Below are 42089 nucleotides of genomic sequence, written 5' to 3' on the forward strand. Positions count from 1 at the left end.
ATGATTAAAATTGGCTCTTGTGTAATGTTTGGCCCAAGTGTGACGCTTTTATGTGGTGACCATGAGATTCGTGAAGTGGGCGCTCCAATGTATTTTGCAAAGAAGACAGGGTTGTCGGGATCTTCCGGCATTACTATCCAAAATGATGTATGGGTGGGTGCGAATGTCACCATATTAAAAGGCGTTACGGTCGGTGAGGGCGTCATAATTGCTGCGGGTAGTGTGGTTACTAAGTCGATACCCAGTTACTCTGTTGCTGCTGGGGTGCCTGCAAAGGTAATAAAGCAAAGGTTCAGTGAAGAAGATTTGAAACGACACAAAACTGCTTTAAAAACACGAGGCTTTTGCCCTTGATTCGCGGATTAATTTACGTTGGAGGGGTTGGCGGTTCAAGACTCTTGCTGATTTTGCTTGGGGCTATTATTGCTAACATTTTCGGGGAGTCAGAATATGCCAGTTATGTTCTGTTTCTGACGTTGTCAAATATTGTGACTAGTTTTTCGTTAATGGGCGTTGTTCCTCGGATTTTATCGCTTGCTGTTGGAGATGAGCGAGCATTGGCAGCGGGCTTGTTAAGAGGGTCTATTGCAAATTTTATGGTTGCACTTGCAATAGTGATTTTTGCTTATTTATTTGATATTGGTTTTTCTAAAGCTTTTTTGGATGATAGTGGTTTAGCGTTAATTTCTATTGTTCTTTATAGTTTTGGATTTGTTTTTATTTCTTTATTGTCGGCACTTTGGAATCAGGGGCGAAGGCATCATTTGGCTGGTGGTCTATGGCTTTTTACTAGTGTTTTTGCATTTTGTGTAGCTGGCGGGATTGCTCTATTTGGTGTTGATAATTATAGTTCAATCATTTTTTCTACAGTTTGGGCGGTATGTGGTGTTTGTGCGGGATTGAATCTTTATCTGCTTGGTTTTTTTGGTGCTAATGCGGAGAGTTTTTCTATAAGCGCTAAGCGTCTTGCAAGCGCTATGCTTGGCACTATGTATAGTGGATTGTTTGGGCTTCCATTCTTGATTGTGTTTTTTTGGCTGGGTGTGAGCCTCAACGCAGAAATACAAATTATTGATAAGTCAGCATTCTTCTTAGGATTTCAACTGTTTGCGATTGCGACATTTTTGCCTGGTGTTCTCGGTGGTGTTTTCGTGCCTAAGTTCGCGCAAGAAACAGGTGCAGCCAAAATTAAAATGATCAAGAGCTTAAGTTTGGTATATGCAGCTATTGGTGGAGGCTGGGTCCTGCTTGTGTGGTTCGCGTTACCTGTTTTGTTTAAATTTTATGGGGTTTCCCACACTAACTACACAGTTTATATAGTGATTTTGTGGCAGGTAGCAGGGGCTATTGCTGCATTAGGGGCTATTCAGAATCAATTGTTGGTTTCTCGTGGTAAATACTCATTCTTGCTGTTCGGCGGAGGGGTATGGGCAGTGCTTGCGACTGCTGTCCCCATGCTTGTTCAGGATAAAATGTTAGGGGCGGTTTTTGGGGTTTTGGTGGCATATATTGCTCTGCAGTTGATATATTGGTCTGAAAATAGGAAGCGAAATGCCGAACTCTAAGAGATCCTTCGATAAGGCAAATATATTTTTTTTAGCCAACCCTTATAGTCCACATGTGCGGCATTGGGAATGCCTGCTCGGTTATGGTAGTCGGAAAATGGCCGTAATTACAGCCCATAGAGCTAAGAGCGACCCTCTTGTATCTGTACCTGTTTATAATTTATTGCCTGGGGTTTTAGATAAGATACCTTTTGTTCTGCGTTATATTCTTTTGGGGTTGTATATTCGATTTTTTTGCAATAAAAAAACAATCCCTTTTGTTCATGCTCACAATACATCTGGGTACGGACTGTCTGCTCTGCTTTCTGGTCGCCCTTACATAGTTACAACATATGGTAGTGAGATATTTGATTCCCAGGCCAGAGGGTGGCTTTATTGCGTGGTTATTCGTGCAATTTTAAGGAAGGCTACTGCGATTACTTCTACTTCGCCAAAAATGACGGATTCATTGGTTCGGAGCTTTGGAGTTGATCGGACTAAGATTCATGAGTTTAGTCTTGGTGTCTCGAGTGCTTTCTTTTTCGATAAAATGAATAGGCGTCGGATTAGAGAGAATCTTGGTTTTCATTTTGCCCCGGTCTGGATTGTGAACCGTCGAATTCATCCACTTTACCATACGATAGAGTTAGTTAAAGCATTCGCCAGCTTTCGTAAAACGACAGGTGTTGGATTTCTCATGGTGCTTGAGGGGGATTCAGATTCTGGCTATTTGGCTGAGGTTGAGCGTATCTGTGGTGAAGTCGATGGAGTTAAGTTGATTCGGGGTTTTATGGCGCAAGATGATTTACGTGGTTATCTATCCGCGGCAGATTTTTCGATTTCTGTACCTGAAAGCGATCAGTTATCTAGTTCAATTTTAGAGGGCGCCGTATGTGGGGCGATTCCGCTACTTGCAGACTTGGAGTCTTATGCGCCAGTTCGTGGGTTCAGTGTTTTGTTTAAGATACCGAATCCGGGTAGTGCTGGTAGCTATGATCTTGTATTTAAGCGATCTTACGAGATGATGTTGTCTGGTGATTATGAGTACTGTCGTCGTGATATGTTCGAAAAGTTGGGGAGGTTTACGATGGATGCTGCGCTGCCAGAGGTGAATGATTTGTATGGGCTGATCCGGTGAAAATTCAAGTTTCTGATTCTTTTCTTTCTTGGATTGTTGCGATTGTGTTTCTCTTACCGCTATCGATAAGTGGTGGCGGTGTATCAGGTAAGCCGATTGATTTTGTTTTGTCTGATCTAGTGTTAGTGGGTTTTTATCTGTTTTCGATTTTCGGGTTATTAGTTCGAGGTTCGGCTGCTTTTCCTGATGGGCTGGTTACGTATATTGCTTCTTTCATTGTAATGTATTGTGCTGTTCTGGCAATTTTTGGCGTCATGTTTTCTGGCGATGTTTTACCGATTTTCTCAATGTTTAAATTTATCAAGCCCTTTTTCTTTATTGGTATGGGGTGGTGGTGGGCTAAAGCTTTCGGCTATAACGGTGTTTGTCGAATGGCATATGTCGCTGGCTTTGTATTGGTTGGTATATTTTTTTCTGATTTGGTTTATGGTGATTTTCCACATGGGTGTGGCGTTGAGGGGCGGTGGGGAGGTTGTGTTGGGGGATATGAAGTTTATGGGTTCCCGAACTCTGCAGCCTCTTTTATTGTTATCTTGCTGGTTTTTGTCCTTTCTGCTTATTTTGCTCGGCTGCGTGGTCAGTTGTTTTTTATTTCTACCGCTTTTCTTGCGGTTATACTGGGGGTGTTAAGTCTCTCAAGAGCTGCGTGGATATTCATAGCTTGGGTTTTTTTAATTTGGATTCTTCTAGATGGGTATAGAATGTTGGTGGCTCCATCAAGGTCGATCGGCATCGTATTCCTTGTTTTTTTCTTGGTTGGTATTTCTCTTTTGTTTTTAATGGGAGGGGATTTGATTGCTGGTGTTTTGAATAAATTCTCTTTTTCGATGGAGCGCAGTGATGTGACTTCGGGGCGAGCAGATATTTGGATGCGAGCCCTTGATTTAATTTCGCAAAAACCATTGTTCGGGTACTATTTTGAATCATTTTCTAGGTATATGCCAGGGTTTGATACGCCGCATAATCAGTATCTAGAGTGGTTGTACAAAATAGGCTTTGTGGGGCTGGTGCTTTTATTTGTGCTTTTTTTGCTCGCGGTTGCCTCAGTGGTGCAGGTTTATCAAAGTACTCCTGTATACAGCCGGCAAGCAATTGCGATGTTGAGTTTTGGTGGTTTTTTTGGTGTTCTAATTAATGGGCTTTTTCAACCGATTATTAGTTTTTCTTTGGTCGGAAATTTACTGATGCTTTGTATTGGGGCTGTTGCCTATTTTGCAAAGTCAAGATGGATTGAGCGTGAGGGTGTCATCAGATGAGGCAGGTACTTCAGTTATTAGATAGCGGTGAAACTTTATTGTGCTCCGCGCCGACACCATTCCAGTCTTCCGGGAGTCTTTTAATATCGACGAGACAAACACTAATTTCCGCCGGTACCGAGCGAATGCTTGTAGATTTTGGGAAAGCTTCTCTCCTTAAAAAAGCTCGCCAGCAGCCAGACAAAGTCAAAATGGTTCTGGAAAAGGTGCAGACAGATGGTCTGATGACCACCATCGAAGCAGTACAATCCAAGTTAGCTCAACCATTGCCGCTAGGTTACTGCAATGTTGGTGTTGTGGCGGAAGTTGGCAAGGGTGTCGAGGGTTTTCAAATCGGTGACCGAGTTGTGTCCAATGGCCCGCATGCCGATGTAGTGAAAGTATCGAAAAATCTCTGCGCCCGTATTCCGGATAATGTGGATGATGAGTCGGCCTCCTTCGTCGTGGTCGCCAGTATCGGCCTGCAGGGCATCCGCCTGGCCCAGCCAACCCTGGGTGAAGCCTTTGTCGTCACTGGCGCGGGGCTGATCGGTCTGCTCACTGTTCAGTTACTACGCGCCCATGGCTGTCGTGTGTTGGCCATCGACTTCGATGAATCCAAGTTGGAGCTAGCTCGCCAGTTTGGTGCAGTTACCTGCAACCCTGGCAAAGGTGAAGATCCGGTTGCTGCCGGCATGACCTTTAGCCGAGGCCAGGGCGTCGATGGGGTGATCATTACGGCTTCGACTAAGGCCAGCGACCCGGTTACGCAAGCAGCACGCATGAGCCGTAAGCGTGGGCGCATCATCCTGGTTGGCGTCACGGGGTTGGAACTGAACCGTTCCGACTTCTATGAGAAAGAGCTGACCTTCCAGGTGTCCTGTTCCTACGGCCCGGGCCGTTACGATCCTGCTTACGAGGAAAAAGGACAGGACTATCCGTTGGGTTTTGTGCGTTGGACTGAGCAGCGCAACTTCGAGGCGGTGCTGGACATGCTTGCCTGCGGCCAATTAGACGTCAAGCCGCTGATCACCCACCGTTTTGCCTTTGAAGACGCGCCCCAGGCCTACCAGACCCTGACCGAAGACAAGTCGGGCCTCGGCATTCTCCTGGAGTACCGCTCGGATGTGGCTGAACGGACCATCCGGCAAGTAACCTTGAATTCGTCTGCTAGTTTCAATGCCCAGCGTCCGGTGATGGGCTTTATCGGTGCAGGCAACTATGCCTCGCGCATGCTAATTCCGGCATTCAAGGCGTCTGGTGCGCAATTTCATACCATTGTAACTGCGGGTGGTATCAATGGTGTGATTCATGGTGAGAAAGCCGGCTTTGCCGAAGCCTCCACCGATATGGGCGCAATGCTGGCCAATCCAACGATCAATACTGTGGCTATCGTTACCCAGCATGACACCCATGCGCGTTTTGTCGGCCTTGCACTGCAAGCCGGTAAGCATGTGTTCGTTGAAAAGCCGTTGGCCATTGCTCATGCGGAACTTGATGAGGTGCAAACCGCCTACAACGAGGCGCATGCCAGCGGCTCGGGTCCGCAGCTGATGGTGGGCTTCAACCGCCGCTTCTCGCCGCAGGTGCAGAAGATGAAGGCGCTGTTGCAAGCGGTCAAAGAGCCCAAGTCGTTCATCATGACCATGAACGCTGGCGCCATCCCGGCTAGCCACTGGACGCAGGACAATGCAGTCGGTGGCGGTCGTATCATTGGTGAAGCCTGCCACTTCATAGACTTGATGCGTTTCCTCACCGGAAGCAAGATCGTCTCTATTCAAGCGCGGCGCATGGGTGATACCCCTGGCGTAGAAATCACCGAAGACAAGGCCTCTATCACCCTTGGTTTCGAGGATGGCTCCTTTGGCACCATCCTCTATCTGGCCAATGGTGCTGCAAGCTTTCCGAAAGAGCGCGTCGAAGTGTTTGCGGCCGGTCGCGTTCTGCAACTGGATAACTTCCGCAAGCTCAAGGGCTTCGGTTGGCCGGGGTTCAGCAAGCTCAATCTATGGAAGCAGGACAAGGGTCAGAATGCTTGCGCCGCCACTTTCCTGGAAGCCATCGAGCAGGGTACTGCAGCCATTCCCGTGGATGAAATCTTCGAGGTGGCGCGTGTTACCATAGAAGTAGCCGAGCTTCTGCGTAACCAATGACTATGCTGAAGGTAAGAGCTTCTACTGCATTGGCATTGGGTCTGCCTAATCTGGCTAGGGCGATTTCTTATCGTCTGGGTGTCAGGATTGGCCTTAATGTGGTGCGGCGTTTGCGTGCTGATGTTCCACCTGCGCCATTCTTCCAGCCTGTAACAGTTACTGCGCTGGCTCTGCCACCGTTGCTGAACTGGCAGCAGACTGCTCGATTGTTCAGCTATTGGCCGTATGCGGTCGGCACGGCTGCGCCGGACTGGCACAGCAGTCCGCTGACGGGGGGGCGGGTTGAGCTTCCCGAGGCCGACTGGTGGCATATTCCCGACTTTGATCCGGCAGTCGGTGATATCAAGCTGATCTGGGAGGCTTCACGCTTCGATTGGGTACTGGCTTTTGCCCAGCATACCCGCGCTGGTGAAACCGCCTCCCTGGAGTGTCTGAACGTTTGGCTGAGTGACTGGTGCGCGCAGAACCCACCCTACAAAGGGGCGAACTGGAAGTGCGGGCAGGAAGCCTCCATCCGTGTGATGCATCTTGCCATGGCGGCATTGATTCTGGGGCAGGCCGAAGCATCGGCATCTGGCCTGTTGGAACTGGTGCGTCTGCATTTGCAGCGTATTGCACCGACCATTAGCTATGCCATGGCGCAGGACAATAACCATGGCACTTCGGAAGCGGCTGCCTTGTTCATCGGGGGCAGTTGGTTGCTGTCCCAGGGCATGGCTGAGGGTGAGCGGTGGCAGCGGCTTGGCCGCAAGTGGTTGGAGAATCGTGCAGCACGCCTGATCGGTGCGGATGGCAGTTTCAGTCAATACTCGCTGAACTATCACCGCGTCATGCTCGACACCTTCTGCATGGTTGAGGTGTGGCGTCGGTATCTGGACTTACCGCGTTTTTCCGCTCGCTGGTATGCGCGTTCTTTGGCAGCAGTGCAGTGGCAGCATGCCATGGTGAATGCTGAAACCGGAGATGGCCCGAATCTTGGCGCCAATGATGGGGCGCGGCTGCTGCAACTGACCGATACTGACTATCGTGATTTCCGGCCTTCCGTGCAGTTGGCCATGGCACTGTTTGCCAATGCCCGCGCTTATGCCGAAGAGGGTACGTGGAATCTACCTTTAAGCTGGCTGGGTTTGGATCTGCCGAAAGCGGTAGCTGATCAGCCGGCTAGCCGGTTGTTCGACGACGGTGGTTTCGCTGTGCTGCGTCGAGGAACCGCTATGGTCATGCTGCGCTATCCGCGTTTCCGTTTCCGCCCCAGTCAGGCCGACGCCCTGCATGTCGATCTGTGGCTTGGCGGTCGCAACCTTCTGCGTGATGCTGGAACCTTCAGCTATAACACCGATCCGTTGTGGCTGGAGTACTTCCCCGGCACGGCTAGCCATAACACGGTGCAATTCGATGATCGCGACCAGATGCCTCGGCTAAGTCGCTTCCTGTTCGGCGACTGGCTCAAAACCTCGTACATCGAATCTTTGCATGAGCAGGATGGCGCAGCTACTTTTGCCGCCGGTTATCGGGATGGGCAGAAGGCCTGTCATAATCGCCATGTTCGTCTGAGCGCCAATGCTCTGCAGGTGGTGGATCAGATCGAGGGCTTCAAACATAAGGCAGTGCTGCGCTGGCGGCTCGAGCCTGGTCAGTGGCGAATCGAAGGCAATAGCCTGAGCAACGGTGAGCATGTTCTGGAGGTGCGGACTTCCATGCCAATCGTGCGTTATGAGCTGCTTCAGGGCTGGGAATCGCGCTATTACCTGGAGAAAAAACAAGTGCCGGTGCTGGAAATTGAAGTCCGCCAGCCGGGATCGCTGACAACGGAGTATCGCTGGGTCTCATGAAAGTTCTGTATTTTCATCAACATTTCTCGACGCCCAACGGTGCCGTTGGTATTCGCTCCTATGAAATGGCTCGTCGCTTGCTGGCTCGTGGGCACCAGGTAACTATGGTCTGCGGTAGTTATGGGGGAGGGGAGACGGGACTGGCCTTGCCCTTCATTAACGGCCGTAGGCGCGGCACGGTCGATGGCATAGAGATCGTCGAGTTCGATCTTGCCTACTCCAACAGTGATGGCTTGGTTAAGCGGGCCATGACCTTTGTAAAGTTCGCTTTGCGCAGTATTGGGCTGGCGTTGACCGAACACTATGACCTGGTGTTCGCCACCACTACGCCTCTGACTGCCGGCATCCCCGGTATTTTTGCGCGCTGGCTACGGGGTAAGCCGTTCGTGTTCGAGGTGCGTGACCTGTGGCCAGAACTTCCCAAGGCCATGGGTGTGATCCGCAACCCATTGGTGTTGGGCGCCTTGTCAATGCTGGAATGGGCAAGCTATCGCTCGGCTCACCGACTGATCGGCTTGTCGCCGGGTATCGTGGAGGGTATTGCCCACCGCGGTGTGCCGCAAGAGCGCATTGCCCTTGTTCCCAACGGCTGCGACCTGGGGATTTTCGCTGGTGAAGTGCAGCCTTGGCGCCCAGAACAGGTGAAGGCAGGCGACCTGCTCGCCGTCTTTGCTGGCACCCACGGTGTAGCCAATGGCCTAGATGCAGCGCTCGATGCTGCCGCCGAACTGAAGCGCCGTGGCCGCGATGACATCAAGTTGTTGCTGATCGGGCAGGGCAAACTCAAACCGGCTTTACAGGCGCGGGCACAACGTGAGGCGTTGGAGGGAGTGGTATTTCATGACCCGGTTAATAAAGCGCATCTTGCAGGTTTGATGGCTGGTACGGATGTCGGTTTGCAGGTGCTGGCAAATGTGCCCGCATTCTACTTTGGTACCTCGCCTAATAAGTTCTTCGACTACATCGCAGCCGGCTTGCCGGTACTCAACAATTATCCCGGCTGGTTGGCAGGGATGATCCGCGACAATCAATGCGGCTTTTCAGTTGAGCCAGAAAGCCCTCATGCTTTTGCCGATGCCTTGGAGCGGGCCGCGAATGACCGTGCGGCAGTTAAGGAGATGGGTAAGCGTAGCCGTGAGTTGGCCGAGCGAGAGTTTGATCGCGAACTGCTGGCGAATCGCTTTGTCGATTGGTTGGAGGGGGTTAAGCGGTGAGCAAACGCCTTTTCGATATCGTCGCCTCCCTTTGCGGTCTGTTACTGCTAGCACCGGTTATTGCCATCGTCGCCTGGCAGATCCGGGGCAAGCTCGGCTCTCCCGTGCTGTTCCGCCAGGTGCGCCCCGGCTTGAATGGCGAGCCATTCGAGATGATCAAGTTCCGTACGATGCGCGATGCGCTGGATGCCAGTGGTAACCCTTTGCCGGACGCCGAGCGCATGACACCGTTCGGCAGCTTCTTGCGTTCCAGTAGCCTGGATGAATTACCCGAGCTGTGGAGCGTGCTGAAAGGCGACATGAGCCTTGTTGGCCCGCGTCCACTGCTGATGGAGTACCTGCCGCTTTACAGCCCTGAACAGTATCGTCGCCATGAAGCCCGACCTGGTGTGACTGGCTGGGCGCAGGTAAATGGTCGTAATGCGCTGAGTTGGGATGAGAAGTTCAAGCTGGATGTTTGGTATGTGGACAGTCGCTCGTTGTGGCTGGATCTGAAAATTATCTTTTTAACCATCAAGAAGGTAGTGGTGCGTGACGGTATCAGTGCGGATGGGGAGGCGACTATGGCCAAATTCACGGGTCGTAAGTTGTGAAAAGACTGGCCATCCTGGGCGCTAGCGGTCATGGCAAGGTGGTTGCGGATACAGCCGAATGCTGTGGTTGGCAGTCTGTCGAGTTCTTCGATGATGCTTGGCCAGGGCTTCAGATAAATGGTGCTTGGTCGGTTGTGGGCGATACGGCAGCTCTAATGGGGCGGTTAGCCGACTTTGATGGTGTGGTGGTTGCTATCGGCAATAACCGTATCCGTCACGCCAAGCTGCTTGAGTTGCTGGCGGCGGGCGCTCGCTTAGTGACACTGGCTCATCCCGCCGCCACCGTCAGTCGCTATGCCGCTATTGGTGAGGGGACGGTGATATTCGCTGGCGCGGTGGTCAATGCCGAAGCACGTATAGGTCTGGGCGCCATTCTCAATACCGGCTGCAGCATCGATCACGACTGCGTGTTGGGCGATGCCGTGCATATCAGTCCCGGTGCGCGGCTAGCGGGCGGTGTGCAGGTGGGCGACTTGAGTTGGATCGGTATCGGCGCCAACGTGCGCCAACTGATTCGCATCGGCCCGCGTGTGATGGTGGGCGCTGGTTCGGCAGTCGTCAGTGATATTCCGAATGATGTGACTGTGGCTGGCGTGCCGGCTAAAAGGATGAGGTAACCAGAGGTTTTATGCTCAACACCCCGTTTTCCCCCTGGCCGAGCTTCAGCGAAGAAGAGGCCAATGCCGTTCGCGATGTAATTCTCTCCAACAAGGTCAACTACTGGACGGGGCAGGAGTGTCGTGAGTTCGAGAAGGAGTTTGCGGCATGGGCCGGTAGCAAGCATGCGGTCGCCTTGGCCAATGGCACTGTTGCGCTGGATCTAGCTCTACAGGCTTTGGGTATAGGCGCAGGTGATGAGGTGGTTGTCACGCCGCGCACCTTCCTTGCTTCGGTTTCGAGCATCGTCAATGCCGGTGCGATACCGGTTTTTGCAGACGTCGATAGCGAGTCGCAGAACATCACCGCCGAAACCATCTGCGCCGTGCTCACTCCGCGTACTCGGGCGGTAATTTGCGTGCATCTGGCCGGCTGGCCCTGCGATATGGATGCGATTATGGCGCTGGCCGCCGAGCATGATCTGAAAGTGATCGAGGATTGTGCCCAAGCGCATGGCGCGCACTATAAGGGCCGCCCTGTCGGGTCGATTGGTCATGTCGGCGCTTGGTCGTTCTGCCAGGACAAGATCATGACCACCGGTGGCGAGGGCGGCATGGTGACTACCAATGATCGCGAGTTGTGGTCGCGCATGTGGTCGATCAAGGATCACGGCAAGTCATGGGAAGCCGTTTACGAGCGGCAGCATGCTCCGGGCTTTCGTTGGTTGCATGACAGCTTCGGTACTAACTGGCGGATGATGGAAGTCCAGGCGGTTATTGGCCGCATTCAGTTGCAGCGTATGCAGGCTTGGCACACGAAGCGTTTGGCCAATGCCGAGAAAATTTGGACATCTGCCAGTGTTTTGCCTGGCTTGCGTGTGCCTGACATGCCAGCAAATATCAAGCATGCAGCCTATAAGTGCTATGTGTTTGTCGAGCCTTCTCAGCTGAAGTCCGGTTGGGATCGTGATCGTATTCTTACGGAGATCGCTGCCCGTGGTGTTCCGTGCTTTTCTGGCTCTTGCTCTGAGGTGTATTTGGAGAAGGCCTTCGATGACACCGGCTGGCGCCCGGCAGAACGTTTACCGGTTGCTAAAGTGCTGGGGGAGACCAGCTTGATGTTTCTGGTTCACCCAACGCTTGCCGAAGCAGAAATTAATAAGACGTGCGACGTCCTGACTCAGGTAATGCGTGAAGCCTGCTGAGTTTGGTTTTGCCGGTTTATCAGTGTTGTGCCGGTTGCCGCTCTGGGGTTTGGCAGGTTTCCTGCGGCTTTGATGTGTGTGAACTGGTTGGGGATTGATGCTTCAGGCGGCGTCTGGGATCGCCAGCAAGCTGGCTCCTACGGGAGGTAGGGAGGGCGTTTTTTGTTTGCTGGGTGTCAGTGCGTGGTTGAAGGTCGGTGCATAGGCTTTTTGTTTTTATGCTGTTGCGCAGTATTCGTTGCAGCAGTTGGTTCAAAGAAGGCTTGAGAAAATTGAGGGATGATTGTGTTAAGACTTGCCGAGAAATTGCGTAGCCGTCTGGTCAATTTGCCACGACGCTACAAGCGGCTGATACAAGTCGCCACGGATGTGGTGCTGGTCTGGGCAGCATTGTGGCTTTCGTTTGTCGTGCGCCTAGGTGATTCAAAAAGCATTGAACCTTTTTTGGGACATGCGTGGTTATTTATAGCCGCGCCGCTGATAGCGATCCCTTTGTTTATTCGCTTCGGCATGTACCGGGCGGTGATGCGTTATTTCGGCAATGATGCCTTGATGGCTATTGGCAAGGCGGTTTCACTATCAGCCTTGATTTTGGCGTTGGTGGTGTATTGGTATCAGGGCGCCCCCAAGGTAATACCCCGCTCCATGGTGTTTAACTACTGGTGGTTAAGTCTGGTAATGATCGGTGGTTTGCGTCTGCTTATGCGCCAGTATTTTATGGGCGACTGGTATTCATCTGCGCAGCCCTACCGTCTGCAGGGACGCGATGCTGGCTTGCCGAAGGTCGCGATTTATGGTGCAGGTGCTGCAGGTAATCAACTGGTTGCGGCCCTGCGACTGGGGCGAGGGATGCGGCCCGTAGCCTTTATCGATGATGACTCGGGTATCGCCAACCGCGTGATTGCAGGGTTGCGGGTTTATACCCCCAAGCATATTCAGCAGATGATCAATGAGACAGGGGCTGACGAGATACTGCTGGCGATTCCTTCGGCTTCACGTGGGCGGCGGCGCGAGGTGCTCGAGCGGTTAGAGCAGTATCCGCTGCATGTACGCAGTGTGCCTGGCTTTATGGATTTGGCCAGTGGCCGGGTCAAGGTCGATGATGTGCAGGAGGTGGACATCGCCGACTTGCTTGGCCGCGATGCGGTGCCGCCGCAGCAGGCTTTGTTTGAGCGTTGTATCCGCGGTCAGGTGGTGATGGTGACAGGGGCTGGGGGCTCCATTGGTTCTGAGTTGTGTCGACAGATAGTCACGACCGGGCCTACTACCTTGCTGCTGTTCGAGCACAGTGAATTTAATCTCTACAGTATTCACAGCGAACTGGAACAACGTATTCGCCGTGAGTCGCTGCCTGTTCGTTTGGTGCCGATCCTGGGGTCAATCCGCAATGCCGGGCGCTTGTTGGATGTGATGCGTACCTGGAGCGTTAGTACGGTCTATCACGCGGCGGCCTACAAGCATGTGCCTATGGTTGAGCACAATATTGCCGAGGGTGTGTTGAATAATGTGTTGGGTTCTACCTTTACTGCGCAAGCGGCGGTGAAGGCTGGAGTTGAGCATTTTGTGCTGATTTCCACCGACAAGGCCGTACGCCCGACCAATGTGATGGGCAGTACCAAGCGTTTGGCGGAGATGGTCTTGCAGGCACTGAGCCGTGAGTTGGCCCCTGTACTGTTCCGCGACGATGAGTCTGTGCATCAGGTCAACAAGACCCGTTTCACCATGGTGCGCTTCGGGAATGTGCTGGGCTCGTCCGGTTCGGTGATTCCGCTTTTCCATGAGCAGATCCGCAAGGGCGGGCCTGTCACCGTAACCCATCCGAATATCACTCGTTACTTTATGACCATCCCCGAGGCGGCCCAGCTAGTGATCCAGGCCGGAGCCATGGGGCAGGGCGGGGATGTATTTGTACTGGATATGGGCCAGCCAGTGAAGATTGCCACCTTGGCGGAGAAGATGATTCACCTCAGTGGGTTGAGCGTGCGCTCGGATAGGAACCTGCACGGTGATATTGCCATCGAGTTCACCGGCCTGCGTCCTGGCGAGAAGCTGTATGAGGAACTGCTGATCGGTGACAACGTTAGCCCGACCGAGCATCCGATGATCATGCGGGCCAATGAAGAGCATCTGCCTTGGGAGGCGTTCAAGAAGGCCTTGAGTGAACTTCTGATGGCAGTGGAACGTGATGACTACGACCGGGTACGTCAGCTGTTGCGTGAGACTGTAAGTGGTTACAAGCCGGAAGGCGAGATTGTCGACTGGATTCATCAGCAGCGGCGGATTGAGCCTTAGCGAGTGTGTTGGCGTTTGCTGCTTTTGTGGGAGGCCGCCCCGGCGCGATGCTGTTGATTGTTGGGCGGACGTTGTCCGCCATCGCCGCGAGGGCGCGCCTCCTACAGGGGAATGGGGTGTCTGCTGCTTTTGTAGGAGGGCCGCCCCGGCGCGAGGCCTTGGTTTTTTGCGCGGACTGCGTCCGCTATCGCCGCGGGTCGCGTGACCCACATGGATGTGGGAAATACTGCAAGCCCGACGGTAGCGGGCGCGGGCCTGCATGGTGGGGTGGTCTTGGCTCCGTAGGCGCCTGTTGGCCACCCGCCGTCTTCGACGCGTGGCTTCTTTCTGTTCTACTTGATCTGCTTAATACCCTGCTTCTTTCTGGTGTCGGAAGGCTAGTACATACACGGCCCGGTCAGCAGGCTCGTGACGATAAAGCGCGACATAGCCGGACTCCCCGAACGCTATGATCAGCTCTCGCAATTCCGGCAGTTCAGGGAACGGACGACCTATGTCTGGGTTTTTTTCAAGACGGGCGAACTGTTGCTCAATGGCTTGACCGGCTCGTCGGGCTACCTGCGGATCTTTCTCGGTCAGGAACTGCCGGCAGCGTTCCAGCCCCCGCCCTGCACCCTCGGTGATGATCAGTCGTGACACTTGGGAAGTTCCGTCTCCGCCTCAGCCCCCCAGGTGTTGAGCCAGGCACGGGTCTCTTGGCCCGTCAGATGAAGCCCGGTTTCCTGGTGCGCAGCCCAGGATGCCAGGGCTTCCTGCTTGAAGCTCTCGCGCGTTTCCTCGCGCTCTACGTACTGGGCTATTGCCTCGCGCATGATCCAGTGAGCCGAGCGCTGCCGCAGGCTGGCCAGGTGCTGGATGCGGCCTTTCAATTCGTCGTCGATCTTGATCGAAGTCGCCATGCTGGCCCCTCATTATCATCAGGTATTACCTTTGGATAAGGTAGCAGCCAGCCGATGGCGTTGTCGATGTAGTTTTTCGCTCAGATCCGCAGGTAGGCGCTGGTGATTGTGACAGCGAATTCCAGAGGATTGTGAGCACCACCCAATCTAACGAATGTGCCCCACCTCGCTGGTGATTATGAGCCAGCGCATTGTGCTCTTCCTTTCAGTGCCTGGCCGACTGGGCATCTGCTCGATGGCGAGCAAGTACGTCGCGGGCAGCCTTCGGGGCGTGGTCCATGAATTGCGTCTGCATGGCCTGAATCCCTTCGTTATTTATGAGGTGTTTAGCGGATATGCCGCATTCCTGCTGTTTTTGCGGCCTTACTGTCAAAAGTGATGGTGTAGTCGCACTCCGCTGCATTGGCGCAGCGTTCAATCAAGCAGTCTGCAAAGTCGGCTTTCGCGTCAGAGAAACGGCGTAGTGCCTGCCAAACAATCTCCGCACGCTCAACCACCAATTCTTTAGTTCTCAGCAGTGTTTCGAGTACGTCCACAACCTCGCTCTTGGTTGACTGGTAGCAACTTTGAAGTACCCACACCAACTCAACGACCGACACCATAGCGATGAAACCGGGATCACCAGCGGTAAGCGACTCGATTAAGTCAGTCGCCTTGGGCGACTGCACAGGGTCATCTTGTGTCACATAGCGGACTAGCACGTTGGTATCCAGCCCGATCATTGTGCAGCAGCCCCGTGAGCCGCGATGGCAGCATTCATGCTCTCAATGCTCACAGGAATGGCTGGCTTGCGGATCATTCCCTTCAGGTCTTTTACTGAGTGTGTCGCGGCCATGATGGCGAATTTGCCCTTCTCCAGCTCTACAAATTCAATCCGATCACCTGCGCCAAGACCCAATGATGCCCTGACTTGCACAGGAATCGTGACCTGCCCTTTTGATGTAAGTGTTGCGGTAGCCATTTCACTCTCCAATGTATAAATTTGCCTTAATTCCTTACTGTATTGTAAGGAATTAAGGCAGTCAAGAGCATAATTGATCGGATTAAATGATCTTCCAAAGGCGGCTCACCATCGCCAGCGCGTGGCGCACAACCTCTGGAGCATGTGGTGAGGTCTGAGCTCGTGGTAAAGCAAGCTGAGTAAAATTTTCCTTGGGATATTTGACAGGCTGATCCCAGCGGCTAATTTTGGAAAGCGTGGAGCTTGGAAGTCCCACGTACTTGGATAAACTTACGAAAGGATGCACAACATGCTTAAAACTCAATTCTCTTCTCTGCTGTTCGCCCTGCTTGCTTCGATGTCGCTGGCGGTTTCAGCGGCCGAAGTATCCGCGGATCAAGTCAGCCCAACCGAAACTGTTCAGGTTGCCGAAGCCGTCAAGGTCAATCTCAATACTGCCGATGCCGCGACGCTTGAGCGTGAGTTGCTGGGTATTGGCCAGGTTAAGGCTGAGGCAATAGTGGCCTACCGCGACGAACATGGGGCCTTTGCTTCGGTGGATGAGTTGCTGGAGGTCAAGGGTATTGGTGAGGCGACACTGGAGAAGAATCGCGAGAAGTTGAGCATCAACTGACGCTCTTGGATGTTGACCAGAAGGCCGGTTTTTAACCGGCCTTTTTGCTTTCTGTGGGTTGGTAAATATCAATATCAATCCGCAAGCGTGCAGTTACTGCAGGTGAAGTTCTTCATTACTAAATCGCTGCTTGCGGTGCTGTTGGTTATTTAAGGTGTAAATCGAACGGGGATCGCGATGATCTTTTATTTAGCGGCAGATGCTGTGTTGCTCGTTCATCTGCTGTTTATTGCCTTCGTGTTGCTTGGCGGTTTGTTGGTGTTGCGTTGGCGTCGGCTGGTCTGGCTGCATCTGCCTGCCGTTGTCTGGGGTGTGGTGGTGGAGTCGATGCGCTGGCAATGTCCGCTCACGCCGCTGGAGAACAGTTTACGTCAGGCTGCCGGGCAGGCCGGTTATGCGGGTGGTTTTGTCGAGCATTACCTGATGCCGATCATCTATCCAGCTGGCCTGACGCCACAGATTCAACTCTGGCTGGGGGCTGTTGTGCTGCTGCTCAATGGACTGATTTATGCGGTGGTTCTGCTGCGCGTGAGGCGCTAGGGCGTCGCACCGGGTGCGCCCTGGAGGGGGCTTTCGGCGAGAGCCACCTGAGGCCTTTGGGCGTGTTTACGCTTCAGCTTGCAGCCAGTGCTAGCCAGTCATTCATAAACTTGATGGTACATGGGGTGGCTTAATTCCTTGGCTACACTGGGCCCATCTACCACAGCACAACAAGGCAGCCTTTGTATGCAAAATCGCATGATGATTACCGGCGCGGGATCGGGTTTGGGTCGTGAAATCGCCCTGCGTTGGGCGCGTGAGGGATGGCAGCTGGCGCTCTCGGATGTGAATGAGCCAGGCCTGGCTGAGACCCTGCAGCTGGTGCGCGCTGCTGGCGGCGATGGCTTTACCCAGCGTTGCGATGTGCGTGATTACAGTCAGTTGACTGCCCTGGCGCAGGCCTGCGAAGAGAAGTTCGGCGGCATCGATGTGCTAGTCAACAACGCCGGTGTGGCCTCGGGCGGCTTCTTCAGCGAGCTGTCGTTGGAAGACTGGGACTGGCAGATCGCAATCAACCTGATGGGCGTGGTCAAGGGCTGCAAGGCGTTCTTGCCGCTGCTGGAGCGCAGTCAGGGCAAGATCGTCAACGTCGCATCCATGGCGGCATTGATGCAGGGCCCGGCCATGAGTAACTACAACGTGGCCAAGGCCGGTGTGGTGGCGCTGTCGGAAAGCCTGTTGATCGAGCTGAAAATGCAGGAAGTGAGTGTGCATGTGGTCTGCCCGTCGTTCTTCCAGACCAATCTGCTCGACTCCTTCCGCGGTCCGACGCCGGCGATGAAGGCCCAGGTTGGCAAGTTGTTGGAAGGCTCGCCGATCAGTGCCGCCGATATCGCCGATTACATGTATGACGAGATTGCCAAGGGCGAATTTATGATTCTGCCCCACGAGCAAGGGCGTCTGGCTTGGGCGTTGAAGCAGGCAAATCCGCAACAGCTGTACAGCGAGATGGCCGCCATGGCCGACAAGATGCGGGTTAAGACTAAGCAGGGCTGAGTGTCGCGCACCGATTAGTTGATTACTTGGTCAGCTTAACCCGCCTTCGGGCTTGCCTGTGGCAGGTCCGAACGTTAGGGTTCTTGGCTCTGCCGGCCTAGCCGCGACACGATGGACGTTCTGTGAAACCTTTCCCGCGGGTCATGCTCTTGCTGGCCCTGATACTGGCGGCGATTAACTTGCGCCCCGGCATCACCTCATTGGCTCCGCTGATCGAGCGGATCGCCGCCGAGCTGGCCTTGAGCCGCAGCCTGATCAGCCTGACCACGGCGTTGCCCGTCCTGTGCATGGGGCTGTTGGCTCCTTTGGCTCCGCGTCTGGCATTAAAAATGGGACTGGAGCGCACCATCGCCCTGTGCATGGGCGTGATTGCCCTGGCTTTGTTGTTGCGTCTGGCGGGGCATAACGCTGTGATCCTGATTGGCAGCGCAGTGCTGCTGGGCGCCGCTATTGCGCTGGCGGGGCCGCTGCTCTCGGGGTTTATCAAGCGCTATTTTATGGACCGCATGGGCAGCGTGGTGGGCTGGTATTCGTTGAGCATGGCGATTGGTGGGGCCGGTGGGGCTGTATTGACCGCACCTGCCACTCAAGTGTTGGGCGATGACTGGGCGCGGGGGTTGGCGCTGTGGGCGCTGCCGGCCTTGCTGGGCTTGCTGCTGTGGTCGTGTCTGCCCAATCGCCTCGACGCCGATGAGCTGAGCGACAGCAATGCCGGGTTGCCGTGGCGCAAGCCCCGCGCCTGGTTGATCAGTGCTTTCTTCGCGATTCAGGCCGGTTTGTTCTACGCCCTGGCGACCTGGGCCGTGGCACGTTACCACGAGGCCGGTCTGAGCCTGCTGCACAGCAATAGCCTGTTCAGTGTCTCGATGTTGATGGGCTTGCCCAGTTCCTTCCTGTTGCCCTGGTTGGCGCAGCGCTTGGGCAACCGTTACTTGCTGTTGTTGGGCTGTGGCCTGTTGTCTTCGCTGAGTTTGGCGATGATCAGCTTTGCGCCGACCTTCTTGCCCGAGTTGTGGGCCGTCAGCATCGGCCTGGGGCTGGGCGGCTCCTTTGCCTTGTCGCTGGTGTTGCCGCTGTATGAGGCGGGTTCGCCCCTGGCGGTCAGCCGTTGGACGGCGATGATGCTGTTTGTCGGTTACAGCATGGCCTGTGTGACGCCGGTGTTGACGGGATTGGCCCGTGATGTGGCGGGTAACTACCAACTGCCCTTTATGGTGCTGACCAGCCTGGGGCTACTGATGACCCTGCTGGCCTGGATCATGGGCGCTAGGCGGCCAAACTAACGGGTGTTAAGCGCCGTATTGCGCTTATTTACGGGCAGTTCCTTCCTTGGTTCCTGAGGCTGTGATAGAAGGCAGCCTGGTTTTTCAGGAGTGCCCGCGTGGAGTCAGAATCCATCGTTTATGGTTGTATCCGTGACTGGCCGTCGGACAGTCCAGCGGAGAGCCGTTTGCGCCGCGCAATCAACCAACAGGTGCTCGATGAGTTACCTATGGGCGACGCCTGGAGCTTTCTCGGTCGGGAAATGTTCGCCTGTTGTCAGCAACCCGGCGATGGCCTGTACCAGACCCAGGTGATTCACTTCGGCGCCAGTTACCGTACGGTGGAGTACGAGTGGAGCCTGTGGATCAAGCAGTTCGAGGCCTTGCTCAAGCGCCTGTACTGGGCCAGTGCGGTGGTGCATCTGGAAACCGAGTTGAACGGGACCCATACCTTCCGCTGGGAGTCGGACAACGGCTTGCACAGCCCCGACGAGGGTGAATTACGGGTGCGTTGCGCCTGGGAGCGCGAGGGTGGGGTGCGCAGCTAGCCTGTCGTCCTGCGCTGCTCGCGACTTACTCCTCGAGCGCCTGTAGCCACTCCTTGGGCACCTCACGTTTTAGCGCCAACTGGCATTGTTGGCTTTCCGGGTCGAAGACAATCACCGCCTCGCCTTTATCGAGGGCGCGGCGCACCCGTTGAATGCGGGTGGGCAGTGGGGTTTCATCGCCGTTATCGGTACCGTCGCGGGTCACGAAGTCCTCGATCAGGCGGGTCAGGGTGTCGGTTTCCAGCATGTTTGAGGGGATCAGCACGGCTATTTCTCCAAGACGCAGCGGCGATGCTAACGCGCGTTGGGTGAGCTGGCCATGCTTGTCCCGAATCTTCTGCCCACTGCTTATAGCGCGGTGTCCGCTGCGGGTTGCTGCAGGTAGTGCTCCAGGGTGCTGTAGAGCTTGGCGCTGTCCAGCGGCTTGCCGAGAAAATCATTCATGCCGACTTCGCTGCCATGTTGGCGGTGTTCATCGAGGATATGCGCGGTCAGCGCGACTATGGGAACTGCCGGAAGCTTCTGTTGGCGCTCCAGGCGGCGGATCTGCCGGGTGGCTTCGAAGCCGTCCATTTCCGGCATTTCACAGTCCATCAGAATCAGCTGAGTCGCCGCCGGGTTGCGCTGGTACTCGTTGACCGCCGCCAGGCCGTTGGTGACCAGGCGCACGTTATAGCCACGTTTTTTCAGGAAGCCTTGCACCACCAGTTGGTTCACCGGGTTGTCTTCGGCGACCAGGATGCAGGGGGCGCCGCTGCTGTCGTGGCGCACCTGCGGCAGAGGTTTTATTTCCGGGCTACGCCCTTCTTCATACAGCTCCTGCAGTGCACTGCGCAGGGCCGTGATGGCCACTGGCTGTGTCAGGCTGAGCAGGCGCAAACCGCTGCTGCTGGGCAGTTGCTGGGATTGCTCGGGGGTGCAGAGCAGCAAGACCCGTTGTCCGGGCTGCAGCAGCGGGCGCAGCGAGTCCAGCCAATGCTGAATGCTGCCGGGCCAGGGCGCCATCAGCACCAACAGCGGGGGTGCGGCGAAATCCTCCAGATAACCGAGCAGGCTTTCCGGGTTCTGGCAGCGTTCGGTGCGCATGCCCCAGCGCCCGAGCAGGCGGCTCAAGGCGTCCAGACCGAGGCCGTCGAGGGAGGTGAGCAGGGCGGTGCGGCCTTTGAGCAGCTCGCTCAAGGGGTCGGCCGGGATCGGTTCGGCGGCTTGCGGGATATCGAAGGCGAAACGAGTGCCTTGCCCCGGCGTGCTTTGCACCTCGATACGGCCGCCCATCATTTCCACCAACTCCTTGCTGATCGCCAGGCCCAGGCCGCTGCCGCCATAGCGCCGGGTGGTGCTGGAGTCACCCTGGGCGAAGGATTCGAACAACTGGGCCAGGGCCTGATCGCTGATGCCTATGCCACTGTCACTGATGGAAAAAACCAGGTGCGGCGTGCCCTGGGAGTCATTGCGCCGGCAGACATTCAGCGACACATGGCCTTCGGCGGTGAACTTGAGGGCATTGCTCAGCAGGTTCATCAGTACCTGTTTAAGCCGCGTCGGGTCGCCCTGAATGCGTCGCGGCACCCCAGCTTCCAGGCTCAGATAGAGGCGCAGGCGCTTGTCCATGGCCTGGCCGGTGAACAGGCTGAAGGTGCTGGAAATCAGCTCTTCCAGGTCGAAGTCGATATGTTCCAGGCTGAGCTTGCCGGATTCGATGCGCGCGTAATCGAGGATGTCGTTGATCACAGCCATCAGTGAGCTGCCCGAGCTGGAAATGGTGTCGACATAGAAGCGTTGGCTGCGATCCAGGGCGGTTTCCTTGAGCAGTTGCAACATGCCCAGCACGCCATTGAGCGGGGTGCGGATCTCGTGGCTCATCTTGGCCAGAAAGCGGCTCTTGGCCAGGCTTTCGATTTCCGCCTGTTCGGCGGCACGGCGCGACTGGAAACCTTCCTCCTTGAGCAGGTTGATGCGGTCGGCCAGGCCCATGGCCAGGGTGATCACCTCGAAGGTGACGCCGATCTTGATCACGGTCGCGCCGTAGATGCCGAGGAAGTCGATGCCCAGGGAGCCGGAGGTGGCGACGATAAAGGAGGCCAGCAGAATGCCCCAGGCGGATATGTAGTAGGAGCCATAGCGCACGCCCTTGCGCCAGATGTAGATACCGTTGAGCAGCAGCACCAGGGACACCGTCAGCACGGTCAGGCTGGCCAGCGTGTTCCAGATCTGCAAGCCGATCAGCGGCAGCGCCAGCAGGCAGCCGACCACCAGCAGCATCATCAGGCGCAGACCCATGTCCAGGCGCGGGAAATGTTGGCGGGTGTGCAGGAAGTGGCGGCTGAATTGGGTGGCGCTGAGGCAATGCAGGTACATCAGGATGTAGATGCTCACCGACTGGAAGGCGATATGCTCGGGCAGCAGTTTGAACAGCAAACCGTCGAAGCAGGCGCCGAACAGGCCGATGTTCAGGGTGTATACCAGGTACCAGAAATACGCCGGCTCGCGCAGCGAGATGAACAGGAACAGGTTGTAGCAGAACATGGCGAACAGCACGCCGTAGAAGGCACCGTTGATGCCCATCAGGTTTTCCTGGGCGGCGGCGCTGGCATGGTAGGTGCTGAAGAACACAGGCAGGAAGATGGTGCTGGTGGTGTCGACGCGAATCAGCAGAGTGTTGGCGCCAGGCGGCAGATTGACTGGAAACCAGAAGTTGCGCACCTGTACCGGGCGCTGGGAAAAGGCGTAGTGGTCACCACTTTCCTGCAACTGCCACTGGCCATCGGCGGTGGAGAGAAACACCTGCACGTGGTCGAGTAGCGGGTAATTGACTTCCAGGTAGCCGGCCAAGTCCTGTTGCAGGCGGTTGTCCAGCTGGGCCTTGAACCACCACACCGAGTCATTCTTACCCAGGTTGGCGTGCTCGCCCGGCACCGGGGTAAAGCCTTCGTCGCCCAGCGCGTTGACCTGGTCCACCTTCAACTCGCCGCGGGGGTCTTCCACATAGCCCATGGCGGGTCCCAGCGACAGACGCAAATCGGCAGTGTCCAGGATTGCCGGCGATAACGCCCAGGCTGGGCCGCACAGCCAGTACAACAACAGCGCCAGCCATATACGAGGCATGCACAAACCTCTTTATTCTTATACGGGGGCAAACCGCCCCCTTTCCTCTATAGCACTTTGCCCGCATGCGCGCTGGCCTTCAAGCATCCTGATGGTGCTGGCGCAACAGCTTCCCGCCTCTAGGAACAGGGGCGGTGTGTGCTATCGGGGCGTGGTGCTCCACTGCTTGGTTGACCTGCGGCGAGGCGTTGGCGGGCGAGAAGGTGTAGCGCGTCGGCGGAGGCGCTACGGCAAGTCCTTAGCGCTGGGCGCTCAGCTTGGGCTGGCGGTACAGATCGATCAGCACCTGATCGAGAATCGACGATGCGCCCCAGGGTCTGGGGTCGTTGAGGATGGCCACCACGGCCCAGCTGTTGCCATTGCTGTCGCGGCTGTAACCGGCGATGGCGCGCACGTTGTTCAGGGTGCCGGTCTTGATGTGCGCCTCGCCCACCAAGGGCGTGCGCTTCAAGCGTTTGCGCATGGTGCCGTCCATGGCCACCAGCGGCAGCGAACTCATAAATTCGGCCGCATAGGGACTCTGCCAGGCTGCCTGCAACAGCGTGGCCATTTCCCGTGCGCTGACCCGCTCGGCGCGCGACAGCCCGGAGCCGTTCTCCATCACCAGGTGCGGTGCGGTAATGCCCTTGCGCGCCAGCCAGGCGCGAATCACCCGTTGTGCGGCCTTGCTGTCGTCCAGGTCGGCTTCGTTGCGAAACTGCGCGCCGAGGCTGAGGAACAACTGCTGCGCCATGGTGTTGTTACTGTACTTGTTGATATCGCGGATGATCTCCACCAGGTCCGGAGAGAAGGCCCGAGCCAGCAGGCGCGCCTTGGCCGGCACGGTGGCCAGGCGATCCTTGCCGGCTATGCTGCCGCCCAGTTCCTGCCAGATGGCGCGGATGGCGCCGGCGGCGTAGCTGGGGTGGTCGAGCAGCGACAGGTAGGTCTGCGAGCTGCAGCCTTCGGCCAGTTGGCCGGTGACTATGACCTTGGTGCCGTCGAACTCGCTCACCGGGTTGTAACGCACATCCGGCCAGCCCGGGCATTTGGCCGCGCGCAAGGCTTTGACGCGGTTCTCGATGCGGATATTGGTCAGCGGCGGTTCGGCGGCGATATGCACCTTGCCGCCCTCGGTGCGGGCGATAAAGCGCAGCGCCTTGAGGTTGATCAGCAGCGAGTCGGGCGCCACCAGGAAGGGCTTATTGGCGTCGCCGCCATCATCGTTGAAGCTGGGCAGCGCGGGCTGGACGAAGTGGCTGCGGTCGAGCACCAGGTCGCCGGTGACCTGTTGCACGCCATTGGCGCGCAGGTCGCGCAGCAGCAGCCAGAGCTTCTCCATATTCAACTTGGGATCGCCGCCGCCCTTGAGGTACAGGTTGCCGTTGAGCACGCCGTCGTTCAGCTGGCCGTCGGTGAAGAATTCGGTTTTCCACTGATGGGTCGGGCCGAGCAGTTCGAGCGCGGCATAGGTGGTCACCAGCTTCATGGTGGAAGCGGGGTTGACCGACACATCGGCATTGAAATAGGTGCTGTGGCCGGGACCATTGAGCGGCAGGGTGACCAGCGACAGCGATTGGGTGCTGATCTTGTTGGCTTTCAGCGCTTGCTGAACCTTGTTCGGCAAGCTGTTGCCGGCCGCAGGCACAGGTAAAGCCAAGGACAGCAGCAGACCGGTCAGGGCCAGATGACGCAGGGAGTTGATCATGGGCAGATACCCTCCAGATGAGGGTTAAAGGTGACGCGAGACATGGAGAGGGAACCCAGCGCGAGAAGGACTGATGCGGGCAATTATGCCCCAAATTAGGGCCTATTGAGCGCTTGTGCATGGGCTACTCGGGGCTTTTTCTTTATCTGCCCCGCCGAGTGGTTGGCCGAGAAACAGGCGCTCAGGCGGCGAAACTGCTAGAGTGCCGCGCGTTATCACTCTTGAGGATTGTTCCATGGCTACTAACCGTTCCCGCCGTCTGCGCAAAAAACTCTGCGTGGATGAATTCCAGGAGCTGGGTTTTGAGCTGAACCTGAACTTCAAAGACGATCTGACCGATGAAGTCATCGATGCGTTTCTTGAGCAGTTCCTGCGTGACGCCATGACCGCCAATAGCCTGGGCTATGTGGGCGGCGATGACTACGGTCTGGTGTGCCTGGGCAAGCGTGGCTCGGTCAATGAAGCACAGCGCGCCAGCGTTGAAGCCTGGCTGAAAGGCCGCAATGAACTGACCGACTTCAGCGCCAGCCCGTTGATGGATGTGTGGTACCCGGACAGCCCGATCAATCAGGCCTGATCCGTCGGCGGAACGGACCGCGCGCCTGTTCCGCCGTTTCCCCCTCGCTGTCTAGCAGGCCGTTGAAAAACTACCTACGTTGCCGATACGGCGTTAAAAACGGCCTCAAAATGCTCATTTACAACACGTAAACTGCGCTTTTTCGGCCGTTTTTGCCTTGTCTCGGCTGCCTCGCCTACATTTTTCAACGGCCTGCTCAGCTCGTCAGGCCTGCCTTGGCCAATACGGCTGCCTCGTCAACCTCATCTATCTGTTCTCTGCCCAGAAACCGCTCGGCATACTCGCGGTAGATCTGCCTGCGCACGAATAAACCGAACAGCGGCGCATCTATGTGCACGCCCCGGCACATGCCGGCCATGATATTCAGCGACTCGGAGAGCAGTTTGCCTTTCTTGTAGGGGCGATCCACCGCCGTCAGCGCCTCGAAAATATCGGCAATCGCCATCATCCGCGCCGGCAGGCTCATCTGCTCGCGGCGCAGGCGCTTCGGGTAACCGCTGCCGTCCAATTTCTCGTGATGACCGCCGGCTATCTCGGCGACATTCTGCAGATGCGGCGGGAAGGGCAGGCGGTCGAGCATCAGGATGGTTTGTACTATGTGGTGGTTGATGATATGGCGCTCTTCGCTCGTCAGGGTGCCGCGGGTGACGCTGAGGTTGTACAACTCGCCGCGATTGAACTTGTGCTGCGGCACCTGGAGTTTGAAGCCCAGGGGGTTATCGTCCGGGATGATCTCGGCGGCCGGCCGCTCGATCAGGTGCTCGGGCTTGTCGGCCAATAAGCGTTCTACGACGGGTAGCGCGGCGGGCGGGTTGCGTTCCTGGCGTTGGCCTTCTTCCCAGGACACCCCCTGGCGGTCATCCAGGGTGCGCAGCCAGGTGCGCGCGCCGATCTGTTGCAGGCGTTGCAGGTCGGCTTCGGCCATGGCTTCGCCGCCCAGATTGCTGCGCGCGACAAAGGCGAATTCCTCATCCAGTGCGGTCAGCAGCTCATCGCGCAGGTCGGCCAGTTGCGCGGCAGCGCCGCCTTGGGCACAGCCTTGCCAGTAGTCGATCCAGGCGTCGCGCTTGAGCACCTCGAAGCGCATGCGCACTTCATGGATGCGGTCATACAGGGTCTCCAGCTTGGTCGACTTGTCCACCACGTACTCCGGGGTGGTGACCTTGCCGCAGTCATGCAGCCAGGCGGCGATATGCAGGGCTTCCCAGTCTTCGTCGCTGGGCCGGTAGTCGCTGAACGGCGGTTCGTCGCTGGCGGCGGCCGCGCGGGCGAGCATCAGGGTGATTTCCGGCACGCGTTGGCAATGCCCGCCGGTGTAAGGGCTCTTGGCGTCGATGGCGCCGGCGATCAGCTGGATAAAGGCATCCAGCAGTTGCTTCTGGCGTTCCAGCAGGCGCTGGCTCTCGATGCACAGGGCCGCGACCCCGGACACCGCTTCGACGAAGGCGATGCGCTCGGGGCGCAGCATGGCCCGGTCCGACTCCTCGCCCTGGTCGCGATGCAGCAACAGCAGCACGCCCAGGGTGTCGCCCTGGCGGTTATGCAGCCCGGTGGCGACCAGGTGCACGCGCGGGCTGTCGAGGGCCAGCAGCAGACTCTGCAAGTCGCCGGCCTGGTCGAAGCCGATGGAGGTGGCTGTGCTGCCGCCGCCACTGGCCGGCTGGCGCAGCCAGTCGGGTATCTGCTTGTCACCGAGGTCGTAGTCGGCCAGACCATGCTTGCCCAGGCTGTGCGGTTGCCCATGGATAATCAGGCCGTGGGGTTCCAGCTGGCCATTGTCGCTCAGGTAGATCAGGCCGCCATGGGCTTCGCTGATTTCCATGGTTTCTTCCAGCACGCGCTTGAGCAGCGCGTCGAAGCGGGTCTGTGCGGAGAGGCTGGCGGCGATTTCCAGGAAACTGGCAATGGTCTCTTTCATATGGCCCATGGACACGGCCAGTTGATCGACCTCCAGCACCGGCGAGTGCCAGCTGGCCGGATAGCTGAAGTCGAAGCGGCGGATCGCCTCGGCTTCCAGCACCAGGGCGCGCAGGGGTCTGGCGATAATTCTGGAGCTGAGCCAACCCAGGGGCAGGCACAGCAGCAGGGTGGTCAGGGTCACCAGCGCGCCTTGCCAGCGGATACGATAGGCGTCGGCCAGCAGCTCGTCTTCCGGCACCAGCAAGGCCAGGTGCAGGCCCTGGGGGCCGCCTTCCTGCATATGGCTGCGCGACACCACCCAGCGTCTTTTCTGCAGTTCCAGTACCTCCTCCTGCGGGGCATCCAGGCCGTTGGCGAGCAGGGCGGCAAAGGTCGGGCTGAGAGCGCTGACCGGGGTCAGCTGGGGCGTGCCATCGATCCTCACCAGGCGGTCAGTGCCCGGGTAGGCCACGGCATTGCCCTGGGGATCGAACAGGATCACCTCGGTGGCGGCCGTGACCTTGTGCTTGGCCAGGGTGTCGGACAGATCCGCCAGGGTCAGGTCGGCTCCCAGCACCGTGGTCGGCCCGGCTCGTCTGGCCAAGGTGGTGCCAACTTCGGCGGTGGAAAAGAACACATAGGGCGCGGTGGTGATCTGTCCGCCATCGGCGCGGGCACTGCTGTACCAGCTGCGCTGGCGCGGGTCGTAATCTTCCTGGAGGCGCTGGCGCCGGCTGAGCAGGTTCAGGGCGTCATCGTAGAACAGGTAGTTGGCGTCGATGCCGGTGCCGGTGCCGCTGCGATCGATCGACCAGACCTGATAGGCGGCCTTAGGCGGGGCATCGAAGCGCTGTATGAGCATGTCGCTGCGCAGCGGTCGCACCATAAAGAAGTCGCCATCCGCATAGCCCAGGTACAGCGACGCCAGCTTGGGGTTATCGCGCAGGGCCTGGGCCATGGGCTGGAGCAAGGCCAGACGCGCTTTCAGGTCAGTCGCTTGGGTGGCCTCATGCAGGGCCAGCAGGCTGAGCAGATGGCGGATCGGCTGATAGGTGTGCACCAGGTCTTGCTGCACTTCATGCTTGATGCGTTGGAACAGCGTGCTGCTGCTGGACAGGATGATCTGGGTGGTTTGCTTGTAGTTGAAGACGCCGAGGGCGATGCCGGTGAGCAGGAGCAGCAGGGTGAACAGTGCACTGATATGGATATGCAGCGGAACACGGCGCTCGCGTGCGCGGACTTTTTCGGGCATACGCCTCACTCCTTGATCTTGCAGCTCTTCGCTGCAAAGCATGCAGCCAAGCATAGTGAAGGGGCGGCAGCTTGCCGGCTAAAAGTGCCGGCACAGGTCCTTTTATTATTGCCAGCTGTTCTAAGCAACTCCCTCAGAATCTGTTTCGGATCTCGCGAGCTAGAGCAAGACAAGGCGCTACGTAGTAACAGCCGAAGGCTGGTCAAAACGCCGAGGGAGCGGAGTTTACGGGTTGTAAATGAGCATGACTCGTTTCACTCGCCCTTCGGGTCGCGCTAAAGCGCGTTAGCCGCAAGCGGCTTGCCGAGGCTGTTTTTAACGCAGTATCGCCGACGCGCAGCAGATCCGAGACAGGTTCTCAGGGCTGCGTCTGCTTGGTCGCTGTGCGTTGGCTGCGGCTGAGCAACAGCTGGCGCAGGCCATGGATCAGCAGGGCGACCAGCAGCGCCAGCACCACGCCGAACAGCGCATTGAGCAGGCGCCCCTGGGCCAGCTGCCAGTCCTGCGCCAGGCTTTCCGCCAGCAGCACGAAGCACAGGCTGGTCTGCAGCACGAACAAACCGTAGTGGTTGGCCTGTACGGCGCGGCTGAGGAAGATCAGCGGCAGCAGGGTGGCGACCATCAAGGCCGGGTTCTGCAGGCTGTGGCCAAGCAGGACCAACAGACCGGCTGCGGCTACGCTGGCCAGCACCGATTGCAGGGCGCGCACCAGGCTGCCCTGGAAATCCAGCTGCAGGGTACTGACCACTATCAGGGTCAGCCAGTAACCGCGCTGCAACTCCGCCAGGTTGACCAGCAAACCGGCCAGGGCGAAGGCCAGGGTGCAGCCGAAGGCGTGCAGCCGCCATTGCTGTTGCGGCAGGCGCTTGGCGTGGCGCTTGAGCACCTTGCAGATGCTGATAAAACGCGGCATATAGGGCCACATGCGCAGGCCATGCAGGCCGCGCAGGCCGAAGGCCAGCAGCATCACCCAGAGGCCGCCGAGGATAAACAGCATGGCGATGGCGTAGGGGTTGTTCAGGTTGCCCAGGCCGTATTGGCCCTGGCCCAGGCACAGGCAGATGGCCAGGCCTATGCCCAGCTTGCCGGCTTCGCTGCCGAAGCGTTGTAGCCAGGCGAGCAGGAAGCCGAAGGCGGCGAATAGCCAGAAGCTGCTCAGCGGCTGGCTGGCCGCCCAGAAGCCCAGCCCGGCGCTGCAGGCCCCCAGCCCACAGAGCAGCAACATGCGTAGCATGCCCAGGCGCTGCAGCGGGTTGGCCTGGGCGGCCTGGTAGGCGCCGGCCGAGGCCCAGAGAAAGCCCGGGTGACCGCTGAACAGGCCGAGCAGCAGCGGCAAGGCGCAGCCCAGGCCGGCGACTATGGCCGGGCCCCAGGCGGGTGGCCCGGCATGCCAGCTAAAGGCTTGTTTGAGCGCTGTCTTCATCGCTTACACCGGGCTCGAGCGGCCGGTCATTTCCCGGGCCATCTCAGTAGCGTAGCTGTCGGTCATGCCGGCGATAAAGTCGATCATGCGCAGGAAGGACTTGTACAGCGGCCAGTCCGGATCGGGGGCGTTGTTGCCGAGCAGGTCGAGGATGCGCCTGTGCTTGAACGACGGCGTGCGCCCGCCATATTGCTCCAGGGCGGCGCCGCAGAAGGCGTTGAGGAGAATCTCCAGGGTGGTGTAGGCGCCGATCTCGTGCAGGGTCTTGCGCTTGTCCTGGAAGATTTTCTGCCGCGCCATGTCCTTGGCGCTTTGCACGCAGCGCTTGGCGGTGCCGTGCATATGCTCGACCAGATCGCCCTGCAGAGTGCCTTTGAGCAGCGCCTGCTGTTGCTCGACAAAGGCATGGGCGGCGGCGTTGGTCAGGTGCTCGATGGCCTTGCCGCGCAGGATCGCCAGCTTGCGCCGCTTGGAGTCGTCCGGGCCGAGCTGGCGGTAGGTTTCCGGCAGGTCGTCGCCGACCAGGTCGAGCAGCAGCGCCTCGACTTCGCGGTAGTCGAGCAGCTCCATTTCCAGGCCGTCTTCCAGGTCGATCAGGCCGTAGCAGATGTCGTCCGCGGCCTCCATCAGGTACACCAGCGGATGGCGCGCCCAGCGCTGTTCTTCCAGTTGCGGCAGGCCCAGTTTGCCGGCGATCTGCTCGAGCAGCGGCAGCTCGCTCTGGTAGCAGCCGAACTTGTGCTTCTTGTAGCCTTGGGCCTCGGCATGGCGGGCGGTCCAGGGGTATTTCAGGTAGGTGCCCAGAGTGGCGTAGGTCAAGCGGGTGCCGCCATCGAACTGGTGGTATTCCAGCTGGGTGAGCACGCGAAAGCCCTGGGCGTTGCCCTCGAAACTGAGAAAGTCGCCGCGCTCGGCCTCGCTCATCGAATCCAGCCAGCCGCGCCCGTCGGCCTGTTGGAACCAGTGGCGAATGGCATCTTCGCCCGAGTGGCCGAAGGGCGGGTTGCCGATGTCATGGGCCAGGCAGGCCGATTGCACGACCATGCCCAGGTCGCTCGGCGCGCACCATTCGGGCAGCTCGTCGCGGATCATCTCGCCGACACGCATGCCCAGGGAGCGGCCGACGCAGCTGACCTCCAGGGAGTGGGTCAGGCGGGTGTGGATATGGTCGTTGCTCGACACCGGGTGCACCTGGGTCTTGCGCCCCAAACGGCGAAAGGCCCCGGAGAAGATGATGCGGTCGTGGTCTTTGTGAAAGGGCGTGCGGCCCAACTCATCGACGCTGTGGGTCGGTTTGCCGAGTCGTTCGCGGTTGAGCAGGGTTTGCCAATCCAAAGCAGGTCCTCGCCGTCAGGTGGCTTATTGCTGGCTAGCTTCGGGGTTCTGGCGTCTGGCTGCAAGCCTGCAGACGTTGCTGCGCCATCGGCTCTGGTTGGCCGGCACTGCCTTGTCGACGGCTCAATCGAGTCGCGGGTGGCGAGCGGCGTTTAGCGTTGCTAAGGTCACACCCAGGTGCGAGTGGCGGCATCCCGCCAGTACTGGGCTGGTTTCGCGGGGTTGCGTGGCTCATCCCTAAGCACCCCCCAACAGGAGCGCAGCCGCTAAAAGCAGGCCGGTGAGCTCGATGTTAGGCGCTAGATAAAGCGGTTTTCTCGCAACAGGAGGCTGTATGAATAATGCAATCGTCTTGGTCGCACGGCTGCTCCTCGGCCATATTTTTCTGCTGGCTGGGTTGGGCAAGATCACCGGCTACGCCGGCACGCAGGGCTATATGGAGAGCATGGGCGTACCCGGGGTGCTGTTGCCGTTGGTGATAGCGCTGGAAATTGGCGGCAGCCTTGCCGTGATCCTTGGCTTCCTTACCCGCTGGGCCGCTCTGTTACTGAGCGGATTCTGTCTGGTGGCGGCGCTGATCTTCCACCGCAATTTCAGCGATCAAATGCAGATGATCATGTTTATGAAAAACTTCGCCATAGCCGGCGGTTTTCTTCTGCTCTATGTGCAAGGGGCTGGTGCATACAGCATCGATGCCAAGCGCGCCGGGTAACAGGCGCGAGCCGACGCCGAATGCGTAGGCGAGGTGACTTGGGATGCGGGGACGGATTTATTTTCCAAGCAGGTCCAGGGTGGGCCGTAGCTGAACGATCAATCCGCCCGCCGGCCCTCGCCGCGGCGCCTTTTTGCCTCCCTTGCCGCTAAGGAGGTCCCATGAGCCAGGCGCTGGCGCCAGGCGTGCGCGGCCGTGAAGCCTGGGCGTGGGCGATGTACGACTTCGCCAACTCCGGTTACACCACCGTGGTCATCACCGCCGTCTTCAACGCCTACTTCGTGGCGCAGGTCGCGGGCAACCAGCCCTGGGCGTCTTTGGCCTGGACCGGCGCGCTGGGCGTGTCCTACGCGCTGATCATGCTGACGGCTCCGATGCTCGGGGCTTATGCCGATGCCCATGGCGCCAAGAAGCGCTTGCTGGTCGCCACCACCCTGGGTTGCGTGGCCGGTACCGCGGCGCTGTCCAGTGTCGGCCCCGGCGACTTGCTGCTCGGGATGCTGCTGGTGGCACTGTCCAACTTCTTCTTCGGCAGCGGCGAAAACCTCATCGCCGCCTTCCTGCCGGAACTGGCGCCGGCCGATAGCCTGGGCAAGGTGTCCGGCTGGGGCTGGAGCCTGGGTTATCTGGGCGGGCTGTGCACGCTGGGGCTGTGTCTGGCGTATGTGACCTGGGCCCAGGGCCAAGGGTTGGCGGCGAGCGAGTTTGTCCCGGTGACCCTGTGGATCACCGCCGCCGTGTTCGCCCTGGCCAGCCTGCCGACCTTTCTGTTCCTGCGCGAGCGGGCGCCAGCCCAAGGCCACCCGGCCAGCCGCGGCCTGGTCGGCGAGGCGTTCGGCCGCCTGGCCCGGACCATCCGCCAGGCTGGCCACTACCGCGATATGCGCCGGTTGCTGATCTGCATCCTGTTCTACCAGGCGGGCATCCAGGCGGTGATCACGCTGGCCGCCATCTATGCCCAGCAGGCGATGCATTTCACCACCCAGGACACGCTGCAGCTGATCTTCGTGGTCAACCTCACGGCGGCGGCTGGCGCGTTCGGCTTCGGCTACGTACAGGACCGCATCGGTCACCTGCCGGCGCTCGCCGCGACGCTGGCGGGCTGGATCCTCATGATCCTGCTGGCCTGGCTCGCCCAGGGGGCGGGGTTGTTCTGGCTGTCGGCCAACCTGGCTGGGCTGTGCCTGGGCGCGAGCCAGTCGGCCGGGCGCGCAATGGTCGGCCTGTTCAGCCCGGCGGCGCGGCGGGCCGAGTTCTTCGGCCTGTGGGGGTTGGCGGTGAAGCTGTCGGCGATCCTCGGCCCGATCACCTACGGCCTGGTGTCCTGGCTGAGCGGGGGCGACCACCGCTTGGCGATGCTGATCACCGGCAGCTACTTCGTCGTGGGCTTGCTGCTGCTGAGCGGGATCGACGTTGCCCGCGGCCGGCGGGCCGCCATGGAGACCGCAGCGGACTGAGGCCGGCGCCGCGGGGCCAGGCCTGGCAGCAGACGCGCCATCACAACCCCGCCGCATCTATATCCATCAGCAATAGCCGCTTGCCGTTGTCGATAAATTGCCCGGCGGTCAGGCAGTACTGGTTGGTGGTGGCGTCGCGGTAGGTGTTGGAGAGGATCAGTCGGCGCTCATCCCAGCCTTCGGCGAGCAGCTGGTAGAAGTAGGGCCGCCATGACCAGTTATGCCCGATATACCGGGAGTCGCTGTGCCAGCTGTCGTCGCGGCGTTCTAGGTTGGCGCTGAGCTGGGTGCCGTGGCGGTCGCATTGGTAGATGCGCAGCAGCCAGGGCGCGGCATGCGGCAGTGGCAGTTGGCTGACTGGTGAGCCGGCCTCGACCCAGTGTTTAAAGCTGTTCATCAGCTCGCCGAGTTGCTGGCGCAGGTTCATCAAGCGGGCGCGTTCGGCGAGTTTCTGCTGAACATAGTGGTCGCGCAGTTGGGCGAAGCGTTGGACGAAGGCAGCGCTGTCGAAGAACTCCTGCTCGGGTCTGGCGAACAGATAACCCTGCACGTAGCGCGCGCCGCACTCCAGGGCGAAGTCCAGTTCGGCTTCGGTTTCCACCCCTTCGGCGATGATCCAGCAACCGGTCTTTTCCGCCATCTGCGCCAGGGCCTTGACCACTTCGCTGCTCGGCCCGCCCCGGGCGGCCTGCTGGAACAGGCGCATGTCCAGCTTGAGGATGTCCGGCTGCAGCGCCAGCACCCGATCGAGCTGGGAATAACCGGCGCCAAAGTCATCGATGGCGATGCGCGCGCCGGCTTCGCGATAACGCTCGACCACCCGCGGCAAGCGCAGGGTGGCGCCGCCCAGTTCGGTGATTTCAAAGACGATACGCGTCGGGTCTATGCCGCTGCGCTGCAACTGTTTGAGGCTGGGCAGGGGTTGTTCGGGGCGTAGCCGGCTGATCCAGCGCGGTGAGATATTCAGGCTGAGAAACCAGTCCGGCGGGGCTTGGTGAAAGCGCGCCAGGGCTTGCTCGCGCACCGCGCGGTCGAGGCGGCGCAAGGCGGCCGGCGGGGTCTTAGGGTCGCTGAACAGCGGGCCGGCGGAATGCAGGCGGCCATCCGCGTCGCGCAAGCGGGCCAGCGCCTCGACACCGGCGATGCGGCCGGTGGCGGTGTCGATAAAGGGTTGAAAGACAGCGAGGGGTTGACCGTCGAACACCGAGCAAATCCTTAGGCAAGCAGAACGCCCCCGGCAGGTGGCGCAGCTATCGCCTAAGCAAGATCGTGGCCAGGCTTAGCCTGCGCGTCTGCCTCTTTAGTCGTGGCGGGGTCTGGACGCCGAGGTGGATTGCACCCGAGCAGGGCACCGGCAAAGCGCCGCTGCGAGCTATCGACGCTGGGGGCGGTAAGGGTTCCTTCTTGCTTAAATGCCAGGTGGCCTGGCCCTCGGCTGGTATAGCGCTTGCATTAGGTTGGTGCGCTTCTTCACTGGTCTGCTCTTTTATGGGGCTGTGAGGGATTTGGCCAGGACGCCGTGATGCGCCAACAACCCCCTTAATAACTATGGATTAAGTACCTCGGAGTCGATCCGCTCAGGCACCACTATGGTGCCGGGCCCGATTGTCTGCGGTGGAATGGAACGCGATTTGTGCTGCCTTGTGGTGCGCTGATGGTTGTTTGTGGTCCGCTTTGGTGCTTTTTCCCTGCGACGGAGTTTTCTTCGTAGATGGAAAACCTCAACAGTGCTGTGGAAACCCTGATTCACGGCTCCAATACCCTGTTTATTCTGCTCGGCGCCGTCATGGTGCTGGCCATGCACGCCGGCTTCGCCTTCCTCGAGGTCGGCACGGTGCGGCAGAAGAACCAGGTCAACGCCTTGTCGAAGATCATCTCCGACTTCGCGGTCTCGGCCCTGGCGTATTTTTTTGTCGGTTACTGGGTCGCTTATGGGGTGACCTTCCTCGAGCCGGCCAGCGTGCTGACCGCAGGCAATGGCTATGGCCTGGTGAAGTTCTTCTTCCTGCTGACCTTCGCCGCGGCGATTCCGGCGATCATTTCCGGTGGCATCGCCGAGCGCGCCAAGTTCGGCCCGCAGCTGTGCGCCACCGTGCTGATCGTGGCCTTCGTCTACCCCTTCTTCGAGGGCCTGATCTGGAACGGCAACTTCGGCGTACAGGCCTGGCTGACGGCGCAGTTCGGCGCGGCCTTCCATGACTTCGCCGGCTCGGTGGTGGTGCATGCGGTGGGCGGCTGGCTGGCCTTCGGCGCGGTGATTCTGCTGGGCCGCCGCGATGGCCGTTATCGCGACGGGCGTCTGGTGGCCTTCGCCCCATCGAATATTCCGTTCCTGGCCCTGGGCTCGTGGATTCTGATTATCGGCTGGTTCGGCTTCAACGTGATGAGCGCGCAGACCCTGGGCAGCGTCAGCGGCCTGGTGGCGGTCAACACCCTGATGGCCATGGTCGGCGGCACGGTGGCGGCCCTGCTGGTTGGGCGCAATGACCCGGGCTTCCTGCACAATGGCCCGCTGGCCGGTCTGGTGGCGGTCTGCGCCGGCTCCGACCTGATGCATCCGGTGGGGGCTCTGGTGACCGGGGCTATCGCCGGTGGCCTGTTTGTCTGGGCGTTCACCGCGACCCAGGTCAAATGGAAAATCGACGATGTGCTCGGCGTCTGGCCGCTGCACGGTCTGTGCGGGGTGTGGGGCGGCATCGCCTGCGGCATCTTCGGCCAACAAGCGCTCGGCGGCCTGGGCGGCGTCAGCCTGGCCAGCCAGTTCGCCGGCACCGCCTTGGGCGTGCTGGTGGCGCTGGTGGGTGGTTTCCTGGTGTATGGCGTGCTGAAAGTCTCGGTAGGCATTCGCCTGACCCAGGAAGAGGAATACTACGGCGCCGACCTGTCGGTGCATAAGATAGGTGCGCTTAGCCAGGACTGATGGCTGTTCGCACGACATAAAGAAGCCCGGCGCAGTGCCGGGTTTTTTGTTGAGCTGGCTTTAGGTCGTCTGGCCGCGTAATACCGTTGATCGGCGCCTACAAACCTATGGCTAAAGTTTTATCCATTACGGCCGTCAACCAATCAGATACACCGCCTAGGTACTTTGCCATGACTCCCCTGGCCTCACTTTCACCCGCCGTATCACGTCCATCCTCTAGCAACGTCCAGCCTGCCGTGCGCAATGCCGCCGATGCCCATGCGGTGTTGGCCAATCGCCTGGCCGAGCGGCTGGGCTTGCCGCCGGGCTCCCTGGTCGGCAAGGCGGATGACTACAGCCCGGAAAAAGTGGCCGGGCGCATTCTCGGTTTTATCGAGCAGCGCCTAGAAAGTGAGAAGGCCGCGGGGGCCGATACCAGTAAGCTGCAAGGCCTGCTGGAGCAAGCGCGCAGCGGTGTGGAACAAGGCTTTGCCGAGGCGCGCAAGATTCTCGATGGCATGGGCGTCTTGCAAGGCAAGGTGGCCACTGATATCGACGACACCTATCAGCGTATCCAGGACGGTTTTGCCGATCTGGATAAGCGCTTCAATCCTGCCGCAGAGCCTGACACCGACAGTACCGGCACCTCCGGTTCCGCCGCAGTGGCCGCCTACAGCGAACGCTTTGCCGCCCAGGCAGAAACCTTCGAGATGGCGGTGACCACCCGTGACGGCGATCGCCTGCGCATCTCCATCGCCCAGGCCTCGGCCAACTGGTCGCAAAGCGGCGTCGCTGCCACGAGCGATGGCAACGGCAGTGCGCTGGTGGCCGGCAGTCAATCGGGCAGCCTGCAGATCGGTGGTTGGCAGGTCAGCATCGAAGGCGAGTTGGATGAGCAAGAGCGCGAGGCCCTGGAGAAACTCTTCGGCCAGGTGCAGGAGCTGTCCGACAAGTTCTACGCCGGTGATCTGAGCGGGGCGTTTGATCGGGCCATGGCCTTGGATATGGATGGCGAGCAACTTGCCTCCATGTCCCTGCGCCTGACGCAGACCAGCGTGCGCCAAGCCACCGACGCCTACAGTGCGGTGGCTGAGCAGGGTGGTCAGGCCGCCAGTGCGGTCAATAGCAGCTTGCTCGATTATGCCCAGGGTCTGCTGGAGGCATTGCGCAGTGCCAGCCAGGTCAGCGAGGACGGCAAGGGCAGCCTGTCTGACTTGCTCAAGGGCGGTTTTGCCCTGGATGAGCGTTTCGACAGCAAACGTCTGGAAAAGGCCGAGAAGCTCAACAGCCGTCTGCTCGATGGCCTGCAAGCCTTGCTCGATGAGCAGCTGCAGAATGCCGGCGAGGCACCCGCGGCCTGATCCAAGGCGATGCTAGACTGTACGCTTAGCAGATAGTTGAGGCGTACAGATGCTCCCGGAATGTCAATTATTCGGTACCCTCGGCTGCCACCTGTGTGAGGTGGCCGAGGCGTTACTGATGCCTTTTGTCGAGCACGGTTTGCTGGTTGAAGTGGTGGATATCGCCGAACAAGAAGGCTGGCTCGAACACTACGGCCTGCGCATACCTGTGCTGCGCCGCAGCGATACCGGCGCCGAGCTGAGCTGGCCATTCGAGGCCGAGCAAGTTGTGGACTTCCTGCGTTAAGCCTGCCGGCGCGATCTGCCGGGCAGCTGGGTCATTGAATTATTAAAGGATGAAGAGCAATGAGCATGGTGCTGGGTGATGCCTTGTCGCTGCTGTTGTTTCGCTTGCACAGTGGTCGTTTGTTGGGGATTAACCTGCTCAAGGTTCAGGAAATCATTCCATGCCCGCCCTTGACCAAGCTCCCCAGTCGCCATCCCCATGTGCGTGGCGTGGCTACCTTGCGCGGTTCGGCCTTGACGGTGATCGACCTGGCCCGCGCGATTGGCGAGCAGGGCGTCAGTGATAGCCGCGATGGCTGTCTGATAGTCACCGAACTCAGCCGCTCGCGTCAGGGCCTGCACGTGCAAAGCGTTGAGCGCATAGTGCAGTGCTATACCCGCGATGTGCGTCCGCCACCCGCAGGTTCCGGCGGCAAAGCCTTTATCACCGGGGTGACCCAGATCGACGGCAAGATAGTGCAGATACTCGATATCGAGAAGGTATTGCACGAGCTCGCGCCGGCAATAGTCGAAGACCTCGATGAGCAGCTGCTGTCGGAAAGCGAGCGCAGTCTGCTCAGGGGGCGCCGCGTGCTGGTGGTGGATGACTCTCATGTGGCCCTGCACCAGACCATGATCACCCTGCGCAAGCTGGAACTGGACTGTCAGATGGTCAGAAGCGCCGCTAGTGCCTTGGCGCTATTGCTGGCGGAGCATGCAGCCGGGCGGCCGATAGAAGTGCTGGTGTCGGATATCGAGATGCCAGAGATGGATGGCTATGACCTTGTGCGCACTATCCGCAAACACCCGGACATCGGTCAGACCTATGTGCTGCTGCACACCTCATTGGACAGCACTATGAATACCGAAAAAGCCCAGGCGGTGGGGGCCAACGATGTGCTGACCAAGTTCTCCACCATCGACCTGAGCAAGGCTTTGGTGCGCGCGTTTGAAAGCCTGAATTGATGGGTTTTAGTCGGCCACAAAAAAGCCCGCAATTAGCGGGCTTTTTTGTGGGTCTTGGATGCTCAGTGTGAGCTACTCAAGACTGGGAAATGGTCGGAGAGACAGGATTCGAACCTGCGACCTTCTCGTCCCGAACGAGACGCGCTACCAAGCTGCGCTACACTCCGAATAAGTTGAGATTGTACTCAAAAAGTTTTGTTACACAAGGGGTTAGGGGCGAATTTTTTAAAACGGCAGAGCGCTCGGCCGGCCTCAGGCGCCACGCCATGGCGGCATGGGGGCGCCTGAGGGGCGCAAGAATTACAGCTCTTTGACCGTGCGCACTTGGTCCTTGTTGACCTTGGCAGGTTTGCCGTCGAGTTGCTCGAACTCATAGAAACCCGACTCTTCGTCGAAGACAGGTTCGTCCACGGTTTGGATCTCGCGGCCGTCATTCAGGGTGATCACCGAGGGCGCTGCGCAACCTGCCAGAGTGACCAGCCCCAGGGCGAGCAAGAGGGCCGGAATGGTTCGCTGGATCATTTGAATCTCCTTGGGTTTTAGAGGCTTTTACTCTTGTAAGACGAGGCCTTGGCCGCCAAGTTCCCTGTTAACCACCGCTAGTAGTGGGCGTACTCAACAGCTCGGGGGTGTTCAGGTTAGCCAGGCGCGGATCTTCGGCTGGGCAATCGACGGTCAGGGGATCGATGGAACGCAGCCAGCGCTGCGGGCTGCGTTCGCCGGCTTGCCAGGCTCGCTCGAGTGCGGGCGCCAGGGCCAGTGGAATCAGGCAGAACAAAGGTTCCAGGTACTGGCCCTGACGCACCACTACCGCTCGTTCGCCCGCTTGGCTGAGCAAGGCCTGCAGCAGCGCCAGGTCGAGACCCGGGGCATCGCAGGGCAGCACCAGCAGCCAGTGGTGGCGGGCGACTTTAAGCCCCGCGCGAATGCCGGCCAAGGGACCCTGGAAGTCGGCCACCTCATCCGCCACCAGGCGGTCGGCGTAGGGTGCGTAGCGCTCGGCGTTGCGGTTGCAGGAGATGATCAGATCATCGGTCAGGGGCCGCGCTAAGGCATGCAGCCAGGCGATCAGGGGGCGGCCTTGCCAGTCGAGCAGGCCCTTGTCCTGGCCGCCCATGCGTTGTCCGCGGCCGCCCGCCAAGAGCAATACGGAACAGCTGGGTAGAGCAGGGCTAGCGGGCATGGCAGAGCCTCCTGGGATGGGCCTGTGATATAAATGCGGGCATTATCGCCCATAACCGGAAGCCTGCCATGAGCCACAAGGCCGACGCACCCTTCGTGCCCCTGAATATTGCCGTTCTCACCGTCAGCGACACCCGCAGCCTGGACACCGACACCTCCGGCCAGTTGTTTGTCGACCGCCTGCAAGCGGCCGGGCACAACCTGGCGGCGCGGGTCTTGCTGAAGGACGACCTGTACAAGATTCGCGCCCAGGTCGCGACCTGGATTGCCGAGGATCAGGTGCAGGTGGTGCTGATCACCGGCGGCACCGGCTTTACCGGCCGTGACAGTACCCCGGAAGCCGTGGCCTGCTTGTTGGACAAGCAGGTCGATGGTTTCGGCGAGCTGTTCCGGCAGATTTCCGTGGCCGATATCGGCACCTCGACCATTCAATCCCGCGCCTTGGCCGGCTTGGCCAACGGCACCTTGGTGTGCTGTCTGCCGGGCTCGACCAATGCCTGCCGTACCGCCTGGGATGGCATCCTCGGTGAGCAACTGGATGCCCGCCATCGTCCCTGCAATTTCGTTCCGCACCTGAAGCAAGTGGCGGCCTGCGAGAGCCGTGGATGAGCGGCTGTGACAAGCCTGGGCTGATGCCGGTCGAGGCGGCGCTGCAGCGCTTGCTGGCGCTGGCCGAGGCCAGTGCCATTGGCGAGATCGAGCAAGTCAGCCTGAGCGCAGCCGATGGCCGGGTGCTGGCCGAACCCTTGATCGCCAAGCTGGATTTGCCGCCCTGGGCCAACAGCGCCATGGACGGTTACGCCCTGCGCCTGGCCGACTGGACGGGCGAACCGCTAGTGGTCAGCCAGCGCATCCAGGCAGGCAGCGCGCCCGAGCCGCTGCAGCCCGGCACTTGCGCGCGGATCTTTACCGGCGCGCCGCTGCCCCAGGGCGCCGATACGGTGGAGATGCAGGAAAACGCCGTGCTCGGCGCGGATGGCCGGGTGGCCTTTAGCGAGCCTTTGCGCCTGGGCCAGAATGTGCGCGCCCAGGGTCAGGAAACCCGTATCGGCGATTCCGTGCTGCCGGCCGGCAGCCGTTTGGGCCCGATCGAGCTGGGGTTGGCGGCTTCGCTGGGTTGTGCCGAGCTGAGTGTGCGGCGGCGCCCACGGGTGGCGGTATTGTCCACCGGCGATGAGCTGATCGAACCGGGACTGCCGCTTGGCCCCGGGCAAATCTACAACAGCAACCGCCGCCTGCTGATCGCCTGGTTGCAGCGTCTGGGCTGCGAGGTGGTGGATGGCGGCATCCTGGCCGACGACCTGGAGCTGACCCGTGCGGCGCTGGGCGCCCTGAGTGGCGTCGACCTGATTCTGTCGACCGGCGGCGTATCGGTGGGCGAGGCGGATTTCCTTGGCCTGGCCCTGCGCGAAGAGGGCGAGCTGGCGCTGTGGAAGCTGGCGATCAAACCAGGCAAGCCGCTGACTTGCGGGCAGTTTCGCGGTGTGCCGGTGATCGGCCTGCCGGGCAATCCGGCTTCGACCCTGGTGACTTTCGGCCTGCTGGCGCGGCCTTATCTGCTGCGCCGTCTGGGCGTGCAGCGGGTCGAGCCCTTGGGTTTCCCGATGCCGGCCGGCTTCATCTGGAGCAAGCCGGGCAACCGCCGCGAATACCTGCGCGCGCGCCTGGAAAATGGCCGGGTGGTGCCCTATCCGAACCAGAGTTCCGGCGTGCTACGCAGCGCAGCCTGGGCCGAGGGCTTGGCCGAGGTGCTGGAAAATACCACCTTGAGCGAGGGCGATAGCCTGCGCTTTATCCCCCTAAGCGAAATACTCGGGTAGGACGTCGTAGGATGGGTTGAGCGCAGCGATACCCATCTGGCCATTGATGGGTTACGCCGCTGCGCGGCCCATCCTACGGCTTGAGCTGCGCCGCCTGGCGTTGGCTTTCGCGAAACTCGCCCGGGGTCTGCCCGGTCCAGGTCTTGAAGCTGCGGTGGAAAGAGCGCGACTCGGTAAAGCCCAGGTAGCAGGCGATATCCTGAATCGCCAGGTCGCTGCGCAGCAGGTAGTGCTCGGCCAGTTCCTGGCGCAGTTCATCGAGTATCTGCTGGTAGCTGGTGCCGGCCAGTTGCAGATGACGCTGCAGGGTGCGCACCGTCATATTGAATTTCTCCGCCACCCGCTCCTTGCGCGGCAAACCATCCTTGAGCAGCAGACGCAGGGCGTTCTTCACCCGGCGCGGCAGCGGCTCGTCATCGTCCAACCCGGCCATCAGGGTCAGGGCGTGTTCTTCCAGGGTACGCAGCAGGTTGGCGTCGGCCTGGCGCAGCGGCACGCCGAGGTATTCCAAAGGCACCAGCAGGGCGTT

At 59.1% G+C, this 42089-nt stretch carries 39 protein-coding genes and 1 tRNA gene; 25 read left to right on the forward strand and 15 right to left on the reverse strand.

The window, feature by feature from the left end; all coding sequences use genetic code 11:
- From Q8Q83_RS17780 to Q8Q83_RS17830, 11 genes are all read left to right on the forward strand, one after another.
- On the forward strand, positions 1–354 hold a 354-nt coding region (locus Q8Q83_RS17780), incomplete at its 5' end, for a DapH/DapD/GlmU-related protein (RefSeq protein ID WP_305625457.1).
- Positions 345–1565: a hypothetical protein gene (locus Q8Q83_RS17785; RefSeq protein WP_305625458.1), complete on the forward strand. Its 1221-nt coding sequence runs from the start codon at positions 345–347 to the stop codon at positions 1563–1565. The genes Q8Q83_RS17780 and Q8Q83_RS17785, both read left to right, overlap by 10 nt.
- Complete coding sequence (locus Q8Q83_RS17790) at positions 1552–2682, forward strand: glycosyltransferase (protein ID WP_305625459.1); 1131 nt, start codon at positions 1552–1554, stop codon at positions 2680–2682. Before Q8Q83_RS17785 ends, Q8Q83_RS17790 begins: the two co-directional genes overlap by 14 nt.
- Positions 2679–3938, forward strand: a complete 1260-nt coding sequence (locus Q8Q83_RS17795; protein WP_305625460.1) for an O-antigen ligase — start codon at positions 2679–2681, stop codon at positions 3936–3938. Before Q8Q83_RS17790 ends, Q8Q83_RS17795 begins: the two co-directional genes overlap by 4 nt.
- A complete protein-coding gene (locus tag Q8Q83_RS17800; RefSeq protein WP_305625461.1) occupies positions 3935–6070 on the forward strand; it encodes a bi-domain-containing oxidoreductase in 2136 nt (711 codons plus the stop codon). The genes Q8Q83_RS17795 and Q8Q83_RS17800 overlap by 4 nt, the downstream gene beginning before the upstream one ends.
- A complete protein-coding gene (locus Q8Q83_RS17805) occupies positions 6067–7902 on the forward strand; it encodes a heparinase II/III-family protein (protein WP_305625462.1) in 1836 nt (611 codons plus the stop codon). The genes Q8Q83_RS17800 and Q8Q83_RS17805 overlap by 4 nt, the downstream gene beginning before the upstream one ends.
- Complete coding sequence (locus Q8Q83_RS17810; protein WP_305625463.1) at positions 7899–9116, forward strand: glycosyltransferase family 4 protein; 1218 nt, start codon at positions 7899–7901, stop codon at positions 9114–9116. The genes Q8Q83_RS17805 and Q8Q83_RS17810 overlap by 4 nt, the downstream gene beginning before the upstream one ends.
- Entirely contained in the window at positions 9113–9709 is a 597-nt protein-coding gene (locus tag Q8Q83_RS17815) for a sugar transferase (RefSeq protein ID WP_305625464.1), read from the forward strand. The genes Q8Q83_RS17810 and Q8Q83_RS17815 overlap by 4 nt, the downstream gene beginning before the upstream one ends.
- A complete protein-coding gene (locus Q8Q83_RS17820) occupies positions 9706–10326 on the forward strand; it encodes an acetyltransferase (RefSeq protein ID WP_305625465.1) in 621 nt (206 codons plus the stop codon). The genes Q8Q83_RS17815 and Q8Q83_RS17820 overlap by 4 nt, the downstream gene beginning before the upstream one ends.
- An 11-nt stretch (positions 10327–10337) precedes the next feature.
- Entirely contained in the window at positions 10338–11510 is a 1173-nt protein-coding gene (locus Q8Q83_RS17825) for a DegT/DnrJ/EryC1/StrS aminotransferase family protein (RefSeq protein ID WP_305625466.1), read from the forward strand.
- A gap of 279 nt (positions 11511–11789) precedes the next feature.
- Positions 11790–13802, forward strand: a complete 2013-nt coding sequence (locus tag Q8Q83_RS17830) for a nucleoside-diphosphate sugar epimerase/dehydratase (RefSeq protein WP_305625467.1) — start codon at positions 11790–11792, stop codon at positions 13800–13802.
- 345 nt (positions 13803–14147) lie between these two features.
- Here Q8Q83_RS17830 and Q8Q83_RS17835 read toward each other — a convergent pair whose 3' ends face one another.
- The 4 genes from Q8Q83_RS17835 to Q8Q83_RS17850 all read right to left on the reverse strand — a co-directional run bounded on the left by Q8Q83_RS17835 (position 14148) and on the right by Q8Q83_RS17850 (position 15662).
- Positions 14148–14441, reverse strand: coding sequence for a type II toxin-antitoxin system RelE/ParE family toxin (locus Q8Q83_RS17835; protein ID WP_371132432.1), 294 nt, complete (start codon positions 14439–14441; stop codon positions 14148–14150).
- On the reverse strand, positions 14429–14701 hold the full coding sequence (locus Q8Q83_RS17840; protein WP_305625468.1) for a CopG family ribbon-helix-helix protein: 273 nt from the start codon (positions 14699–14701) through the stop codon (positions 14429–14431). The genes Q8Q83_RS17835 and Q8Q83_RS17840 overlap by 13 nt, the downstream gene beginning before the upstream one ends.
- A gap of 326 nt (positions 14702–15027) precedes the next feature.
- Positions 15028–15423, reverse strand: coding sequence for a PIN domain-containing protein (locus Q8Q83_RS17845; protein ID WP_305625469.1), 396 nt, complete (start codon positions 15421–15423; stop codon positions 15028–15030).
- Positions 15420–15662, reverse strand: a complete 243-nt coding sequence (locus Q8Q83_RS17850) for an AbrB/MazE/SpoVT family DNA-binding domain-containing protein (RefSeq protein WP_305625470.1) — start codon at positions 15660–15662, stop codon at positions 15420–15422. Before Q8Q83_RS17850 ends, Q8Q83_RS17845 begins: the two co-directional genes overlap by 4 nt.
- A 289-nt stretch (positions 15663–15951) precedes the next feature.
- Between Q8Q83_RS17850 and Q8Q83_RS17855 the strand changes: the two genes are divergently transcribed.
- The 5 genes from Q8Q83_RS17855 (at position 15952) to Q8Q83_RS17875 (ending at position 19621) form a co-directional block, all read left to right on the forward strand.
- Positions 15952–16275: a helix-hairpin-helix domain-containing protein gene (locus Q8Q83_RS17855; RefSeq protein ID WP_305625471.1), complete on the forward strand. Its 324-nt coding sequence runs from the start codon at positions 15952–15954 to the stop codon at positions 16273–16275.
- A gap of 177 nt (positions 16276–16452) precedes the next feature.
- Positions 16453–16815, forward strand: coding sequence for a DUF2784 domain-containing protein (locus Q8Q83_RS17860; RefSeq protein WP_305625472.1), 363 nt, complete (start codon positions 16453–16455; stop codon positions 16813–16815).
- Positions 16816–17001: 186 nt separating this feature from the next.
- On the forward strand, positions 17002–17811 hold the full coding sequence (locus tag Q8Q83_RS17865) for an SDR family oxidoreductase (RefSeq protein ID WP_305625473.1): 810 nt from the start codon (positions 17002–17004) through the stop codon (positions 17809–17811).
- 122 nt (positions 17812–17933) lie between these two features.
- Entirely contained in the window at positions 17934–19094 is a 1161-nt protein-coding gene (locus Q8Q83_RS17870) for a CynX/NimT family MFS transporter (RefSeq protein WP_305625474.1), read from the forward strand.
- A 98-nt stretch (positions 19095–19192) separates the two neighbouring features.
- Positions 19193–19621 (forward strand): hypothetical protein, encoded by a 429-nt coding sequence (locus tag Q8Q83_RS17875; protein WP_305625475.1) that lies wholly within the window; start codon positions 19193–19195, stop codon positions 19619–19621.
- Positions 19622–19646: 25 nt separating this feature from the next.
- Here Q8Q83_RS17875 and Q8Q83_RS17880 read toward each other — a convergent pair whose 3' ends face one another.
- The 3 genes from Q8Q83_RS17880 to dacB form a co-directional block, all read right to left on the reverse strand.
- On the reverse strand, positions 19647–19886 hold the full coding sequence (locus tag Q8Q83_RS17880) for a YheU family protein (RefSeq protein WP_305625476.1): 240 nt from the start codon (positions 19884–19886) through the stop codon (positions 19647–19649).
- A gap of 83 nt (positions 19887–19969) precedes the next feature.
- The gene (locus tag Q8Q83_RS17885; RefSeq protein WP_305625477.1) at positions 19970–22726 is read right to left on the reverse strand and encodes a hybrid sensor histidine kinase/response regulator; all 2757 of its coding nucleotides are present in this window, start codon (positions 22724–22726) and stop codon (positions 19970–19972) included.
- A gap of 238 nt (positions 22727–22964) precedes the next feature.
- Positions 22965–24413 (reverse strand): D-alanyl-D-alanine carboxypeptidase/D-alanyl-D-alanine-endopeptidase, encoded by a 1449-nt coding sequence (gene dacB / locus Q8Q83_RS17890; protein WP_305625478.1) that lies wholly within the window; start codon positions 24411–24413, stop codon positions 22965–22967.
- A gap of 235 nt (positions 24414–24648) precedes the next feature.
- Here dacB and Q8Q83_RS17895 point away from each other — a divergent pair, with 235 nt between their 5' ends.
- Entirely contained in the window at positions 24649–24990 is a 342-nt protein-coding gene (locus Q8Q83_RS17895) for a YggL family protein (protein ID WP_305625479.1), read from the forward strand.
- 196 nt (positions 24991–25186) lie between these two features.
- Here the strand turns inward: Q8Q83_RS17895 and Q8Q83_RS17900 are convergent, their stop codons facing one another.
- The 3 genes from Q8Q83_RS17900 to Q8Q83_RS17910 all read right to left on the reverse strand — a co-directional run bounded on the left by Q8Q83_RS17900 (position 25187) and on the right by Q8Q83_RS17910 (position 30899).
- Positions 25187–28141, reverse strand: a complete 2955-nt coding sequence (locus Q8Q83_RS17900) for an HD domain-containing phosphohydrolase (RefSeq protein ID WP_305625480.1) — start codon at positions 28139–28141, stop codon at positions 25187–25189.
- Between the two features lie 358 nt (positions 28142–28499).
- Positions 28500–29564 (reverse strand): FUSC family protein, encoded by a 1065-nt coding sequence (locus Q8Q83_RS17905; RefSeq protein WP_305625481.1) that lies wholly within the window; start codon positions 29562–29564, stop codon positions 28500–28502.
- A gap of 3 nt (positions 29565–29567) precedes the next feature.
- On the reverse strand, positions 29568–30899 hold the full coding sequence (locus tag Q8Q83_RS17910; protein WP_305625482.1) for a deoxyguanosinetriphosphate triphosphohydrolase: 1332 nt from the start codon (positions 30897–30899) through the stop codon (positions 29568–29570).
- Between the two features lie 334 nt (positions 30900–31233).
- On the opposite strand from Q8Q83_RS17910, the gene Q8Q83_RS17915 reads away from it, so the two are divergent.
- Positions 31234–31611: a DoxX family protein gene (locus Q8Q83_RS17915; protein ID WP_305625483.1), complete on the forward strand. Its 378-nt coding sequence runs from the start codon at positions 31234–31236 to the stop codon at positions 31609–31611.
- 161 nt (positions 31612–31772) lie between these two features.
- Positions 31773–33068, forward strand: coding sequence for an MFS transporter (locus Q8Q83_RS17920; protein WP_305625484.1), 1296 nt, complete (start codon positions 31773–31775; stop codon positions 33066–33068).
- Positions 33069–33108: 40 nt separating this feature from the next.
- On the opposite strand, the gene Q8Q83_RS17925 is transcribed toward Q8Q83_RS17920, so the two are convergent.
- Positions 33109–34272 (reverse strand): EAL domain-containing protein, encoded by a 1164-nt coding sequence (locus Q8Q83_RS17925; protein WP_305625485.1) that lies wholly within the window; start codon positions 34270–34272, stop codon positions 33109–33111.
- A 507-nt stretch (positions 34273–34779) separates the two neighbouring features.
- Between Q8Q83_RS17925 and Q8Q83_RS17930 the strand changes: the two genes are divergently transcribed.
- The 4 genes from Q8Q83_RS17930 to Q8Q83_RS17945 all read left to right on the forward strand — a co-directional run bounded on the left by Q8Q83_RS17930 (position 34780) and on the right by Q8Q83_RS17945 (position 38558).
- The gene (locus Q8Q83_RS17930; protein ID WP_305625486.1) at positions 34780–35988 is read left to right on the forward strand and encodes an ammonium transporter; all 1209 of its coding nucleotides are present in this window, start codon (positions 34780–34782) and stop codon (positions 35986–35988) included.
- Between the two features lie 170 nt (positions 35989–36158).
- Positions 36159–37328 carry a DUF5610 domain-containing protein gene (locus tag Q8Q83_RS17935; RefSeq protein WP_305625487.1) on the forward strand — a complete coding sequence of 390 codons (1170 nt, stop codon included), beginning with the start codon at positions 36159–36161 and terminating at the stop codon, positions 37326–37328.
- Between the two features lie 49 nt (positions 37329–37377).
- Entirely contained in the window at positions 37378–37614 is a 237-nt protein-coding gene (locus tag Q8Q83_RS17940) for a glutaredoxin family protein (protein WP_305625488.1), read from the forward strand.
- A 59-nt stretch (positions 37615–37673) separates the two neighbouring features.
- Entirely contained in the window at positions 37674–38558 is an 885-nt protein-coding gene (locus tag Q8Q83_RS17945) for a chemotaxis protein CheV (protein ID WP_305625489.1), read from the forward strand.
- A 90-nt stretch (positions 38559–38648) separates the two neighbouring features.
- Here the strand turns inward: Q8Q83_RS17945 and Q8Q83_RS17950 are convergent.
- The 3 genes from Q8Q83_RS17950 to mobA all read right to left on the reverse strand — a co-directional run bounded on the left by Q8Q83_RS17950 (position 38649) and on the right by mobA (position 39741).
- Positions 38649–38725: transfer RNA gene (locus tag Q8Q83_RS17950), tRNA-Pro, on the reverse strand.
- A 133-nt stretch (positions 38726–38858) separates the two neighbouring features.
- On the reverse strand, positions 38859–39080 hold the full coding sequence (locus Q8Q83_RS17955; protein WP_305625490.1) for a YgdI/YgdR family lipoprotein: 222 nt from the start codon (positions 39078–39080) through the stop codon (positions 38859–38861).
- 67 nt (positions 39081–39147) lie between these two features.
- Positions 39148–39741, reverse strand: coding sequence for a molybdenum cofactor guanylyltransferase MobA (mobA, locus tag Q8Q83_RS17960; RefSeq protein ID WP_305625491.1), 594 nt, complete (start codon positions 39739–39741; stop codon positions 39148–39150).
- Positions 39742–39809: 68 nt separating this feature from the next.
- Between mobA and moaB the strand changes: the two genes are divergently transcribed.
- Both moaB and glp read left to right on the forward strand, forming a co-directional pair.
- On the forward strand, positions 39810–40349 hold the full coding sequence (gene moaB / locus Q8Q83_RS17965; RefSeq protein WP_305625492.1) for a molybdenum cofactor biosynthesis protein B: 540 nt from the start codon (positions 39810–39812) through the stop codon (positions 40347–40349).
- Complete coding sequence (gene glp, locus Q8Q83_RS17970) at positions 40346–41560, forward strand: gephyrin-like molybdotransferase Glp (protein WP_305625493.1); 1215 nt, start codon at positions 40346–40348, stop codon at positions 41558–41560. The genes moaB and glp overlap by 4 nt, the downstream gene beginning before the upstream one ends.
- A gap of 73 nt (positions 41561–41633) precedes the next feature.
- Here the strand turns inward: glp and Q8Q83_RS17975 are convergent.
- On the reverse strand, positions 41634–42089 hold a 456-nt coding region (locus tag Q8Q83_RS17975), incomplete at its 5' end, for a helix-turn-helix transcriptional regulator (RefSeq protein ID WP_305625494.1).

This window comes from Pseudomonas sp. (assembly GCF_030696055.1).
Taxonomy (GTDB): domain Bacteria; phylum Pseudomonadota; class Gammaproteobacteria; order Pseudomonadales; family Pseudomonadaceae; genus Aquipseudomonas.

Coding starts and splice junctions, on each gene's coding strand:
- Q8Q83_RS17920 (WP_305625484.1), top strand. CDS start 31,773: ATGAGCCAGGCGCTGGCGCCAGGCGTGCGCGGCCGTGAAGCCTGGGCG.
- moaB (WP_305625492.1), top strand. CDS start 39,810: ATGAGCCACAAGGCCGACGCACCCTTCGTGCCCCTGAATATTGCCGTT.
- Q8Q83_RS17825 (WP_305625466.1), top strand. CDS start 10,338: ATGCTCAACACCCCGTTTTCCCCCTGGCCGAGCTTCAGCGAAGAAGAG.
- dacB (WP_305625478.1), bottom strand. CDS start 24,413: ATGATCAACTCCCTGCGTCATCTGGCCCTGACCGGTCTGCTGCTGTCC.
- Q8Q83_RS17830 (WP_305625467.1), top strand. CDS start 11,790: ATGATTGTGTTAAGACTTGCCGAGAAATTGCGTAGCCGTCTGGTCAAT.
- Q8Q83_RS17800 (WP_305625461.1), top strand. CDS start 3,935: ATGAGGCAGGTACTTCAGTTATTAGATAGCGGTGAAACTTTATTGTGC.
- Q8Q83_RS17940 (WP_305625488.1), top strand. CDS start 37,378: ATGCTCCCGGAATGTCAATTATTCGGTACCCTCGGCTGCCACCTGTGT.
- Q8Q83_RS17810 (WP_305625463.1), top strand. CDS start 7,899: ATGAAAGTTCTGTATTTTCATCAACATTTCTCGACGCCCAACGGTGCC.
- Q8Q83_RS17850 (WP_305625470.1), bottom strand. CDS start 15,662: ATGGCTACCGCAACACTTACATCAAAAGGGCAGGTCACGATTCCTGTG.
- Q8Q83_RS17900 (WP_305625480.1), bottom strand. CDS start 28,141: ATGCCCGAAAAAGTCCGCGCACGCGAGCGCCGTGTTCCGCTGCATATC.
- Q8Q83_RS17805 (WP_305625462.1), top strand. CDS start 6,067: ATGACTATGCTGAAGGTAAGAGCTTCTACTGCATTGGCATTGGGTCTG.
- Q8Q83_RS17790 (WP_305625459.1), top strand. CDS start 1,552: ATGCCGAACTCTAAGAGATCCTTCGATAAGGCAAATATATTTTTTTTA.
- Q8Q83_RS17865 (WP_305625473.1), top strand. CDS start 17,002: ATGCAAAATCGCATGATGATTACCGGCGCGGGATCGGGTTTGGGTCGT.
- mobA (WP_305625491.1), bottom strand. CDS start 39,741: ATGCCCGCTAGCCCTGCTCTACCCAGCTGTTCCGTATTGCTCTTGGCG.
- Q8Q83_RS17840 (WP_305625468.1), bottom strand. CDS start 14,701: ATGGCGACTTCGATCAAGATCGACGACGAATTGAAAGGCCGCATCCAG.
- Q8Q83_RS17895 (WP_305625479.1), top strand. CDS start 24,649: ATGGCTACTAACCGTTCCCGCCGTCTGCGCAAAAAACTCTGCGTGGAT.
- Q8Q83_RS17915 (WP_305625483.1), top strand. CDS start 31,234: ATGAATAATGCAATCGTCTTGGTCGCACGGCTGCTCCTCGGCCATATT.
- Q8Q83_RS17930 (WP_305625486.1), top strand. CDS start 34,780: ATGGAAAACCTCAACAGTGCTGTGGAAACCCTGATTCACGGCTCCAAT.
- Q8Q83_RS17860 (WP_305625472.1), top strand. CDS start 16,453: ATGATCTTTTATTTAGCGGCAGATGCTGTGTTGCTCGTTCATCTGCTG.
- Q8Q83_RS17885 (WP_305625477.1), bottom strand. CDS start 22,726: ATGCCTCGTATATGGCTGGCGCTGTTGTTGTACTGGCTGTGCGGCCCA.
- Q8Q83_RS17845 (WP_305625469.1), bottom strand. CDS start 15,423: ATGATCGGGCTGGATACCAACGTGCTAGTCCGCTATGTGACACAAGAT.
- glp (WP_305625493.1), top strand. CDS start 40,346: ATGAGCGGCTGTGACAAGCCTGGGCTGATGCCGGTCGAGGCGGCGCTG.
- Q8Q83_RS17945 (WP_305625489.1), top strand. CDS start 37,674: ATGAGCATGGTGCTGGGTGATGCCTTGTCGCTGCTGTTGTTTCGCTTG.
- Q8Q83_RS17905 (WP_305625481.1), bottom strand. CDS start 29,564: ATGAAGACAGCGCTCAAACAAGCCTTTAGCTGGCATGCCGGGCCACCC.
- Q8Q83_RS17935 (WP_305625487.1), top strand. CDS start 36,159: ATGACTCCCCTGGCCTCACTTTCACCCGCCGTATCACGTCCATCCTCT.
- Q8Q83_RS17955 (WP_305625490.1), bottom strand. CDS start 39,080: ATGATCCAGCGAACCATTCCGGCCCTCTTGCTCGCCCTGGGGCTGGTC.
- Q8Q83_RS17855 (WP_305625471.1), top strand. CDS start 15,952: ATGCTTAAAACTCAATTCTCTTCTCTGCTGTTCGCCCTGCTTGCTTCG.